Annotated in this window: 51 protein-coding genes and 1 pseudogene (1 of these 52 only partly in view); 27 read left to right on the top strand and 25 right to left on the bottom strand. The window is 46.0% G+C overall.

What is annotated here, in order from left to right:
• A partial coding sequence (locus QUB63_RS05300; protein WP_332943766.1) for a leucine-rich repeat domain-containing protein occupies positions 1-1,097 on the bottom strand: 1,097 nt, incomplete at its 3' end.
• A gap of 325 nt (positions 1,098-1,422) precedes the next feature.
• On the opposite strand from QUB63_RS05300, the gene QUB63_RS05305 reads away from it, so the two are divergent.
• Complete coding sequence (locus QUB63_RS05305) at positions 1,423-1,623, top strand: type II toxin-antitoxin system VapB family antitoxin (RefSeq protein WP_332943767.1); 201 nt, start codon at positions 1,423-1,425, stop codon at positions 1,621-1,623.
• Positions 1,624-1,633: 10 nt separating this feature from the next.
• Entirely contained in the window at positions 1,634-2,041 is a 408-nt protein-coding gene (gene vapC / locus QUB63_RS05310) for a type II toxin-antitoxin system VapC family toxin (RefSeq protein WP_332943768.1), read from the top strand.
• Positions 2,042-2,309: 268 nt separating this feature from the next.
• On the opposite strand, the gene rpsJ is transcribed toward vapC, so the two are convergent.
• The 5 genes from rpsJ to rpsL all read right to left on the bottom strand — a co-directional run bounded on the left by rpsJ (position 2,310) and on the right by rpsL (position 7,684).
• Positions 2,310-2,627, bottom strand: coding sequence for a 30S ribosomal protein S10 (gene rpsJ / locus QUB63_RS05315; RefSeq protein ID WP_194011386.1), 318 nt, complete (start codon positions 2,625-2,627; stop codon positions 2,310-2,312).
• 349 nt (positions 2,628-2,976) lie between these two features.
• Complete coding sequence (tuf, locus tag QUB63_RS05320) at positions 2,977-4,206, bottom strand: elongation factor Tu (protein ID WP_332943769.1); 1,230 nt, start codon at positions 4,204-4,206, stop codon at positions 2,977-2,979.
• 101 nt (positions 4,207-4,307) lie between these two features.
• On the bottom strand, positions 4,308-6,380 hold the full coding sequence (gene fusA, locus QUB63_RS05325; protein WP_332943770.1) for an elongation factor G: 2,073 nt from the start codon (positions 6,378-6,380) through the stop codon (positions 4,308-4,310).
• A 332-nt stretch (positions 6,381-6,712) separates the two neighbouring features.
• Positions 6,713-7,183: a 30S ribosomal protein S7 gene (rpsG, locus tag QUB63_RS05330; RefSeq protein ID WP_006632196.1), complete on the bottom strand. Its 471-nt coding sequence runs from the start codon at positions 7,181-7,183 to the stop codon at positions 6,713-6,715.
• Between the two features lie 120 nt (positions 7,184-7,303).
• Positions 7,304-7,684, bottom strand: a complete 381-nt coding sequence (rpsL, locus tag QUB63_RS05335) for a 30S ribosomal protein S12 (protein WP_006632197.1) — start codon at positions 7,682-7,684, stop codon at positions 7,304-7,306.
• Between the two features lie 447 nt (positions 7,685-8,131).
• Here rpsL and QUB63_RS05340 point away from each other — a divergent pair, with 447 nt between their 5' ends.
• Positions 8,132-8,335 carry a hypothetical protein gene (locus QUB63_RS05340; RefSeq protein WP_332943771.1) on the top strand — a complete coding sequence of 68 codons (204 nt, stop codon included), beginning with the start codon at positions 8,132-8,134 and terminating at the stop codon, positions 8,333-8,335.
• 160 nt (positions 8,336-8,495) lie between these two features.
• Positions 8,496-9,347 (top strand): Npun_R2479 family HD domain-containing metalloprotein, encoded by an 852-nt coding sequence (locus QUB63_RS05345; protein WP_332943772.1) that lies wholly within the window; start codon positions 8,496-8,498, stop codon positions 9,345-9,347.
• Positions 9,348-9,555: 208 nt separating this feature from the next.
• Here QUB63_RS05345 and QUB63_RS05350 read toward each other — a convergent pair whose 3' ends face one another.
• The 7 genes from QUB63_RS05350 to QUB63_RS05380 all read right to left on the bottom strand — a co-directional run bounded on the left by QUB63_RS05350 (position 9,556) and on the right by QUB63_RS05380 (position 15,730).
• Positions 9,556-10,071, bottom strand: a complete 516-nt coding sequence (locus tag QUB63_RS05350) for a transcriptional repressor (protein ID WP_332943773.1) — start codon at positions 10,069-10,071, stop codon at positions 9,556-9,558.
• A gap of 537 nt (positions 10,072-10,608) precedes the next feature.
• On the bottom strand, positions 10,609-11,346 hold the full coding sequence (locus QUB63_RS05355; RefSeq protein ID WP_332944217.1) for a response regulator transcription factor: 738 nt from the start codon (positions 11,344-11,346) through the stop codon (positions 10,609-10,611).
• Between the two features lie 564 nt (positions 11,347-11,910).
• The gene (locus QUB63_RS05360; protein ID WP_332943774.1) at positions 11,911-12,861 is read right to left on the bottom strand and encodes an FTR1 family iron permease; all 951 of its coding nucleotides are present in this window, start codon (positions 12,859-12,861) and stop codon (positions 11,911-11,913) included.
• Positions 12,862-13,106: 245 nt separating this feature from the next.
• Positions 13,107-13,541 (bottom strand): ferritin-like domain-containing protein, encoded by a 435-nt coding sequence (locus tag QUB63_RS05365; RefSeq protein ID WP_332943775.1) that lies wholly within the window; start codon positions 13,539-13,541, stop codon positions 13,107-13,109.
• Between the two features lie 226 nt (positions 13,542-13,767).
• Positions 13,768-14,502 (bottom strand): hypothetical protein, encoded by a 735-nt coding sequence (locus QUB63_RS05370; protein ID WP_332943776.1) that lies wholly within the window; start codon positions 14,500-14,502, stop codon positions 13,768-13,770.
• A 15-nt stretch (positions 14,503-14,517) separates the two neighbouring features.
• Complete coding sequence (locus QUB63_RS05375; protein WP_332943777.1) at positions 14,518-14,991, bottom strand: hypothetical protein; 474 nt, start codon at positions 14,989-14,991, stop codon at positions 14,518-14,520.
• Between the two features lie 106 nt (positions 14,992-15,097).
• Positions 15,098-15,730: a hypothetical protein gene (locus QUB63_RS05380; protein WP_332943778.1), complete on the bottom strand. Its 633-nt coding sequence runs from the start codon at positions 15,728-15,730 to the stop codon at positions 15,098-15,100.
• 632 nt (positions 15,731-16,362) lie between these two features.
• On the opposite strand from QUB63_RS05380, the gene QUB63_RS05385 reads away from it, so the two are divergent.
• From QUB63_RS05385 to QUB63_RS05395, 3 genes are all read left to right on the top strand, one after another.
• On the top strand, positions 16,363-17,289 hold the full coding sequence (locus tag QUB63_RS05385) for an energy-coupling factor ABC transporter permease (protein ID WP_332943779.1): 927 nt from the start codon (positions 16,363-16,365) through the stop codon (positions 17,287-17,289).
• Positions 17,282-17,941, top strand: a complete 660-nt coding sequence (locus QUB63_RS05390; RefSeq protein WP_332943780.1) for an energy-coupling factor transporter transmembrane component T family protein — start codon at positions 17,282-17,284, stop codon at positions 17,939-17,941. Before QUB63_RS05385 ends, QUB63_RS05390 begins: the two co-directional genes overlap by 8 nt.
• Positions 17,942-18,072: 131 nt before the next feature.
• On the top strand, positions 18,073-18,807 hold the full coding sequence (locus QUB63_RS05395) for an energy-coupling factor ABC transporter ATP-binding protein (protein ID WP_332943781.1): 735 nt from the start codon (positions 18,073-18,075) through the stop codon (positions 18,805-18,807).
• Between the two features lie 191 nt (positions 18,808-18,998).
• Here QUB63_RS05395 and QUB63_RS05400 read toward each other — a convergent pair.
• Positions 18,999-19,258: pseudogene (locus tag QUB63_RS05400) on the bottom strand (transposase family protein); the annotation flags it as partial.
• Positions 19,259-19,432: 174 nt separating this feature from the next.
• On the opposite strand from QUB63_RS05400, the gene arr reads away from it, so the two are divergent.
• A complete protein-coding gene (gene arr / locus QUB63_RS05405) occupies positions 19,433-19,849 on the top strand; it encodes an NAD(+)--rifampin ADP-ribosyltransferase (RefSeq protein WP_442921872.1) in 417 nt (138 codons plus the stop codon).
• Between the two features lie 108 nt (positions 19,850-19,957).
• Here the strand turns inward: arr and QUB63_RS05410 are convergent, their stop codons facing one another.
• Complete coding sequence (locus tag QUB63_RS05410) at positions 19,958-20,962, bottom strand: ion transporter (protein WP_332943783.1); 1,005 nt, start codon at positions 20,960-20,962, stop codon at positions 19,958-19,960.
• A 243-nt stretch (positions 20,963-21,205) separates the two neighbouring features.
• Here QUB63_RS05410 and QUB63_RS05415 point away from each other — a divergent pair, with 243 nt between their 5' ends.
• Both QUB63_RS05415 and QUB63_RS05420 read left to right on the top strand, forming a co-directional pair.
• Positions 21,206-22,213 (top strand): 2-hydroxyacid dehydrogenase, encoded by a 1,008-nt coding sequence (locus QUB63_RS05415; protein WP_332943784.1) that lies wholly within the window; start codon positions 21,206-21,208, stop codon positions 22,211-22,213.
• A 196-nt stretch (positions 22,214-22,409) separates the two neighbouring features.
• Positions 22,410-22,847, top strand: coding sequence for a CAAD domain-containing protein (locus QUB63_RS05420; protein WP_332943785.1), 438 nt, complete (start codon positions 22,410-22,412; stop codon positions 22,845-22,847).
• A 267-nt stretch (positions 22,848-23,114) separates the two neighbouring features.
• On the opposite strand, the gene aroA is transcribed toward QUB63_RS05420, so the two are convergent.
• Positions 23,115-24,470, bottom strand: coding sequence for a 3-phosphoshikimate 1-carboxyvinyltransferase (gene aroA, locus QUB63_RS05425; protein ID WP_332943786.1), 1,356 nt, complete (start codon positions 24,468-24,470; stop codon positions 23,115-23,117).
• Positions 24,471-25,018: 548 nt separating this feature from the next.
• Here aroA and QUB63_RS05430 point away from each other — a divergent pair.
• A complete protein-coding gene (locus QUB63_RS05430; protein ID WP_332943787.1) occupies positions 25,019-25,522 on the top strand; it encodes a hypothetical protein in 504 nt (167 codons plus the stop codon).
• A gap of 133 nt (positions 25,523-25,655) precedes the next feature.
• On the opposite strand, the gene QUB63_RS05435 is transcribed toward QUB63_RS05430, so the two are convergent.
• Positions 25,656-26,135 carry a hypothetical protein gene (locus QUB63_RS05435; RefSeq protein WP_332943788.1) on the bottom strand — a complete coding sequence of 160 codons (480 nt, stop codon included), beginning with the start codon at positions 26,133-26,135 and terminating at the stop codon, positions 25,656-25,658.
• A gap of 385 nt (positions 26,136-26,520) precedes the next feature.
• Between QUB63_RS05435 and QUB63_RS05440 the strand changes: the two genes are divergently transcribed.
• From QUB63_RS05440 to QUB63_RS05450, 3 genes are all read left to right on the top strand, one after another.
• Positions 26,521-27,198, top strand: coding sequence for a hypothetical protein (locus QUB63_RS05440; RefSeq protein ID WP_332943789.1), 678 nt, complete (start codon positions 26,521-26,523; stop codon positions 27,196-27,198).
• Between the two features lie 583 nt (positions 27,199-27,781).
• Positions 27,782-28,081: a putative quinol monooxygenase gene (locus tag QUB63_RS05445; RefSeq protein ID WP_332943790.1), complete on the top strand. Its 300-nt coding sequence runs from the start codon at positions 27,782-27,784 to the stop codon at positions 28,079-28,081.
• A gap of 115 nt (positions 28,082-28,196) precedes the next feature.
• A complete protein-coding gene (locus QUB63_RS05450) occupies positions 28,197-29,000 on the top strand; it encodes an MOSC domain-containing protein (RefSeq protein ID WP_332943791.1) in 804 nt (267 codons plus the stop codon).
• A 382-nt stretch (positions 29,001-29,382) separates the two neighbouring features.
• Here QUB63_RS05450 and QUB63_RS05455 read toward each other — a convergent pair whose 3' ends face one another.
• The 3 genes from QUB63_RS05455 to QUB63_RS05465 all read right to left on the bottom strand — a co-directional run bounded on the left by QUB63_RS05455 (position 29,383) and on the right by QUB63_RS05465 (position 32,485).
• Positions 29,383-30,252, bottom strand: a complete 870-nt coding sequence (locus QUB63_RS05455) for a calcium-binding protein (RefSeq protein WP_332943792.1) — start codon at positions 30,250-30,252, stop codon at positions 29,383-29,385.
• Between the two features lie 77 nt (positions 30,253-30,329).
• Entirely contained in the window at positions 30,330-30,728 is a 399-nt protein-coding gene (locus QUB63_RS05460) for a four helix bundle protein (RefSeq protein WP_332943793.1), read from the bottom strand.
• An 83-nt stretch (positions 30,729-30,811) separates the two neighbouring features.
• Positions 30,812-32,485, bottom strand: a complete 1,674-nt coding sequence (locus QUB63_RS05465) for a methyltransferase domain-containing protein (protein ID WP_332943794.1) — start codon at positions 32,483-32,485, stop codon at positions 30,812-30,814.
• Positions 32,486-33,018: 533 nt separating this feature from the next.
• On the opposite strand from QUB63_RS05465, the gene QUB63_RS05470 reads away from it, so the two are divergent.
• The 8 genes from QUB63_RS05470 to QUB63_RS05505 all read left to right on the top strand — a co-directional run bounded on the left by QUB63_RS05470 (position 33,019) and on the right by QUB63_RS05505 (position 47,771).
• Positions 33,019-36,891, top strand: a complete 3,873-nt coding sequence (locus tag QUB63_RS05470) for a glycosyltransferase (RefSeq protein ID WP_332943795.1) — start codon at positions 33,019-33,021, stop codon at positions 36,889-36,891.
• A 126-nt stretch (positions 36,892-37,017) separates the two neighbouring features.
• Positions 37,018-37,767, top strand: coding sequence for a peptidylprolyl isomerase (locus QUB63_RS05475; protein WP_332943796.1), 750 nt, complete (start codon positions 37,018-37,020; stop codon positions 37,765-37,767).
• Positions 37,764-40,778 (top strand): peptidase domain-containing ABC transporter, encoded by a 3,015-nt coding sequence (locus QUB63_RS05480; RefSeq protein WP_332943797.1) that lies wholly within the window; start codon positions 37,764-37,766, stop codon positions 40,776-40,778. Before QUB63_RS05475 ends, QUB63_RS05480 begins: the two co-directional genes overlap by 4 nt.
• Positions 40,779-40,837: 59 nt before the next feature.
• Entirely contained in the window at positions 40,838-42,844 is a 2,007-nt protein-coding gene (locus QUB63_RS05485) for a chromosome partitioning protein ParA (RefSeq protein WP_442921870.1), read from the top strand.
• A 335-nt stretch (positions 42,845-43,179) separates the two neighbouring features.
• Positions 43,180-44,919, top strand: coding sequence for a hypothetical protein (locus tag QUB63_RS05490; protein ID WP_332943799.1), 1,740 nt, complete (start codon positions 43,180-43,182; stop codon positions 44,917-44,919).
• Between the two features lie 3 nt (positions 44,920-44,922).
• The gene (locus QUB63_RS05495) at positions 44,923-45,723 is read left to right on the top strand and encodes a glycosyltransferase family 2 protein (RefSeq protein WP_332943800.1); all 801 of its coding nucleotides are present in this window, start codon (positions 44,923-44,925) and stop codon (positions 45,721-45,723) included.
• A gap of 217 nt (positions 45,724-45,940) precedes the next feature.
• Entirely contained in the window at positions 45,941-46,597 is a 657-nt protein-coding gene (locus tag QUB63_RS05500) for a Uma2 family endonuclease (protein WP_332943801.1), read from the top strand.
• Positions 46,598-46,706: 109 nt separating this feature from the next.
• A complete protein-coding gene (locus tag QUB63_RS05505; protein ID WP_332943802.1) occupies positions 46,707-47,771 on the top strand; it encodes an NAD-dependent epimerase/dehydratase family protein in 1,065 nt (354 codons plus the stop codon).
• A gap of 299 nt (positions 47,772-48,070) precedes the next feature.
• On the opposite strand, the gene QUB63_RS05510 is transcribed toward QUB63_RS05505, so the two are convergent.
• Both QUB63_RS05510 and QUB63_RS05515 read right to left on the bottom strand, forming a co-directional pair.
• Positions 48,071-48,526: a clan AA aspartic protease gene (locus QUB63_RS05510; protein WP_332943803.1), complete on the bottom strand. Its 456-nt coding sequence runs from the start codon at positions 48,524-48,526 to the stop codon at positions 48,071-48,073.
• A gap of 292 nt (positions 48,527-48,818) precedes the next feature.
• Positions 48,819-49,052 carry a hypothetical protein gene (locus tag QUB63_RS05515; RefSeq protein WP_332943804.1) on the bottom strand — a complete coding sequence of 78 codons (234 nt, stop codon included), beginning with the start codon at positions 49,050-49,052 and terminating at the stop codon, positions 48,819-48,821.
• 217 nt (positions 49,053-49,269) lie between these two features.
• Here QUB63_RS05515 and QUB63_RS05520 point away from each other — a divergent pair, with 217 nt between their 5' ends.
• The 4 genes from QUB63_RS05520 (at position 49,270) to QUB63_RS05535 (ending at position 55,185) form a co-directional block, all read left to right on the top strand.
• Positions 49,270-49,458 carry a ribbon-helix-helix domain-containing protein gene (locus tag QUB63_RS05520; protein ID WP_332943805.1) on the top strand — a complete coding sequence of 63 codons (189 nt, stop codon included), beginning with the start codon at positions 49,270-49,272 and terminating at the stop codon, positions 49,456-49,458.
• Positions 49,459-49,542: 84 nt separating this feature from the next.
• Positions 49,543-49,728, top strand: coding sequence for a ribbon-helix-helix domain-containing protein (locus QUB63_RS05525; RefSeq protein WP_332943806.1), 186 nt, complete (start codon positions 49,543-49,545; stop codon positions 49,726-49,728).
• An 84-nt stretch (positions 49,729-49,812) separates the two neighbouring features.
• The gene (locus tag QUB63_RS05530; protein WP_332943807.1) at positions 49,813-50,229 is read left to right on the top strand and encodes an NUDIX hydrolase; all 417 of its coding nucleotides are present in this window, start codon (positions 49,813-49,815) and stop codon (positions 50,227-50,229) included.
• Positions 50,230-50,709: 480 nt separating this feature from the next.
• Positions 50,710-55,185, top strand: a complete 4,476-nt coding sequence (locus QUB63_RS05535; RefSeq protein ID WP_332943808.1) for an NACHT domain-containing protein — start codon at positions 50,710-50,712, stop codon at positions 55,183-55,185.
• A gap of 354 nt (positions 55,186-55,539) precedes the next feature.
• Here the strand turns inward: QUB63_RS05535 and QUB63_RS05540 are convergent, their stop codons facing one another.
• On the bottom strand, positions 55,540-56,157 hold the full coding sequence (locus tag QUB63_RS05540; RefSeq protein WP_332943809.1) for a hypothetical protein: 618 nt from the start codon (positions 56,155-56,157) through the stop codon (positions 55,540-55,542).
• Between the two features lie 39 nt (positions 56,158-56,196).
• Entirely contained in the window at positions 56,197-56,802 is a 606-nt protein-coding gene (locus tag QUB63_RS05545; RefSeq protein ID WP_332943810.1) for a Uma2 family endonuclease, read from the bottom strand.
• A 164-nt stretch (positions 56,803-56,966) separates the two neighbouring features.
• On the opposite strand from QUB63_RS05545, the gene QUB63_RS05550 reads away from it, so the two are divergent.
• A complete protein-coding gene (locus tag QUB63_RS05550; protein ID WP_332943811.1) occupies positions 56,967-57,515 on the top strand; it encodes a Uma2 family endonuclease in 549 nt (182 codons plus the stop codon).
• 80 nt (positions 57,516-57,595) lie between these two features.
• Here QUB63_RS05550 and QUB63_RS05555 read toward each other — a convergent pair whose 3' ends face one another.
• Positions 57,596-57,671, bottom strand: the 3' end of a protein-coding gene (locus tag QUB63_RS05555; RefSeq protein WP_332943812.1) for a class I SAM-dependent methyltransferase. It continues 596 nt past the right edge of the window; only the last 76 of its 672 coding nucleotides appear in the window; the start codon falls outside the window, past its right edge — the gene reads right to left on this strand; its stop codon occupies positions 57,596-57,598.

Consider the following 57,671-nt stretch of genomic DNA (forward strand, 5'->3'; position numbering starts at 1 on the left):
TGATTGTTCCAGAGGTAAAGCTGTGTTAAATTCGACAGTTGACCGATCGCTTCGGGAATTTCTGCTATCTGATTGTCACTGAGGTAAAGCTGTGTCAAATTCGACAGTTTGCCGAGGGCTTCGGGAATTTCTGTTATCTGATTGTTCCAGAGGTAAAGCTGTGTTAAATTCGACAGTTGACCGATCGCTTCGGGAATTTCTGCTATCTGATTGTCCCAGAGGGAAAGCTGTGTCAAATTCGACAGTTTGCCGAGGGCTTCGGGAATTTCCGCTATCTGATTGTCACTGAGGTAAAGCTGTGTCAAATTCGACAGTTTGCCGAGGGCTTCGGGAATTTCTGCTATCTGATTGTTACTGAGGGAAAGCTGTGTCAAATTCGACAGTTTGCCGAGGGCTTCGGGAATTTCTGCTATCTGATTGTTATCGAGGACAAGCTCTGTCAAATTCGACAGTTTGCCGAGGGCTTCGGGAATTTCTGCTATCTGATTGTTAGCGAGGACAAGCTCTGTCAAATTCGACAGTTTGCCGAGGGCTTCGGGAATTTCTGCTATCTGATTGGAATTGAGGGAAAGTCGTGTCAAATTTGACAGTTGGTCGAGAGTTTCGGAAATTTCTGCTATCTGATTGTTACTGAGGGAAAGTCGTGTCAAATTCGACAGTTTGCCGAGGGCTTCGGGAATTTCTGCTATTTGATTGTTCCTGAGGTCAATAAATATCAAAGTCGACATTTTGTCGATCGCATTTGGAATTTCTGTCAAACCAATACTTGTTAAATTTAAAGTCTCTAATTGATTCATTTCCAGCAGCAATTCTGGTATCGTTCCGAATGGATTGCCACTGAGGTCTATCGCTCGCAAATTTTCCAGCGATCGCAATTCCTCCGGAAGTGTGCTTAATTCATTGGTGATTAATTTTGGAGTAATTTTACCATCAGACCTTTCCCATTTCTCCACCTTTCCCAACACCAACTTCTCAAGCTGCGTGCACTTGCCAATCTCCGGCGGCAATTCCTCCAACCCCAACCCCGACAAATCCAATTGAGTCAATTTTTCCTCGGCCGCCCGGTGAATTCGCCGCAGTGCTTCCTCTCGCGTCATACTTCTTATTTCCCCGCGTGTTTCCCCGCCATCTTGTTTCTATTCTGACAGAGATTTGGGCGTTCCGGGAAAGATTAGGCGCGATCTAGGAGGCGAGAAACCGCATCAAGGCGAGAAACCGGGTTTCTATGAGTTTTTGGTTGGGTGACGAGAAATATCGAGAGAAACCCGGTTTCTGAGGTTTACGCTTGGGGCGAGAAACCGGGTTTCTATGAGTTTTTGGTTGGGTGACGAGAAATATCGAGAGAAACCCGGTTTCTGAGGTTTACGCTTGGGGTAAGGCAAGACAGATATAATTAAAATAACGGTTAAAAGAGGAAAGCCAATGGTAACGAGCCTGAACGTGGATACGGCACTGCTGCAAGAGGCGATCGAACTGACGGGAGAAATCCCGATCGAAACCCTAGTTGAAATCGCCTTGCGCGAATACATTCAACGCCTGAAGCAGATCAAAATTTTAGAACTCTTTGGTACGATCGACTACCAAGAAAATTACGATTATAAACAGCAGCGAAATATAGCCTAGGTATCCCGTCATGAATGTAATTGTCGATACGGCTATTTGGTCATTAGCGTTGCGCCGGAATTCTCCAGAAATGAATGCTGCTGTGGTGAATCAACTGCGATCGCTCATTGCGAATGGTCGAGTTATAATGCTCGGAAGCATTCGACAGGAAATATTGTCTGGTGTTCGCACATCCGAACAATTCGATCGTCTCCGCAATACTTTACGCGCTTTTGGCGACTTGAATTTAGTTGAGGCAGACTACGAAATCGCTGCTGAATTTTGTAATACCTGTCGTCGCAATGGCATCCAAGGTTCAAATACTGATTTTCTCATCTGTGCTGCTGCCCATCGTCGCAGCTATTCCATTTTTACAACCGATCGAGATTTCCACAATTTTCAAGCTCATATTCCTGTAAATTTTCTAGAATTCGAGTAAAAATTGCGATTAGGAAAATTTTCACTCTTAATACAGCCTCACTCTTTCGATCGTCAGTTTGGTGAGAAACAATAATGCGATCGATCTCTTCGGGGTCGCGATCGTAATATCGTAATAATGCCAAGGATTCCCTAAATCGCGATCGTGCTAACCACAGAAAAGTTCGTAAAAAACCCAGCTTCTGACTATCTTTGCATAAGTCCTGAAAAAAAAGGAACAATGTATTTTTCCATTGTTCCTTCTTTCGTTATTTTCCTAATCCGTCAATCTACAGCTTGACTTCGATATCTACGCCCGCTGGCAAATCCAGTTTCATCAAAGCATCAATTGTTTTTGCAGAAGGCTGGTGAATGTCAATGATGCGGCGGTGGGTGCGGGTTTCAAAGTGTTCGCGAGAATCTTTGTCTACGTGGGGCGATCGCAGCAAGCAGTAAATCCGCCGTTTTGTCGGTAGGGGAATCGGGCCGATCGCAGTGGCTGCTGTCCGATTTGCTGTATCTACAATTTTTTCGCAAGATGCGTCGAGAATTCGGCGATCGAAAGCTTTGAGGCGGATGCGGATTTTTTGCTGTGGAATTGTTGCCATTTTTTTGTTGAATTTTCTAGGTTCAGTTAGTTGTTAGTTGTTAGTCAGTAGTCAGTAGTCATTAGTCAGTAGTCATTAGTTTTTAATTTTCAGTTGTTAGTTGTTTTTTTTGCTAACAACTAACTGCGGACTAATGACCCCGCCCAAAAACACTATCCTCCGACTTGAGTCGTGGAGAGCGTAAAATTTTAGACTTTTGTTGAAGATCCCGATTGAATTTTGCAAATCAATCTAACATCTAAAATCTAAAATCTAAAATCGACTGACTGACTGATGACTCATCACTAAATAGCAGAAAAGCCACTAAATTTGATTAGGCTTTTCTGCTATTTAAAACGTTAGCGGATTCCTACTTGAGGATTTTGGAAACAACGCCGGCGCCGACGGTGCGGCCGCCTTCACGAATTGCGAAGCGCATTCCTTGTTCGATCGCGATCGGGTGAATCAGCTCAACAGTCATTTTGATCCGGTCACCGGGCATCACCATTTCAGCTTCCGAACCGTCATCAGCAGTGAACTGCTTGATTGTACCGGTTACGTCAGTCGTGCGGACGTAGAATTGAGGGCGGTAGCCCGAGAAAAAGGGCGTGTGACGGCCGCCTTCTTCCTTCTTGAGGATGTACACTTCAGATTCAAACTGAGTGTGAGGACTAATGGATTTTGGCTTGGCAATTACCATGCCTCTTTCAATATCCGCCTTTAAAATCCCCCGGAGAAGTAGACCCACGTTGTCGCCGGCCAAACCTTCATCCAAGGACTTGGTGAACATTTCCACACCAGTCACAGTAGTGCTGCGAGTGTCCTTGAGACCAACCAATTCGACTGTTTCGCCGACTTTGACTGTGCCGCGTTCAATCCGACCTGTAGCCACAGTACCGCGACCAGTAATCGAGAATACGTCTTCAACTGCCATCAAGAAAGGCTTGTCAATTTCGCGTTCTGGAGTAGGGATGTAAGAATCTACTTCTTCCATCAGCTTGTAAATCTTGTCAACCCACTCATTATCGCCTTTGACTGTCTTGGGATTAGCAATCATCGCTTCGAGAGCTTTCAATCCCGAACCGGTCACGATGGGGATGTCATCGCCTGGAAAATCGTAAGAGCTCAAGAGTTCGCGAACTTCCAGTTCTACCAATTCCAACAATTCAGCGTCATCCACCATGTCTTCTTTGTTCAAGAAGACCACCAAGCTGGGAACGCCAACTTGCTTAGCTAGCAGGATGTGTTCGCGAGTTTGAGGCATGGGGCCGTCTGCTGCTGACACTACTAGGATGCCGCCGTCCATTTGAGCAGCACCGGTGATCATGTTTTTCACATAGTCAGCGTGTCCGGGACAGTCTACGTGAGCGTAGTGGCGAGTTGTGGTTTCGTATTCGACGTGAGCGGTATTAATCGTAATACCCCGTGCTTTTTCTTCAGGCGCGGCGTCGATTTCGTCGTACTTTTTAGCCTTTGCTTGACCCAGTGCAGATAGAGTCATCGTAATCGCCGCGGTCAAAGTTGTTTTGCCGTGGTCAACGTGACCGATCGTACCGATGTTTACGTGGGGTTTATTCCGTTCAAATTTTGCGCGTGCCATTCTCGATCTGTTCCTTGTTTTTTTTAGCGATTTTAGACTTGAGATTTGAGATTCTCGATTTTGGATTCAATCCAAAATCCAAAATCTAAAATCCCCAATCATTAGTTCCCTTTGTTTTTCGCGATAATGGCTTCAGCCACATTTCGCGGCACTTCTTCGTAATGGCTGAATTCCATTGTGAAGATGCCTCGACCTTGGGTTTTCGAGCGGATGTCGGTAGCGTAACCAAACATTTCTGCTAGTGGAACTTTCACAGAAACTTTGGCAATTCCCTGATCCGTCTCTTGACCCTCGATCTGACCCCGACGAGAGTTGAGGTCGCCGATGACGTTCCCGATGTAATCTTCGGGAACTTCAACCTCTACTTTCATCATAGGCTCTAGCAGCACTGGCGACGCCTTCATCACGGCTTCTTTGATCGCCATTGAACCGGCGATCTTAAATGCCATTTCTGAGGAGTCTACGTCGTGGAAAGACCCGTCTACCATAGTAGCTTTGAGGTCGATCACGGGATATCCTGCTACAATACCTGATTCGCAGGCTTCTTTCATCCCTTGTTCTGCAGGGCCGATGTACTCTTTCGGTACAGTGCCGCCGACAATTTTGGAGACAAATTCAAAGCCGGTGCCGACTTCGGTGGGTTCTAGTTCGATCACGACGTGACCGTACTGACCTTTCCCGCCGCTTTGGCGGATAAATTTACCTTCGGCGCGGACGGCTTTGCGAATGGTTTCGCGGTAGGCTACTTGCGGCTGACCCACGTTGGCTTCTACTTTGAATTCCCGCAGCATTCTGTCTACCAGAATTTCCAGGTGCAGTTCGCCCATGCCGGCGATGACTGTCTGGTTGGTTTCTGGGTCAACGTTGACTCGGAAGGTGGGGTCTTCTTCCGAGAGCGACTGGAGGGCTTTGGAGAGCTTCTCCATGTCTTGTTTGGTTTTGGGTTCGACAGCCACGGAGATGACTGGCTCTGGAATAAACAGGGATTCCAGAATCACTGGCGCTCCTTCTTCGGAGAGGGTGTCGCCGGTGAACGTCTCTTTCAAACCCAAGGCTGCTCCCAAGTCTCCTGCCCGCAGTTCCTCAACTTCTATCCGATCGTCGGCTTTAAGGACAATTAAGCGAGAAACTCGCTCTTTTTTGTCTTTAGTGGAGTTGAGGACGTAGGTACCCTTTTTGAGGATACCCGAGTAGACCCGAACGAAGGTCAGGCGGCCGTAGGGGTCAGCCATGATTTTGAATGCCAGGGCTGACAGCGGCGCGCTGTCGTCTGCAAATCGTTCTGCTGTGTCGCCGTTGGGCAGGAGTCCTTGAATTGGGGGAACTTCCACGGGCGACGGCAGGTAGTCTATCACTGCATCCAACAAAAGCTGAACGCCTTTGTTTTTGAAGGCAGAACCGCACAGCATGGGGACGATCGTGCCAGAGATCGTGCCAGTGCGCAAAGCTGCACGAATTTCTGCTTCTGTTAACTCTTCGCCTTCGAGGTATTTCTCGGTGAGGGCGTCGTTGGTTTCTGCTACGGACTCGATCAGCTTGGTGCGGTATTCTGCTGCTAGCTCTTTTACTTCATCGGGGATTTCTACTTCCTCGATGTCGGTTCCCGTGTCGTTGTTGTAGATATAGGCTTTCATTTGCACTAAGTCTACAATTCCCCGGAAGTTTTCTTCGCTGCCGATCGGGATTTGGATGGGTACGGCGTTCGCTCTCATCCGATCGCGAATTTGGCCGTAGACTTTGTAGAAGTTTGCGCCCATCCGATCCATTTTGTTGACGAACACGATCCGCGGTACTTTGTACCGATCGGCTTGGCGCCAAACTGTTTCGGATTGCGGCTGCACTCCGCCTACCGAGCAGAACACTGCGATCACTCCGTCGAGCACTCGCATCGAGCGTTCGACTTCGATCGTGAAGTCTACGTGTCCGGGAGTGTCGATGATGTTGATTTTGTAATCTTTCCAACTGGTGGTGATAGCGGCGGCAGTAATCGTAATTCCTCGCTCGCGCTCTTGCTCCATCCAGTCAGTGACTGCTGTTCCCTCGTGCACTTCACCCATTTTGTGAACCATGCCTGAATAGAACAGAATTCTTTCAGTTGTTGTTGTTTTGCCCGCGTCAATGTGGGCCGCGATGCCGATGTTGCGAGTTTTTTCTAGCGGAACGGTACGTGCCACAGCTACCTCCTCGATCTTGTGTTGCTGTTATAATACTACTATACTACACTGTCACCCTATTTTGCACTCCCCAGCAACTTACAACAGTCTATGGAGCTTATTGTTACATTTTAATATTTTTTGCAAGATTTGTTTACAAAAATATTAAGGATGCGACATGGAGGATTCAGAGAGTGCGTGAATTTTGATTTTTGGAGTGCGCGAGTTTGCTTCGCCAATGGCAACTGCGCCGTCTGGAAGCAATCTCAACGCTCAAAACTTACACTTTCCACTTTTTCGCCCGATGCTTTCATTCCGCACGATCGGCCTTTTCTCCATGCCCGAGTTAGCAGTTAGTACCGGTAGTGAGCAAAAGCCTTGTTAGCTTCGGCCATGCGGTGTGTTTCTTCGCGCTTGCGAATGGCACTGCCTGTTTCGTTGGCTGCATCCATCAGTTCGTTAGCCAGCTTGGCGGCCATTGAGCGGCCGGTGCGGGCGCGGGCAAATCTGATCAGCCAGCGGAGGGCGAGGGTGGTTCCGCGATCGGAACGCACTTCCATCGGCACTTGGTAGGTGGCGCCGCCTACCCGGCGGGCTTTGACTTCTACCAGGGGTGTAGCGTTTTTGACTGCTTTTTCAAACAAGTCTAAGGGTTCGGCCCCCGTGCGTTCTTGGATGGTTTTGAGGGCGTCGTAAACGATGCTGGAGGCCACGGATTTTTTGCCGTGCTGCATGATCCGTCTCACCATCATGCTTACCAACCGGCTGTTGTAGGTTGGATCTGGCGGAACTGGACGTTTTTGAATAACTGTGCGGCGAGACATAGTTCTATTTGGGATTTTTGATTTTGAATGATTGAGTTTGGGGTTTTGGGCTTCGATCTCGATCGATGACGATCGAACTTATTTTTGCTTCTTAACCCCGACGAGCCGGCGAGAGCCGTGTTATTTTTTCTCTTTAGGACGCTTGGCCCCGTATTTGGAACGGCCCTGCTTGCGGTCTTTCACCCCGGCGGTGTCTAATGTACCGCGAATGATGTGGTATCTAACTCCGGGTAAATCTTTTACCCGACCGCCCCTGATCATTACTACCGAGTGTTCTTGCAAGTTGTGACCGATCCCGGGGATGTAGGCTGTCACTTCAAAACCGCTTGTCAGCCGTACCCGAGCCACCTTCCGCAGCGCCGAGTTGGGTTTTTTCGGGGTGGTCGTGTACACTCTGGTGCAAACTCCCCGGCGCTGGGGGCAACTCTTGAGAGCTGGCGATTTGGTTTTTTTCTGCGTTTGTTCCCGTGCTGAACGGATGAGTTGCTGAATAGTGGGCATGAGTTACGGCATTTCTAGCTTTTTGCTGAATATTGTGATTTGGCGGCATCCGCACTGAAAGTCCCTTCCCCTCAGGGGGGACGGGATAAATGAAAATAATTATGGGTAAGTGAGGATACCAGACTCTATATAGTACACGACGCGGCTTTTTTTGGCAAGGAATTTGTCGCAGCGGGCGATCGAACTTCCTTGCTTGCTGCAATTTTGGACGAGGCGATAGCCCATGGGCGAATGATATGGACGTACAATAATTTAAGCTCAACTGTGAGGCTGGTCACAACAGTTAAGCTTAAATTATGACGGTCGATAATTCGATCGCATCACCATTTTCAGGAGATGCCCATCAACTCTACCGTGCGATCGCATCACAGCCTCAGAGAGATCGACATCACATAAAGTTATATAAAATTGCCTGAAAATAAGAAATATACATTGAGTTGACCGCAGATGAAAACCAAAGCTTATATTCCAGAATGTACAATTTCCGAACTTTACTTGAACATTTGGAAATCCGGTAAGATCGATCGGACTGTGTTCCACCAAATTCAATACGCAATTAATTCTCAGAGTTTAACAAGTTCAGACGATCGAAAAATTGTCAGCAGGCTGCTCTATGCAGTGCGGCGGGGATGGGTGTCAGTCATGGACTGAGTTGATTGGGAGTCTTGAGATTACTGCCTTGATGCAAGGGCTAACGCACGCGGGGTAAATGAAATTTGAGTTTTGAGGAAAAATCCCCTCCCTAAAATTAGAGGGATTGACAATAAATTCACCGCTCTGGAAAGGCAATATTAAGGTAAAAGGACAGGGTATGTTTAATTCTACAGAACTGCTGATCGAGGCTTTCATTAAACAACTGGAGAACGGGTACAGCCGCACTTACGGAGGCTACAAATCAGACTATGCCGACATTATAGCCTGGGTGGGGGCAATGGCGTTAGAAAACATCGCCAGCAGCGACGCTCTTTATCACAATATCGAACACGCCATTTGTATTACGTTAGTAGGTCAAGAAATCTTGCGGGGAAAACACATTCGGAAGGGCGGAGTCTCCTGCGAAAATTGGCTGCACTTCATCATTTCTTTGCTGTGCCAAGACATCGGATATGTCAAAGGAGTTTGCCGGCAAGACCAAGCATCAGAAGGATTGTATGCTACGGGCCAAGATGGCATGAGAATTGCACTTGCTCCCGGTGCAACAGCGGCCAGCCTAGCTCCTTACCGAGTTGACAGAGCAAAACTGTTCATAGACGAGCGCTTCGGCAACCACAAGCTAATTAATGCTGAGGTAATTAAGCAGAACATAGAACAGACTCGTTTCTCGGTACTTGACGGCAACACTGACGAAGATGCAGTTAATTATTCTAGTTTAGTTCGCGGTGCTGACTTGATAGGTCAGCTCAGCAACCCGCAATATTTACAGAAAATTGGCGCGCTGTTTTACGAGTTGGAAGAAAGCGGTGCTACTAAAGTTTTGGGCTACCGACATCCGGGCGACTTGCTGCAAAGCTACTCTAAGTTTTACTGGAGCGGCATTTATCCTCACATCAGCGAATCTCTCGGTTACTTGCAGTTGACCCAGGAAGGCAAACAGATTGTTGCTAGTTTGTACGCTAACGTATTTCGGATGGAACACCAACGCTGCGATTCTGAGGTTGCTTGAGTACAAGTGAAGTCCTGCCGTCATCGGTCATTAGTCATTGGTCATTGGTCATTGGTCATTGGTCATTGGTCATTGGTCATTGGTCATCAGTCATTGGTCATTGGTTGTTTGTTAGTAGTTGGTTCTAATAACTAACAAGAAATAACGAATAATGAATTACCAATTACCAATTACCAATTCCCCATTACCGAAGTGTATTTCATCCAACTCAACTCATTTCCTCCTCAAGTTCCGAATGATATCTCGGGCACAACCAATTGCTCGGCACCAAAGAAGGCCATCCCTCCCGCAGCGCTTCCAAACAAACAGCACGTACAGTTAATTGACAGTCAAGCAGTTCTACACCAGCTTTTTCAACTTGCTTTTTGCCTATTTTCAAAATCGATTCGTCGCTAAATTCAAATGTTTTGTGACACTGAATGCAAACTAGATGGTGGTGGTGGTGCAATTCCGGCAACTTCAGTTCGTAATGTTTGTGTCCTTCTGCTAATTCAAGTTCGCGCAAAATCCCAATTTTTGCTAATAAATGCAGGGTGCGGTAGACAGTAGACAAGCCAATTCGTTCTCCTTGATTCTGCAAAGTCTTGTATAATTCTTCCGCACTCAAATGATTTCCTTGCCGCAGATTTTGAAACACACTCAAAATAGTTTCTCGCTGGGGAGTCAGGCGGCAGCCTCTCTGGTTGAGTTCGACTTTGAGTGAGTTAGCGCTGTATAAATTCATGTCGGTAAAAAATCTAAAACTTGAAGGGGGATTTTACGGGATTATCTATTGTTTGTTCGCGCTCCTTTTTCGATTATCCTAAAATGTATTTTCCTGGAGAATAAATCTAAGTTGAGACTTCGCTTTCGTCAGGGGGAATCTGCTAGCCACCTATTCCCGGCGATTTACCTCTTGAGAAAGATGTCAGTTGAGTTTTAAGCGTTGGCAGCTTATTGATATAGATAATCAACAATTCTGGTGGTTTCGTCAAGAGTTTTTGATAAATTATTTCATTAAATTTCCTTAAGATATGTAACTAATTTGCTCAAAAAATGTTGAGATTATGATTTAGGGAGGTTTGAGCGATCGGCTAGTACAACTTTTTTGGCAGGCGCGATCGCCAGATCGACAAAATCTTTCCAAGTTTATTGATAAATAGTTTTAGTAAGCTGGAACCCACCGCTCGGCACGGACAGGGACGCTAAAAAGCCTGAGAGGATTTGCTCCCAGGCTTTTATAGCTATATTTTTAACTGCTTTTTGTATCTGGCCCACTAGCTCAAGCAGAGGATTTTGTTTCCTCGGCGACTTGCTCGTTGCTGGGCAGTTCCAGGCAATAACCCGCGCCGTATACGGTTTTGATGTACCGAGGATGGCGGGGATCGGGTTCCATCTTGGTTCTCAGGTGTCTGATGTGTACTCGAATAGTTTCGATGTCGTCGTCGGGGTCGTAACCCCACACTTCTTTGAGAATTTCGCTGGGAGAGACTGTCTGACCGTGGCGCTGGAGCAAGCAGTGCAGCAACTCGAACTCTAGGTGAGTCAGTTTGACGGTATTAACGTACCAAACAGCTTCAAACCTTTCGGGGACAAGGGTCAGCGGGCCGTAATTCAGGATTTCCGAGTGTTTGGCTGCTTGGGGGATGCGGTCTGTGCGCCTCAGCAAGGCTCGCACTCGCGCCAGCATCTCTTCGAGTTCAAAGGGTTTGGTCAGGTAGTCGTCGGCCCCGGAGTTGAAGCCTTCTACTTTGTCTTGAGTTTGACTTAAGGCTGTCAACATCAAGACGGGAATGTCGGCTGTGCGATCGTCGCGCCGCAACCGCTGACACACTGTGAATCCGTCTACTCTAGGCAGCATCAGGTCTAGCACGATCAGGTCGGGGAGCAGTTGTATTGCCAGTGCCTGACCTTTGATGCCGTCTTCTGCCTGGGTGACTTCGTAGCCAGCCATTTCTAGGTTTACGGCTACGAGTTCGGCGATCGCCGCGTCATCATCAATAACAAGTATCCGAGGCATCATTATTTATCTCACCGCTAACCAGATGGGGGAGGCTACAGCCTTCTGGGGGTTCCAGGTAACTTTAACGAGCAATTTTTTAATTTTAAGCTTCATTAAGGATTATAAGGTTCATTAAGAACTTTCCCAACTCTGTAAATATTGTTGTACTAATTATAAGCCCTCTTGAGCGCATATCAGAAAACTGTTCGCCAAAAATCTTGATGGGGGCTGATTTTTTGCCGGCAAGAACAGCCTCAACTTTCTTCTGGGTGCGCCTGCGACTTGGAGAACCCTGTTAACCGTTGACTGTTAATTTTTAAAGGTTGTTAATTTTTGTTAAATAAAATTGTTGGTTTGAGGTTGGCGCTTGCTTTTGTGGGGTGTTGACTGTACAATTTAATAATTGAAAAAATATAAACTTAAAAAAAATATATAAAATAGTCCGATTATTAAATTGTACAATACATAAGTCAAATAATCAATCCCCCAACCTTAAAATTTTGGGCAAATTTTTTGCAAGTGAGGTAAATTTTACGATCGCCCTTGAAGCAGCGAAACAACCGAGAAAAATGGCTCGTACAGTTACTGAGGGCGAGTTGGCTGAGTATTTTGGCTAGTATCGGTCGCTTGAGGCCCTAATTTTTGGAAGTAAAGACCGCCGACTGTTATTAAGAATATTGTATAACCAACAGCTTGCAAAAGATATATGCGATCTCTGTATCCAAACAGTGCTTTGAGAATCACTCCCGGAAATTGTCGATCGGGCAAAACTCCTGCGGCATTCCAGACCATCGGGCCTAAAATACAAGAGTGGAGGGGTGCGAGGCGATCGTAAAAAACACAAATTGCTGCATACTGGCGATCGATCTGGGACAAAATAGCAGCAGCTTGGTCAAAATGCTTGAGTGCAGATACTGCTAAACCCGCGACAATTAACAGCAACAAAATCCCCATAAACTTGAAAAACAGGCGGATATCAATTTTGACGCCCCACTTGAACAGCAGCGCGCCAAGGATTGCAGCCCCAGTCAAACCGCCCAAAGCTCCCAAAGCGGGACTCAAGCCTTGTTGAAATTGAGCGCTGACAAATAAAACTGTTTCAAAACCTTCGCGCAGCACGGCGATAAAAATTAAGCCAAAGACGCCCCAGGCGGCATTGGTATTTTTTGTCAAAGCTGCTGTAACGGCTCCTTCAACTTCTGCTTTGAGAAAGCGCGCTTGCTGAGTCATCCAAATTAGCATCCAGCTTAGCATGGCGATCGCCACAATTCCCAACACGCCCTCTAATAGCTGTTTGATTACCGGTGCGTAGGGCTGAGTTGATGTCGATAGTGCTGCGAGCAATCCATTAAACAATACTCCCACAAAAGCGCTAGCAGCAATTCCTGCTCCGACACCTGCATAAACCCAAGAATTGAGGTGACTTTGCTCGGCTTTTTTCAAACAAGCCAGCACAATTCCCACAACTAAAGCAGCTTCCACACCTTCACGCAGGGTAATTACAAAAGTCGGTATGGCTTCACTAAAATTCATTTTTTTATAATGGCTAATTTGTAGTTAGTGCTTAATCCTTAGCAACTTTGCTTTTACCGTGGTCGAAGATTAAATTATTGAACCGCGAAGACGCGAAGGACGCGAAGGAAGAGAAAAGAAGGATCGGCTACTCTTAAGGCAGAGCATCTCTGTTTTGCTTTTCACTCTCCGCAGAGATGCTCCCTATTAAGGCGGTTGGGGAGTAACTAAGCACAATAACTAAGGACGGCGGGCTATTACTTACCTTAACTAAAATCTCTCAGCATTTTTTTCAGTTCTACTTGATGCAATTCTTCTTGGCCGATTAAGGTGCGGGCGTATTCTTCCAGATAAACGCTGGAGTCGCTCACTACTTCAAGTAAAGATTTATACTTTTTGAGCGCTTTTTTTTCGTGGTTTAGACTTTCTTCCAAAAGGTCTTTTACCGAGTGTTTGTAGGTTTCTTCTATCGTAGCAATTTTTTGGCTGGGATGCCCTTCTAAACCTGTGAGAATTTCTCCGGCTTGTTGCGCGTGGAGCAGGGATTCAGTCGCTTGTGCTTTAAAAAATTGCACGATGGGGATGCGGTTTGGCCCAGTCACCATCAGTGAATAGTGGGTGTAGCGCACAACCCCTGCTAGTTCCCATTCCATGATGGTGGCTAGCAGTTCTTGGGTTTTTTTCTCGTCAAGTTCTTTCATTTGTTGTGTTTGATGTAGAATGCAATAAAGCGCAATGTTTAGGATATCATATTTTTTGAGTGAATGGAATTTTGGCAAAAAATGTTTTTTTTGAATGCCTAAAGCGGTAAGGTGCGCTTGGGAACACCTTACCGCTTTAGATATTGGGCTTTTGTCTTGATTTCCAGAAAAAATTTCAAAGCAAGGCGCGCGTCGCGCAGCTTACCCGATAGTTTTTTTACCTCAGTTAGGGGTTAACTTCCAAGATGCCATTAGGAGCAAACACTACGGTAAAGTTGGCTGCCGGTGCTGCACCGCTGTTACTCTCTGTCGCGGAAGACTTCTGCAAATTTAGCAGGGGAGTTTCTTGGGTGAAATCTTTGGCTGGTTGGTTGAGCGGCTCGAAATTTGCGATCGCCCCGTCAAGACTCGCACTCACGCGATACACTAGATTTTGAGTGAAGGTAGGGCTAGTTTGCCAACCTTGATTAATTCGATCGTAGACTTTGAGAGTTAACTCCTCTAGCTTGGTGCGATCGGTAATTTCCGCTGTCCGATCGGTCCCATTGACCGCCTGAGCTTCCTGCTGACCTGCTGACACGGGCACAGCTTGCACAGTCTTGTCTGTACCGCTACTCGCAATAGCCGGTTCAGTAGACTGATTAGTGAAAGGTACAACATCAGGAGACTTGTCAGGCAGCTTTTTTTGACTGTCAACAGCTAAATTGGAATTATTTGCAACCGGAATAGTAGCGCTAGTGGCAATAGCTGGTTCCGCAGATTTCTTAGCAACAGCATTAGCAAGATTTTTCCCTTCAATAGTCAAAGACTTGACGTGAAAACCGCGAAACTTTTCTTTTTGGCTAACCCGCCACATTGAAATGGGAAAAGTTACAAAGAAAAGAACCAAAACTCCCGTACTCATCCAAACTATTTTGTGCATCTCCCTGGCTGGGAGCGGCTTATTTTTTGTTTCCATCATCAAACCTCGCATTACTTAAGTTAACGGCAAATAGGGGAATAAAGGATGCCAGGACATAGCTGTCGCAGCAACTAACAAAGCAAACATCCAGAAAAATATAGTGCGGCTTTTCACGCTCTTATTTTTCCAAATCGCATGCAGAATCGGCCAACTGACAAGCCAACCTATGATCAACATAGTTTCTTTACCTGTGTAACTGCCGATATTGCCCCACAATTCATCATTAGTCTTGCTTCCCGGAATCCAACTACCGAGATTCCAAAGCCATTCGTTTGTAGCTTTGGACGTGTCCCCTAAATGGTGACTCACCATCATTGTAAAACAACCAATTGCAGCACTAATTATTGCTGCTGCTGCCGGACCAGAAACGCTAGGCGCATTTTCCGAACCTTCAGCTAAACCCCTGGGAAAGTGTTTTAATTTGCTCCAAACTTTCCCGTAAAAAGGTTCTCCACCCGCAATATTTTGGCGGGATACTTGTCGAATCATTTCGCAAATTTCCTAAGATACTTGACAGTTTACAGTTGACACTTGACACTTGACTGTTGATAGTTAATGGTTGAATAACTAATAACTACTGACTGCTGACTGCTGACTACAGAGACTGAATTTTGGCAACGCCAAGGCCGCTCACCATGCCTCCCATTGAAAAAAACATGATTGCCATCAAAGCTACGCAGGTTGCGGTTAAAACTGGGCGGTTTTGCTTGTCTAAAATTTGGTCGCCATAACTCCACAAAATCCAAGTACAAGCTACTGCTAAAGGCAAGGTAAACAGCACGCTAAATTCGTGATATTCCATCAAAACGTACTGCACTAAAGGCGAGTTTTCTTTCAGCAAAGCGCGAGCTCCGCCGAAATCTATGCCCGCCCGATACCGCATATAAGCCCAATTGCCCGTAGCGATGGCTAAAAAGCTCAAAATAGATGACCAAAAGGCTAAAGTGCGCATTTGCGGCAGGATTTTTCCGGAGCCCCGCAGCAAGGGGAAAGCCAAATGTCCCGTGTAAACCATCACTACCATTGCCAACATTGCACCCATGCCGTGAATGGTGCCCATCAACCGCTGCCAATGGCTCGGATGCAGCAGGTTAACTAAAGGTAAAAACAGAAACATACCAGCAGATAAAAAGCTCAATGCGTAGATAGAAACTTGAGCGATATCTAGCTGTTTGGGAAATTCTGAGGGAACTAAATCGGTAGTTGAGTCTGGTGTTGAGTGTTGCACCACGGGCAAACCTCCTGTAGGTTGTTCGGAAAATTACTTGAGAATAATTCCATTAGTATTTTGGGTTTCTTGAGAATGCTGTCGGTGCGGGCAGAGCCGATCGCACTTTCACGCGATCGACAACCGCAAAAACACCGCTTCAGACAGATTTACAGCAACAATATCTGGGTTTTTAGTTTCTCCAACACCCAAAACTCTTGCCCTGACTCGCTCACAGCTCATTTTGCTGCTTTTTTGCTCGGGGAACTAATGCTATTTATTCTCAAGAGTTGACAATAAAACTAATTTTTGGCTTTCATTTATAATTTTATAATTTCTTAATATTTCTGTCAGAGCTTTGAGATTGATACATTCGGCAGTTAACTTTTACAAAATTATTGATAATTCTTATCAAAAAGCAGGAAATTGCGGGCTGTAGGTACAAAATTCGATTAATTTTTAATAATTATTTAATCTCCGATCCCCACTCCTCAAAATTCTGGCTGTAAAGCTAGAAGCGTTGTACAATAGGCGATGGCCCGCCACAAATTGCCCGATCGCTCGATCGCACCAATGCCCCCATAGGGGATTGTAAACTTTTGTAAAAAACAGTTGACTAAAGGGTTGGCACTTCTCTCGTTTGGGATAGATCGATGCACATACCTGATGGTTTTCTTTCACCGCCAGTAGCGATTGCCACCGGCATAGCAAGTGCTGCAGTAATTGCGGTTGCTCTAAATCGAACCCGCGCGAATCTTGGACTGCGGCAAGCCCCAATCATGGGCTTAACTACAGCTTTCGTGTTTGCCGCCCAGATGATCAACTTTCCCGTAGCCGGCGGTACCAGCGGGCACTTGTTGGGAGGGGCGCTGGCATCTGTGGTTTTGGGGAGCCCTTGGGCGGCAACTTTGGCGATGAGCACGGTTTTTATAATTCAAAGCGTCTTGTTTGCCGACGGGGGGATCACCGCCCTGGGTGCAAATATTTTTAACATGGGGCTAGTTGGCATTTGGGTGGGCTGGTGGCTGTTGCAGCCGTTGCAGCAACTCTTGGGAGGTTCCCGAAATCGTTTACCCCTGGCTGCGGCCATCGCTGCCGCCCTGAGTGTGGTTGCGGCTTCTGTTTGTGTGGCGATCGAACTGGCAATTTCTGGTACAGTACCGCTGAATATCGCACTCCCAGCAATGGTAGGCGTACATATTTTAATCGGCATTGGCGAAGGGGTAATTACAGGCGGCGTTTTAACTTATCTCGTCAAAGTGCGGCCGGATTTACTGCCGGGAGAACAGCCGCAATTGCAGAAATGGGTAGTGCCAGTAGTCGGAGTGTTATTAATTTCCGGCGTGCTGTCGCTGTTCGCTTCAAGTTGGCCTGACGGGTTAGATTCGGTAGCCGAAAAATACGGCTTTAAAGATAAAGAAGCTGCGGCGATCGAAAATCCAACTCCTTTAGCAGATTACACAGTTAAAGGATTAGAAGAACAGCCAATTGGTACTAGCATTGCTGGACTTTTGGGATCAGCAGTCAGCTTCGGCACGGCCTTTGGTATTGCTCAGTTGGTAAAACCGAAAGATGTCTAAACTCTCCATACCTTTTCGATTGCGCCTGTCTTTGATAATTGTCATCGGCATTGGTTTTATGAAGACTGGCGCTTGGCTGTGGCTGGGGATTTATGGGGCGATCGCACTTTTTTGGTCATTTTGGCTCAGAGCTCCGCTGCGAACCCTAGCGCAACTGTTGGGAGCAGAATTGCTGTTTCTCTCCTTATTAGTGCTGCCCCAAGGTTGGGAACGAGCTAGTTTTCTGTTGCTGCGTTCCCTAATTTGCCTGCTAATTATGAACAGTTTTCTGCTAACTTTGCCGCCCCACAGTTTCGGAATCGCCCTCAAAGGATTGCCCCTACCATCCGGTTTGCAAGAGATTGTACTTTTAGCCGGACAATACTTAGAAATCTTGCTCGCCGAAGTCAACCGCATGAAAAGATCCGCCCAACTCCGAGGCTTATCCGGTACCGGAGGATGGCTGCGCTACGCCAGTGCTTCCATGATCGGAGCGCTTTATTTGCGAAGTCTCGATCGCGCGGAGAGAGTCCACGCAGCCATGATGATTCGCGGCTACAAAGGAAGTTTGCCTGCAGACTCAAAATCGACACCAAAAGAGCGACTCTGGCTGACAGTAACAATTTTAACCGCAGCCGGATTAACAATAGCCTCTTACGGGAATTGGGCATAGGGCATGGGCCCGCGCAGGGCATTGGGAATTGATTAATTCATGCCTCTATCTTTTGCCTTCTCCCCTCCCCTCTCTGCGCTCTCTGCGCCCTCTGCGGTTAAAAACTCTTAATCCAAAAATCGAGGCAAAAATTGACTAATCTCAAATCACCGCCAACAATAGAAGTGCAAGACTTAGTATTCGGATACCCGCAGCAAAAACCTGTGTTACAAGGAATTTCATTCACCTTACAACCGGGAGAAAGAGTTGCTTTACTAGGTTTAACTGGCGCTGGAAAAAGCACTTTGCTCGAAAACTTGATCGGCTTAAAAATGCCTCAATCTGGCGAGATTAGAGTGCAGGGAACGAAGCTGGAAGCGGCGACTTTATCGCAAGCGCGGAGGCAAATTGGATTTTGCTTTCAAGACGCTAACGACCAGCTATTTATGCCGACTATTTTGGAGGATGTAATGTTCGGGCCGCGCAATTATGGAGTGCGGCCGGGAGTTGCGCGCGATCGAGCTTTAGGCCTATTAGACGAATTCGGTTTAGTCGAATTTGCCAACCGTTCGGCCCACGAACTGTCTGGCGGTCAAAGAAGGTTAGCAGCTTTGGCAGCAATTTTAGCATTAGAGCCTGCAATTTTAATCTTAGACGAGCCGACCAACGGGCTAGACCCGTCGTGGCGCCGTCATTTGGCTAAGGTTTTGTCGCAATTGCCGATCGAGGTAATTTTGATCGCTTCCCATAATTTGAATTGGATCGGGAAAACGACTGAAAGGGCGCTAATTTTGGCTGACGGGCAGATTCAGGTCGATCGGCAAACTCAAGATTTGCTGAAAGATAAATCCACTCTTGAATATTACAATTTGCCGCCAGATTGGTAATTAGTCATTAGTCATTAGTCATTAGTCATTAGTCATTAGTCATTAGTCCAGTTTGTAGGGTGTGCTGTAAGCACAGGTTGAGTTTGTAGCAATAAGGTTGACTTAACGCTTTTTGACGAATTTCCGCTCGCTATTTTATAGGCAATACAGGCATTTTTTCCAAATCCGATTGTTCTTAAGTCAACTGTATTGGGTTTTAGACGAGAAAATACTCGCGCAATTGTGTCATGGGTCGGTATCCCATTCGGTAATTCAAAAATTTTTTTAACCATTCGTATTTAGAGCGACCGTAACTTTCGATATCCACCCATGTATCAGCACCGCCAATCACTTCCCGTGATTGAAATAGTGACAATATCAATTAATTGATGGCGTGCAAGTCCGCTCAACTCTTGGATATTCTAAGTCGGCTTTCATGGTCAGCAATGGTAATTTTAGGTTTGAGTTTCATAATGAAAAACTCTAATTAAATGTTTTGTAGGTACTCAAGAATTCTGCTCCTATATACCATATTCTGTTAACATGAAATTTAGATGCGTTCGCCCTAGTCTCAGGCAAACCTACTCCCCGTCGAGACCGGCGCGAGATTTGCCAGCGGAGAACAAACAGTATGATGAGCGAGCCGATGACAGCCACCGACGATATGATTCCGCAGCGGTTCTACCATGGCACACGGGCTGACCTGAAGCCGGGAGAGCTAATCGAACCGGGCTACAAGTCTAACTACGGTAAGAGGAAGAAGGCGGTCTACGTCTATCTGACTGCCACCTTGGATGCGGCTACCTGGGGGGCCGAGCTGGCTCTCGGCGAAGGACCCGGCAGAATCTACATGGTGGAACCGACTGGCCCGATTATGGATGACCCCAATCTGACGGACAAGAAATACCCAGGTAATCCAACGAAGTCATACCGCTCCCGGGAGCCGCTGCGGGTCACGGGCGAGGTCACGGATTGGCAGGGGCACTCCCCCGAAGCGCTCAAAGCCATGAAGGACAACATTGAGCGACTTAGGCAACTTGGTGTTGAGGCAATCGACGACTGAGTTACTCCCCGCATCCTCGGGCAGTCGATGAGCGTGTGGATGCGAGTCGATGATGCGATCGCCCTTCCTTTACAGACTTCTTCCTTCTTCCTTCTGCTATGGCTGTAATTAAAGCTGGAATTTGCGAACAGTCTCGTTGTAGAGATGAATAGCTAAATCGCGAATAATTTCTTCATTTTCAAAATGACTTCCTAACTTCTGTTTCGCCGTTTTGACGCACATTTTCATCAACTCGGCGGAACTTTCGACGTAAAGCGCGATCGCACTTTGCTGTTGTTCAAAACCGACCTCGATTTCGGGCAGTATTTTTAGCGATTGACAATTAGCCGATTGGTCGAGATTTTCCGTGATTTTTTCCTGTTTTCTCCTTTGCACTTCCTCGGAAAAACCAGAAGCAATTATACCCGCAGGCAGTGCAAAAATTCCTATACCTAAAAATGCTAAAATTGCTCCTAACAATTTACCTAAAGGAGTGATCGGATAAATATCGCCGTAGCCGACAGTCGTTAAGGTCACAACTCCCCACCACATTGCATCGAGGATGCTCCCAAAAGCTTTGGGATGCGCCTCGCATTCAACAAAATACATGACGCTAGAGGCAAATATTAACAGAATGAAAACTGCAAATGCAGTGGCGATTAGTTCCTCTTTTTTGGCGTACAATACGGCTCCCAGAGTTCTTACTGACTCTGAATAACGGCTCATTTTTAGCAAGCGCAACAAACGCAGCAGGCGAATTAAATTAACGAAGCTTAAATTGGGAAATAATAGCAAGGCGTAAAAGGGTAAGATTGAAACTAAATCTATCAGACTTAGCGGTGTCAGAGCGTATCTCAATCTTCCCCCAAGCGGGTGGCTGTATCTGCGATCGACTGTACACACCCACAGCCTCAAAATATATTCGATTGTAAATACTAAGGAGGAAACTATTTCGATGTATTCCAAAAGTAATTTGTGTTCAGGCGACAAGCTGGGGGAACTAGAGGCAATAAAAGCTGCAACGTTTATCAGGATCAAACCCGTAATAATAAAGTCATCGGCTAAACTGTATAAATTGCTGCCTTTTGAGGTTTCTAAAATTTCATAAATTATTGGTTTGAGTTGTTGACGCATCAGATTTTCTCCGGAAAATTTAGCAATTAACGCTCGCGCTTGACTACAGTCTAAGAAGTTTTATTCAAAAAGTCAGCAGGACTGGCGATCGCGCGAAAAATCGGGTTGCTTCAGAGATGCTATAGTTGCAAAACTCAGTATTTCTCATGGAAACCCGGTTTTTTGGGCAAAGCCGTCTCAGTAAGCAAAGAAAGTTAATCTGGAAAGAATTGCCAACTATTACTGGATTTGCAGGCAAAAATCATGAAGGTAGCCGTATTCAGCACCAAATCTTACGATCGCACTTTTCTCGAAGCAGCCAATGCCGGCGCCCAACACGAGTTGGTGTTTTTTGAACCGCGCCTGAACCTGGAAACCAGCGTTTTGAGTGCTGGATTTCCGGCCGTCTGCGCGTTCGTTAACGACTGTTTGGACGCCCCAACGCTGCGGGCGATCGCCCAAAATGGCGTGCGCTTGCTGGCGCTGCGATCGGCCGGATTCAATCACGTCGATTTAGCAGCAGCCCGCGATTTAGACTTAACTCTCCTGCGAGTTCCAGCTTATTCTCCCTACGCTGTCGCCGAACACGCAGTCGCTATGATTTTGTCCCTCAACCGCAGAATCCACCGCGCCTACAACCGCGTCCGCGAAGGCAATTTCGCCCTAGACGGCTTGTTGGGTTTTGACCTCCACGGCAAAACGGTGGGAATCGTCGGGACTGGCAAAATAGGTGCGCTGACTGCCAAAATTCTGCAGGGATTCGGCTGCCGACTGCTGGGATACGATGTTTCCCAAAACCCGGATTGCCTAGCCCTGGGGATGGAATACCGGGCGCTTGCGGAACTGTTCGCCGCCTCTGATATTGTCAGCCTCCACTGTCCGCTGATACCGGAAACTTATCATTTAATTGGTGCAGAGGCGATCGGGCAAATGAAACCGGGGATGATGCTGATCAATACCAGCCGCGGTCAGTTGATTGACACCAAAGCTGTTACCAAAGGACTGAAGTCTGGTAAAATTGGCTACCTCGGCTTAGATGTGTACGAACAAGAGACGGATCTGTTTTTTGAGGATTTGTCAAATCAGGTGATTCAAGACGACGTATTTGGGCGCTTGCTGACTTTCCCCAACGTCCTGATTACCGGACATCAAGCTTTTTTCACCGAGGAGGCGTTGAAAAATATCGCCGAAACCACGATCGGCAATATCGCGGATTTTGAACGAGGGCGCACTTGTCCCAATCAAATCAACCTTGAGGAATTGAAAAAATGAGTCAAAAGAGCGATTTGGCAGCGGGGGCAATTGTTTAAAATCAAGTCATATCCTTATTTTTGCTTGCAATTGGTGAAGCTCTGCCTTAATCTCATCAATTAGTCCCGGCAGCCAGAATGCTGTACTAATTGCCGGAGAATTATACTGGCAGCAACTCAAAGCCTGCAATTTTACTTGACACCGGAGGAAGTATCAAATGACACAAGCTAACTTTTCTGACGACACGCAAACGATCGCTGAAGTCGTCACAGTAGACCTGGTGGCTGACCAACCGGGGGTCATGACTACAGTGACAACCGCAGAAACACCGGCGAGCCAGTTCCAAGATATTAAAGACCAAGTTATTAGCATTTTGTCGGAACTTCCAGCATATGTCTCCAACTTTTTTGCTGAATACCAAAAGCCTCTCATAACTGTTGGTTTAATCCTGGCAGGCGGTATTACTATTAAGGTAATGCTGGGAGTTTTAGATGCTCTTAATGATGTCCCTTTGGTAGCTCCAATTTTTGAGTTGATTGGCATGGGATATACCGGTTGGTTTATTTACCGCTATCTGCTCAACGCTTCTACCCGCCAAGAGTTGTTAACGGAAATTGATTCTTTTAAAGAACAAGTTGTCGGTCAAGATTCCTAAACGAAGGAAGTTCGGCAACGGATTGTTTAACGCATTTAACGGATGTAATGGATGAAGGTTGAGGGAATTGGGAATTGGGAATTGGTAATTGGTAATTGGGAATTGGTAATTGGGAATTGGGAATTGGTAATTGGGAATTGGTAATTGGGCAATTCTCCCACTCTCCCACTCTCCCACTCTCCCTCTCCCCCTCTCCCCCACTCCCTCTCCCCCTCTCCCCCACTCCCTCTCCCCCACTCTCCCACTCCCCCACTCCCCCTCCCGCTCTCAATTTGGATGGCAAACTTGTTGCAATGTGGCGGTAAAGTCTGGGTAGGAAATGGCAGCGGCTTCGGCGCGGTGAATGTTAGTAGTACCTGTGGCGTTGAGGGCTGCGATCGCCAAACTCATCGCTATTCTGTGGTCGGTATAGCTATCAACATCCGCACCAGTTAAAGGAGTTCCCCCGGTAATTTCTAAACCGTCAGGTAACTCGGTAATTTGGGCTCCCATGCGGTTGAGTTCCGCAGCAGTCACGGCGAGCCGATCGCTCTCTTTGACTCGCAACTCCGCGGCATCTCGAATTATAGTAGTACCGGACGCAAAGGTTGCCGCTACTGCCAAAATCGGGATTTCGTCAATCAGCCGGGGAATTAAGTCGCCAGCAATGGTGCATCCCCGCAATTGACCGGAACAGCGAACCAAAATATCCGCAACTGGTTCCCCCGCCGCCTCTCGCTGATTTTGCAGTTCAATGTCGGCGCCCATCATCTCCAAAGCTTCCAAAATCCCAGTACGAGTTGGGTTGACGCCGACATTTTCGACTACGAGCTCGGAACCGGGGACGATCGCCCCAGCAACTAGCCAAAATGCCGCCGAACTAATATCTCCCGGTACAATCACATTCTGTCCTTGCAGTTGTGTCGGCCCAGTGACTGTCACGCTGCAAGTTTCTGGATCGACGCTCAATTTGGCTCCAAACGCCCGCAGCATCCGCTCGCTGTGATCGCGCGACAGAGAGGGTTCTGTGACTGTAGTATCTCCATCAGCCATCAAACCGGCCAGCAAAATGCAGGATTTAACTTGAGCCGAGGCGATCGGAGATTGGTAGTGAATCGCTTTTAACTGCTGTCCGAGTACCGCTAAAGGAGCTAAAGAATTGCTTTTTCTACCCCAAATTTGCGCTCCCATTTGTTGCAGCGGTTTAATGACGCGCGACATGGGGCGCGATCGCAAAGAACTGTCACCCGTTACCGCAAAAAAACGCCCCGGATGAGAGGCTAAAATTCCCAACATCAACCTCATCGTCGTGCCGGAATTGCCCGCGTCCAAGACTTCTCCAGGCTCCTCTAACTCGCCAATTCCGACGCCCCTGACACTCACCCGTTCCGCGTTGAGTTCAGAAACGGAGGCTCCCAGGAGCGAGAAACATTTAGCAGTGCTGCGGGGGTCTTCTCCCAGCAGCAGTCCCTCAATTGTAGTTTCACCTCGGGCGATCGCACCCAACATCAAAGCTCGGTGAGAAATCGACTTATCGCCCGGAACTCGAATCCTGCCTCGCAGCGACAAGCCCGAGGCTGGTTTTTGAATGCTTAAAGTTTGACTTTCGCTCCAGAGCGAAGTAGTTATAATGTCAACTGCCATGAGATAGACTAGGATGGGACGGCGTTAGCTATCCTACCCTTTTCCCAGTCCTAAGTCATACCATTTTAGATTTTCCATTTTTCGATTTTAGATGGGGGAATGACAGACGGGATAAGGGTTTGGAGCGGCGCTACAGTTCTATTCTTTTGTAAACTGGTATCAGCCAGAGGGAAGATTAGATTTTAGGTTTTAGATGGGGGAATGACAGACTGCATAAGGGTTTGGAGCTGGGGCATACAGTTCCATTCTTTGCTGAAACTGGTGTCCGCGACAGGGGAGAGCAAATGCAACTCCACGGATTTCACCTTAATTTCACAATTACTGTCCGTGTATTTGCGTAGATTTCATGTTCTGCTCTGTGCGATCGACCAGATGATGGAATTTTGACTGAACAATTTTATATTTCTGACTGCGAGTTGTAGATTTTGCATTTTTTTCAAGCAAAAGCTCCGGAATTTGGAACCCAGATCCTCTAAAATCTAAAATCTCAAGTATAAAATCTCAAATCTCAAACCTCCCGATCCACAATAACTACTACACTTTTATTTATGCTGACGCATCACCGCAAGCCTGTAAGTTTATCGCTGGTATCCACAGATTTACCTTTGTGGTCAGTTGTTGAAACCGCTGGTACGCTGTATCAAAAAGACCGCGATCGCTTTCACTTGTTGTTGCACGAACCAGCAATACTCGATCGCCAATTTTCCGACGAATCCGACGAATCTGCCGAGCCCGTTGCTATTTTGCCAACAACCACAAAACCCCGGTTGCTCTGGCTAGAAGTTTCGCCCTATCGAGTCATTATGACCATGCAAGGAAACGGCAAATACAGTTACCGCCACTGCTGGGAACGCGGAATGTACGGCCTGAGCCGTTATTGGCTTCAGGGCGAATCGCTGGCGACTCCGGAACAATTGCGGCTCCGCAACTTCACCCGCAACTTGACGCTGACAGGAAAGCCGGAACCGGAACACCTGCGGTTAGAATACGAGTTGTGGTCGGAAAAAGTACAACTCGGCCGCTATATTTTGAATCTAGAAATTCATCAATAAAATTGGGAATGGGTAATTAGTCATTAGTCATTAGTCATTAGTCATTAGTTATTCAGTAGGCAATGGCAAAAAAACAATAACATCTTGCAGGGTCTTGTAGATACTATTGTTTTTTTGGTTGGTGATGACTTACTTACCGATCGCTCTTACAATATTTAATCAGTTTGCCAGTCAAAGCGTCTTGATTGTCGGCGGCTCGAAGAGCCTGCTGTCCGGCTCTGATAATATCCGCTTGAGCTGTTTTGATTTGCTCTCGACCTTCTATACTTGTAGAAGCCAGATTTCCTGCCTCAAGAGCTTTGCCTATGTCGCCGAGTGCTTGACCCATTTCCCGGAAGGATTTAACCGATGGGCCTTGAATTTCTTTGAGGGTTGTATCTGTGATTCGCAGAGCTTCAAGTTGTTTCGATATCTGGTTCAAGTCTTTAGCTAAGTTCTTGGTCGTTGCAGCATCGTTGCTGTCTTGCTTAATATCAATGAGAGCGTTGCCTTTGGTGACAATTTCAGTCAATTTAGTACACTGGACAGCTCGGCTATCGCTGCAACTAATCGTCAGCGTACAGCAAGCAACAACTAAAAGCAGGATGGCAATTTGTTTGCGAAAAAAGTACATGAATCCTCGGTTACAAAAAAAAAGTAGATTCTGGGATTTTGTAGTAGAGTGTGTCAGTCGATTTTAGATTTTAGATTTTAGATTTTAGAATTGACTTCACAGATGAATCTGGGAACAGGAACAGGAGTCTCAAATTTTTGGCTCTTCACGACTTATACCATTTTCGGAAAATAATGCAACTGTCGGCTCGCGATCCAAACCCTTATCTAGTAAATCATGCCCAATCTAAAATCTAAAATCTAAAATCTAAAATGGTATTAAGTCGGGGTCTTGTATCCATTTTTGGGCGGAGCGGCGATCGGCCGATCGATAAATCGACTGTCGAAACACGAAACGCCATTCAGACACGCTCTGCTAAACTAAACTACGTACCTGTTTAGGAACTATGGTCAAAAACAGCAATAACCTACAGAAGGGCAGCATTTGGGGATATCTTACCCTGCTTTTGCCTATTTGCTTGACGGCGGTTGCCAGTTTCGAGTCGGGAACGATGTTTTGGGCGATCGCCACCACAGCGGGCATTGCTTGGGCTTACAAGCTTTACCAGCAGCAGCAAAAACACAAACTCGCTCATTTAGACTCGGTTTTCTACAGGTTGATCAAGGAAAATCAAGGGCGAGTTACGGCTTTGGATTTGGCGATGAATGCAAAACTCCCCGGAGAAAAGGTTCAAGAATATCTCGACGAACGAGCTCTTGAGTTTGCTGCGGATTTTCAAGTAACGGAAGAAGGCGGAATTTTGTATTATTTTCAAATTGCTCCAACTGTCACTCAAAGCGAAACACCTAACGCGGCAGTAGCTGTTCAAGAGCCTCCCACAAATCGGGAAAAAACACAAGAGAAAAAACCAAATTTATTTCCGATTGCTCAAACCAAGACTCCTCAAAAGCCCAAAATCTCTTTTACCCAAACGGAACTTTCCCGCAGGTTCAAGGTTCACGCAAGTACGATCGGCAAGTGGAAAGTTAAGCCGGAGTTTGCTCAGTGGAGCCGCGAAAAAGACCCGGAGAATCTCGCCTGGGAGTATTCTACAGAAAACAAGCGATTTTATCCCAAAGATTGATCGGAACAGTTGACAGTTGACAGTTGACAGTTGACAGTTGACAGTTGACAGCTTGCCCCCCGAGCGAAGTCGAAGGGTTGACAGTTGACAGTTGACTTGAGAGTTGTCACGAAGGAATTCGTCAAGCGTGAAGTCGTCAAGCGTGAAGTCGGAAGAGTTGACAGTTGACCCGGGGATAGTTGACAATCAAAAATCTTCAATCCCCAATCCCCAATCCAAAATCCAAAATCTAAAATCGTTTGGCAGTTGACAGTTGACCTGTGACAGTTGACCTGTGACAGTTGGAAGAGGGAGAAAGACATAAACAGCAAGCTTGAGCGCGAGCCGTATTGTAGATTTAATTAGGTGGATTTACTTGTGGGCTAAAATATACAAAGAAACCGGGTTTATACGACGTTCTGCGGTTGGTAACGAAGAATTTCGGAATAAACTGGTTTCAGAGACTTGAGCGCGTCCTGGAAAGATTATGCTGGCTGTTGACCGATCGACCTCTTTCGGTTATTTTAAGTAAAATAATGTTTAATTGAGTTTGCCTCATAAAAATCGGTAAATTCGATCGCCATATCTGTTGATTTTTTATCCTATGTCCAAACCAACCTTGCGAGTAGTCGCCCGCCTCGTAGCCTTTCCCGACAAAGTAGCAGAACTTAAATCTCTGCTGCTGAGCATTATCGAGCCAACTCGCAAAGAAGAAGGCTGCATCAAATACGAACTCCTGCAAAATCAAGCCGATCCCACAGATTTTACCTTCGTTGAAGAGTGGGAAAGTGCAGCTTTGCTCGAAATACATCTCGCTTCAACTCACATTCAAGCCGCAGTGCAGAAATTAGACGGTTTAGCAGTTGGGCCTCCAGATATCCGCCGCTATGAATTGCTAGCTTGATTGGGTTTTTATAGCAATTTGATTAATGTTTATAAAATAGCTTTTACCCCCCTAGCCCCCCTTAGTAAGGGGGGGACAAGAGTTCAGTTCAAATTGAAGCACAGCTAAAAAAAATATGACAGTAGCAACAATAAAACAGTTATTCACTTATCCAATTAAAGGGCTGACACCGCAAGCAATGTCGGAGTTTGCTTTAACAGCAGGACATGGCATTAAGGGCGATCGCGCTTTTGCGCTAATGTTTGCAGATAATGTTGAAGCTGCAAAAATGCCCGCCGAAAATGTGCCTTGGATGAGCAAAAAATATTTGGCGGTTCAAAACGATTGGCCTTTGTTAGCAGCTTTAGACTGCCATTATCAACCGGAAACGGCCGTTTTAACAGTCCAGCGTCAAGGAGTTGCAGTATTATCAGCAGAAACGAACACAGCAGCGGGGCGCGATCGCATCTGCAGATTTTTCACCGAATATCTGGCCGCAATTGAACCGACAAAAGAAGCCAGACACCCGCAGCTTGCACCTTTGCGGTTGGTGGGTAACAGTAGTGGCGAAACTCGTTATCCCGATCGAGAACCGGTACATATTTCTCTCCTGAGTCAAGCCACATTAGACCAATTAACCGAAATCGCCCACCAAAACATTGACGTGCGCCGATTTCGCCCAAACGTTGTCCTAGAAGGCGTTTCAGCGTGGTCGGAATTTGAGTTAATGGGAAAACAGTTTCAATTAGGTACAGCGCGGATCGAAGTTACAGCACGGATCGGTCGCTGTGTCAACATAGAAGTGAATCCACAAACGGGCGATCGGGATATTCCCCTACTAAGTTTACTACAACAAGAATTCGGTCACGCACAAACAGGAGTTTTAGCCAAAATCATCAACAGCGGCACAGTTAAAATCGGCGATAATTTGACTTCTTAAAAATAGAGCGTCTCATGTCCGGTGGCATCCTTCCTGTATGGGTGGGGGCGGGTTTATTATATTGTTGGTTTTAGGTATGGATGATTGGTGAAAACCGCCCGACAACGGCCGGTAGGGGCGGGTTTCACCAGCAATATTTAATCGGAGCCAATAATCTTGTAAACCCGCCCCCACACAACCAATAATCTAGATTAACCTGATGTTTGAGCGAATCCCAAAAATGTATATTCCGATTTGCCGTTGGGTGGGGCGGGTTTATTATATTGTTTGTTTTAGGCATGGATGTTTGGTAAAACCCGCCCCTACGATAATTGCGAAAAATGTATATTCCGATTGTTCGTTGGGTATATCGGAACAGGTATTCACCCGGATATAATACCACTCATCCTTCCTCCGAAATCCTCACCTTATTACCGATCAACTTCAGAAAACTCGCTCCAAAATGTTGAATCTCCAAAAAATTAGCATAAGCAGGAGTAGACTTATAAACTCTAAAAGTCCGCATAATTCCCAAAGTCGCCGCACTTTCCAGCGGGCCAATAAAGCTAGTATCCCTGTCCAAAAAATGAGACTGCTTAGCCCAGTGCGCCATCTGTTCCGCATTCAAAAAATAGCAGCCAGAATGAGGATTCAAAGCCCGTTCAAAAGAGATGGGCTGTTCCATAATTTTCCCCACCAACTGCGGCTGCTCCTCCACATTTTGAAACTTAGCAGTAGCTGTTCCCGTTAAATCACCATCAATATATGCTTTAAAAACAGCCCCTTGAGGCGATACTTCATAGCGATTAGGTTGCAGCAAATTACCATTTCCCCCGTGATGCGTAAACCATTTTAATTTACTAAAAAACCACGGATCGTGTAGAATTAAATCATCTTCCAAGTAACAGAAATAATCATATTTGTCAAGACACGATCGCAAAACAGCTTGACACTCAAACCCCAACAGCAGCGGTTCGCATTTGGTAGCGTGGTGCATAAAAGACCTCGGCTGTATCGGCAATTGAGGCAACAAATGATAGCCTTGAGTAGTGCAAACAACAATGTCAATTTCGTGCTTTTGAGATTGATTGACTGGGATAGTGGCACATTCGCCAATATGAATCATGGACTGAGATTTGCCGTACAAAGCTTGCAGCGATGTCACGCAAGCAGTTAAAGCATTGATTCGCGGTTGCGGGTCGTTCCGCTGGGAAGCGTGTTTCCCGTCGCCGCTGGGATTGTAAAAGTGAGCAATAGTGAATAGGATTCGCATTTGTGTCGAGGAGAGGGAAGAGGGGGAGAGGGGGAGAGGGGGAGAGGGGGAGAGGGGGAGAGGGGGAGAGGAAGATCTTACTTTTTTGTATTATTTGGGATTGTCCAATCTGACGAATGGTGAATCATGTTCACTAACATAGCGAGAATTTGATCGTAAGCTAGGTCGAGTTCTTGGCTCGACTGAATATCTAAATAATTGCACTTGACAGCAAACTCAATCCAGGTTTGAGTTTCAGCCGCTTCGGCTTCAGAGTCGCTTAACTTAGCCACAAAAGCTGCTTCATAACGGCGTTTTCGCCAAGCCTCAGCTAAATTAGCACATACAGAGCGTGATGAACGACGTATTTGATCGGTTAATGAAAATCTCTCTTCAACAGGAAACTTTTTGCTTAACCTAAAAATCTGCATGGCAGCATTGAGAGCCTGTTGATATACTTGTAAATCTCGATGACTTTGAATTCGTTGATTGCTCATCTTCTCCTCACATGAGTTTCATCTAAATAATTATTGTCAATCTCTCTCCCCCTCTCCCCCTCTCCCCCTCTCCCCCTCTGCATTTAGTCGGTAAACAACTCCGGCAATCGCGATCGCAACTCAGCATTTAAACGCGGCAACTCGTCCCGCATTTGCAAGTACCAATCTCGCCGCTGCCGGTAGTGCCCGCACAGCAAGCGGTTGGATCGCACCCATTCGTAAGCATTCGCGGCTATTTCCTGGCGCATAGAAGTGTCGGAAATTAGGGAATTTAGCTTAATTTCAAACTCTTTTTCATGTTTGTAAATCAATCCTGTTTCACCTTCTACAATCGAATGTTCGTACACGGTGGGGCTTGCCAAAACCGCAACTCCCCGCGCCGCACATTCAATGAATTTCAAGTCGGATTTCATTTCGTTAACCGGATTGGAAACGAGCGGCAGCAAAGCTATATCGCAACTGTACATGATTTCTTGATAGCGTTCGTAACTGCAAAATGGTTCAAATTCCTTTTGCTGTATTTCCAAGGCTTCAAAAAATCGCCGATCGTGGATGACTTTAACTCGAATCCTGTGTTTGTGTGCGACTAAAACTCGATTGAGCGCTGCCATAATCGGCTGCCAATCTTGTTCGCGGTTGAGCGCACCAAAAAATATCGTGACAGTAGGTTCTGCTGGATAGATTCGCGGCGGAGGTAGATAAGCTAATTGATTGGGAAATACGGCAACATTGGGATTGTAGTGACGCAAAATTTTGGCAAGCGGTTCTGTAGAAGTTTGAACGCAGTGACAGCCGCGATAGCTGAGGTAATTGTTATCTGCGTATTCCCGGCGGCGGACGGGATTGTCGTCGATTTCGGCTACTATTAAATAGTCTTGTTTTAGTAGTTCTTTGAGTTTGGGAATGTAGGCGGGATATTGCATGATTGTCCGCTGCCAGACGAAGACTTTTTCTTCTCCCGCAAACGGGGTAATTAATTCTGCTGCTTTCACCCCAGAGACAGTACGGACACCGGGAATTGTGGCGCTAAATTTGTCCGGTTCCAAAACTCGCACGCGATCGCACCCAGTAGGAGCCATAATAATGGTTTGGATCAGCAATCTGCGGGGCGGTACGGTCGATTTGGTCGATCGCACGATATAATGTTCAGCACCCGTTTCCGTAGCAAAATCGCTGGATTTGAGTTCTAAGGCCTTCACCATTGGATGCAGCAATTGCTGAAATTGGGCAAAATTTTCAGTTTTGTGTCCCTTCCCTTGCAATTCGTAAACCTGCAATCCGGCTTGACCAAATAATGATTTAATCCTTTCTAGGGTAAACCAGTGCTGCATCTTGCTGTCGGGATTTTCCCAATGTCCCCGCAACAGATTGACAATTCGCCGCCAGTATTGAACGTTGGGAATGCTGGCGAGAATTTGCCCCTCTGGATTCAGCAAAGCACTGTACTGCTGGAGGACATCCCAGGGGTTTTTGAGATAGGGTAGCAAGTCACCGAAAATCAAGCAATCGACGCTTCCGGGCGCGATGTCGAGACTTTCGAGCGCAATTTCTTCGATATCGGCTACCGCCACCCAGTTTAGCCGATCGACTGCAATTTTCGCTTTTTGGCGATCGCGCTCAATGCCAATATACTGACAGTGGGGATTGATCGACTTGTACTGTTCGCCCGTCGAACCCGTACCGCAGCCAATTTCGACAATGGCTTTAGCATCCGGCGGTAGCAGCTTGAAGAGGTCGTGGTTGACGCGATCGATCACTTTCTCTAAAATTCCTGATTAGTTTATCGTAAAATAAAACTGAACAACCCATGCCCACAGACAGCCAGCCGAAGGTTAGCATTGCGATGCCAGTATACAATGGCGATCGGCACATTTGTCAAGCACTAAATTCTCAGTTGCCAACACTTTCCTTTATAGCACTTCGGGTATAACAGTGCGGTACTCTTGGTAATTGGGAAAAAGGTAATCGGTAATCGGTAATGGGTAATTGGGAAAAAGGTAATTGGTAATCGGTAATGGGTAATTGGGAAAAAGGTAATCTGGAAAAATATCGCCCGCATACCTCACTTAATTGATAACACCTAAGTCCTATGGTGCGTCGCCCGATAAAAATCCCTAACTTACATATCGAAAATCTTATAGCGACGCACCTGTGCTTGCAGCCTTAGTGCAAACAAACATACTATTTATTGTCGAGAAAACTTTCCCAAAAAGGGGAGCGCAATTGAGATTATAAATCAATTCGGATTTCTCAAAATTAACACAACAATTTGCTAAATACATTAAAAACTATGAACCCTAACTTAGGAATTAACATCGCTGGCTACATCAACGGCGAATTTGGCATAGGAGAAGGTGTCCGAGCAAATATCAGAGCAGCAGAAGCCGCCGGCATTCCCTTGAATATCAACAATTTTACCCGCAGTCCCCACCGCAAAAAAGACACCACATATCTAAACTTTAGCCCCGACAATCCCCACCCCATCAACTTAATTCAAGTCAACGCCGATGAAGTGGCAACCTTTATCAAATATACAGGTTTCAGCTATTTTCAAAACAAATACAATATCGGGTTTTGGGCCTGGGAAATTCCCGCATTTCCCCCGGAATGGCAGCCCGCATTTAATCACTTTCACGAAATCTGGACTTACAGCAATTATTGTGCCGAAGCAATTGCCCAAGTCTCCCCAATTCCCGTCATCAAAATCATGCCGAGTATTTCGTTGCCCGCACCATCCCTCAGCAGAGAAGCACTGAATTTGCCTAAAGATAAATTTATTTTCCTGTTTGTATTCGACTTTTGCAGCCGCATCGAGCGCAAAAATCCTTTAGCGGCAATTCAAGCATTTAAACAAGCTTTTGGCGAAGATGACAGCGTATTGTTGCTTCTCAAATCTTCCAACTCAGGCAAAAATATCCAAGATTTAGCCTTGTTAAATTCGGTTCTAGCAAATTGTGCAAATATCAAACATCTAGACGGGTATTTATCCAAAGATGAAATCAACGGTTTGCTTTACAATTGCGATTGTTACGTATCGCTGCACCGCTGCGAAGGATTCGGCTTAACAATGGCTGAGGCAATGTTTTACGGTAAGCCTGTAATTGCCACCGGCTATTCATCAAATACAGAATTTATGAATGTCGGGAATAGCTTTTTAGTGAAGTATAAGTTAGTCCCAATCGAGAAAGATTGCGGGCCTTATAAAAAAGGCAATGTTTGGGCCCAACCGGATGTCGAACACGCTGCTGATTTAATGCGGTACGTCTTTAACAATTACTGGGAAGCTCAACAAATTGGAGCGATAGCTGCTGAGGAAATTAAGACTTTGCTCAACCCGCAAGTTAGCGGCAGTAAAATTAGAAAACGTCTCGAATATATTGCCGAGATTACCGATAACTTTCAAAACTTGCCTCAGTCAGCAACAGCCAAAGCAGAGTCTGCCGAAATTAAGGCCCAATTCTCCGGGTTAAAGCAGCCAACTCAATCAACAGCAGAATTGTCAAACTGGCAGCCTTTGGTTAGCATCTGCATTCCGACGTACAACGGAGAGGCATTTATTGAGGAAACAATCAAAAGCGCGCTCGCCCAAACTTACCCTAACATAGAACTGATTGTATCCGACGACGGCTCCACAGACCGCACAATTGCGATCGCCCAATCCTTCCAATCCCAAACATCCGCCGACTTCCGCATCATCCTGCACCGCAACTACGGCTTATCACAAAACTGGAACTTCTGCATATCCCAAGCCAAAGGTGAATACATCAAATTTCTGTTTCAAGACGACTTGCTCGCCCCAGAATGTATCGAAAAAATGGTCGCCGTCGCCCAACAAAACCCCGACATAGGCATGGTTTTCTCCCCGCGCGGCATCACCATCGCTGAAGATGAATCTCACCCGATTTTGCGAAAAGCTTCCCAATCAATCAAAGATTTGCACAAAAGCTGGTCTAATTTAAAATCTATTCAGCCCGGAAAAGAATTGCTAGCAGATACTAACTGTTTGAGCAACCCCATCAACAAAATTGGCGAACCCAGCACCGTCTTAATTGCCGCCCGAGTCTTTGCAGAAATAGGATTATTTGATTCAGGATTATCTCAGTATGTAGACTTAGATATGTGGTGGCGGATCATGGGAAATTATCACATCGGATTTGTAGACGAAAAACTGTCGTCACTGCGGATTCATCCCGAACAACAAACTTGGAAAAACTTCGCTGCTGGCGAAAATCATAAAGATGTAGTCAGATTTTACAAGAAACTACTAAATAGTCCTGATTACAGTTTCCTAAATCAACAAATCAAACAGACAATCCGCCAAAAGTTGGCCTTGAGAACCCAGCCTAGGATATCTGACTTGTCAGCACTGGTTGAAAAGTACAAAAAATCGCCGTCAAACCAGTCTATTCTGGGGCAACTGCGCCAATACCGCCAACAGCTAGCTGAGTATTGGCTGAATTTCCCCGCCGAAAAATTAGAAACTGCTTACTCGCAAGAAGCGGGGAAAGCTCATAAGTTGCTCTTAGATACCAGCCTCAAACATGAAACTTTAACGGAGTCAGAACAAAGTTTTGTGCAGCAGTTAGCCTCGAAACTTGCTGGAGGAGGGGAAATTGCCGATAAGATTCAATATGCTCTCGCAGCGGTGCTGTACTGCGATGCTTATCAGTTGCCGCTAGAGTATAAAAATGCAGCGATTCCCCAGTGGTTTTTTGACGATTTTCTGAAATTCCTATTTCAGTCTCCCAGTTATTTTAAACAAACGGGAGAGGTTGAAAGGTACTCTGAATATTTTCAGCAGCTAATCGAGTACGTCGCTGCTAATATCGCCACTTTTCCAGATTCGGAAGTTTGGCGTTATTTGGCGGCTTTTGTAGCGCAAAGTGTTAGCTTCAAAGCTTTGTATTTGAGCGAGGCAAATCTGCTCAATGTCTTGAGCCAGCGAGCTGATATTCTGGAATTTCATTTGCAAAATATCGGCTCTAAGATAGACTGGGATTTTGCTGATATAGAACCTGAACGAACTAAAATTCGAGTGGGCTTTTTGCTGGATAAAATTAGTGCTGAATTTGAGACTTTTGCTGCTATTCCAGCTTTTGAATATTTAGACCGAGACAAATTTGAAGTTATCGTGTATCATTTCCAGGTACAAGACGAGCGACTGGGGAAATATTGCGAAAGTTGCGCTGACAAGCTAGTTCAACTTTCGCAATATTTGCCTGAGCAAGTTCAAGAAATTCGATCGCACGATTTAGATATTCTGCTAATTTGTACCAATACCGCCGACACTTCCCAACCAAGCGCGCTGCTGTGCTTGCACCGACTGGCGCGCGTGCAAATGGCTGCAGCCGCATCAACTCCCGCCACCACAGGCGCCCGAAATATCGATTATTTCATTGCCGGAGATTTGACATTGCCCGCAGGTGCAGCAGCAGAATATCGTGAAAAATTAATTACTTTAGAAGGCTCGGGAGTTTGTTTCAGCTATCCTGTAGAGTCACCAACTGCCACAGTTGAACCGACTCGCAGCAGTTGGGGAGCCAGCGATGAATCTGTAGTGTTCGTGTCCTGTGCTCCGGCTGGGACAATTATCCCAGAATTGCGAGAAACTTGGGCAAAAATTATTGCCGCCGTACCGAATTCTATTTTAGTTTTGTATCCCTTTCGTTCCCGCGCCGAAAACTATCTGACGGTGCCTTTTTACCACCAAATTCGATCGACCTTCGGGGAATTTGGGATTGACAAAAAGCGGGTAGTTGTGATAAGGGCGCTACCAAATCGCGCAGATTGCATAAAATGTCTGGAATTGGCTGATATATATTTAGACTCGCATCCATACAGCAGTGTCTGCTCCTTAGCAGAACCGCTGTTAGTCGGGTTGCCTGTAGTGGCAAGAAAACGGCAAAAAGCTCGCGACTCGCGACAATCGGCAGCAGTCCTCGAAGAACTACAACTTCCGGAACTGGTAGCAAATAGCGAGAACTCTTATATAGAACTGAGTACAGCACTGGGAACCCACCCAGAACTGCGCCGGCGCTATCGGGATCGAGTCCAGCAAGCAATGGCCGCCAACCCCAAATTTCTTGAGGGCCGCGCTTACTCCCATCAGATAGGCAAACTATTTGAAAGGAACCCCGTCAGGATGCAAAGCGTCAAGAAATAGGCATCAATAGCGTTAGCTTTCTTGACGCTCTGCTATCATCGGGAGATTGAGGGGTTAGTGGTTGTCGCTCTTTTCCTGCCAAAGCTAGATTAAAAGGGGAAGCGCAAGTCAGTTGGAGATAAAAAAATGACAGGACTTTTTCAAATAGGCGATAAATTACTGCAAGCTCAGGATATGCCATCGCTCCTGAAGCGGTACCAGTTGATGCCGCAATTCTTGCGGGGTGTAATAGTAGACCAAGCGATCGCATCCTTTAGTTGCAGCGACGAAGAACGCAAATCCGCCGTCGAGAACTTTCTGGCCCAGCACCAACTGACAGCCCCCGAAGCCAGAGAAGCTTGGCTGCGCAGCCAAAATATGACGGCAGAAGAACTTCAAGAGATGGCCGTCAGGCCCTTGCTGATCGAAAAATTTAAGCAAGCGACTTGGAGACCTAAAGTAGATAATTATTTTTTAACCCGCAAAGCCAGCCTAGACCACGTAGTCTATTCGCTGGTACGCACCAAAAATCCAGCACTGGCAAACGAACTTTACTTTCGCATCCTGGAAGGGGAACAAACCTTTGCTGAAGTGGCCCGCGACTTCTCTGAAGGCCCAGAGTCCAAGTCCGGCGGCTTGTTGGGCCCTGTACCGCTCTCGCAGCCCCACCCAGCAATCAGTAAACTTTTGTCCGTCAGCCAGCCGAATCAACTGTGGACGCCGCGTCCTCTGGCAGAATGGATGGTAATTATTCGACTAGAAAAGTTCATGCCGGCCCAGCTCGACGAATCGATGCGGCTGCACCTGATTAACGAACTCTTTGAAAGCTGGCTCGCCGAACAAATATCGCAAATAGGCCCGCTACAGCCCCTTTCTTCCGTGTCTTCAATATCATGACTTCTTCCGCTGTTTCCCTCTCCCAAATTCAGGATTTCTTAGCTCAAACACCTCCCTTTGACCGGCTCTCAGGAGACGCTCTCACGGCCTTGGTGGCTAAATGCCAGCTCCTCGGCTACCGGACGGGGCAACCCCTGTTTGAACGGGAAAAAATGCCGACTCAGGTGGCAATTATCTATCAAGGTCAGGCCCGGCTGCTGGGCTTTGACCAGCGCTCGCAGCGCCACGTCAGTTTGCGCTTGGTGCAGTCGCAGGAAATTCTAGGCTGGGCTGGCTTGCTCAGGGGGGTTCCCTGCGAAACTGCGATCGCCTCTACAGATGTAATCGCGATCGTCCTACCTGCTGAAGATTTCCTGAGCGTACTGGAAAAACAGCCGACATTTGGAGAAGCTTTTCACGCTCACTCTTCCTTGAGCGAAGTATTTGAACTGTTGAGCCTGGAATTGCAGCGCCAAGCCGACGGCACGTCGAATCTCAAGGAACTCACCCTCCAAGCTTGGCAAGATGCGACAGTTGTCAACGTGCCAAAGGGTAACAAAAAAACTCAAGACCTCGCTAAAGAACTAGATGCCGATCGAGTTTGGCTAGTCAGCAGCGGCGTCTTGGGCGACTTTCCCACCGGGAGCCGCTTTTCTGTTGAAAATGCAGCCAAATCCTTAAAAGTAGAAGGTGACGCCGGCGCCCGCTTGGTCGGCTTCCGGGAACCCCCAGCATCACCACCAGAGCTAGAAGATCCCCTAACTGACCCGACAGGCACAGGAACAGGAGGCTCAGGGAAAAAGCCACCCATCACTTTTGACAATGTACCCATCGCTCCCGATCGTCCCCCAGAACGCATAATCGACCAACCAAAGGATGCGGGGAGATATCCAGTTTTCCGCGCCAAAGGGGCAATAGATGCCCCGCTAGCTTGCTTTCAAATGTTGAGCAAGTATTTCAACATCAAATTTCGTCGGGATATCATCCGCAAAGTTCTAGAAAATCAGTTAAAAACCGCTGGTGTTATCAATCTGCAAGCCTGTGGGGCGATCGCCCAAAGCATCGGCCTGACGCCCCAATTGGCGCAAGTCCCAGCAGAAGCGATCAACCGCATCAAAGCTCCCGTAATGATTAAATGGGAAGACAGCTTTGCCATTGTTTACAGCATCACCGAGCAAGAATTGGTGCTAGCGAGCCCAGAAAAGGGGCTGATGCGGAAGCGGGTACCTCAGTTTAGAGAAATCTGGGGAGAAGTAGGAGAAGTCCTGCTGCTGCAAGCGCCGCAAGTCGAACAAAAAGAGCAGTTCAGCTTCTGGTGGTTTGTGCCGGCGCTGATGGAACACAAAACAGTATTTGTTGAGGTTTTGCTCGCCTCGTTTTTTGTACAGCTATTCGGTCTGGCCAACCCATTAATCAGCCAAGTAATTATTGATAAAGTATTGGGCCAGCGCAGCATTGACACCTTGGATATTTTGGGTGCGTTTCTGTTAGGTGTAGCGCTGTTTGAAGGACTGCTCAACGGTTTGCGCACCTTCTTGTTTGTCGATACTTCCAACCGCATCGATGTCAAATTGAGTGCGGAGATAATCGACCACTTGCTCCGGCTGCCCCAGAATTACTTTGACAACCGGCGCGTGGGAGATCTGGTTTACAAATTCAGCATGATGGGCCAGATTCGGGAATTCATGACGAGTACAGCTCTGACAGTGGTTCTCGATGCGGTATTTTCGGTGGTTTACGTCGCCGTGATGCTCTCCTACAGCGTGAAACTAACAGCCGTATCTTTGGCAGTGGTACCGATACTAGCGCTGATGATTGTTCTAATCAATCCGCTCGTGCTGCGCCTGATCAAACAAAGAAACAACCGTTTTGCTGACTCTCAATCCTATCTAGTGGAAGTAGTCACCGGGATTCAAACTGTTAAAGCTCAAAATATTGAATTGAAATCACGCTGGGAGTGGTCGAGCCGCTACGCAAAATATATTACAGCTAGTTTTAAAACTATTCTGACGGGGACTACGGCAGGTACGATTAGCAGCTTTTTAAACCAAGTGGGTAACTTAGCTCAGTTGTGGGTGGGAGCTTATTTGGTACTGAGCAATGACATTACTTTGGGTCAGTTGATTGCTTTCCGAATTATTTCGGGGAACGTGACTGGTTCGCTGCTCAGGTTTGTCAGCGTGTGGCAGAGTTTCCAAGAAGTTTCGATGTCGATCGATATGCTCAAGGATATCATCGATAAACCCACGGAAACCAGCGAGGAAGACCGCAGCAATATCCCGCTGCCGGCAATTCAAGGGCAGGTTTCCTATGAAGAGGTTTCCTTCCGATTCCTAGAGAGCGGCGCCCTGCAATTGGCGAATGTGAACTTGGATTTTCCCGCTGGCAGTTTTGTGGGAATTGTGGGGGGAAGCGGTTCCGGTAAAAGCACGGCAATGAAGCTGTTGCAGCGTCTTTATCCGCCGCTGTCGGGCCGCATTTTTATTGACGGCTATGACATTTCTAAGGTGGAATTATATTCGCTCCGCAGTCAGCTCGGGGTGGTGTTGCAAGATACTTTGCTGTTTAACTGTACGGTGCAAGAAAATATTGCTCTGAGCAATCCCGATGCGAGTACGGATGAGATTGTGCGAGCTGCGAAATTAGCCGTAGCTCACGATTTTATCATGGGCTTGCCCGCTGGTTACAATACGGTGGTGGGAGAACGGGGTTCATCGCTTTCTGGGGGTCAACGGCAGCGTTTGGCGATCGCCCGCACGATTTTGCAAAACCCGAAACTGCTGATTTTGGACGAAGCTACAAGCGCTCTGGACTACCATTCCGAACGCCAAGTTTGCAATAACTTAGCCGAAGCTTTCGCCGGTCGCACGGTGTTTTTCATTACTCACCGCCTGACTACAATCCAAAACGCCGACATAATTATTATGATGGATCAAGGTTCTGTAGTCGAGCGCGGAACTCATAAAGAATTAATGGCTCTTAAAGGGCGTTACTACTGCCTCTTCCAACAACAAGAGTCATCGAATACCTGATATCTAACAACTCACAACTCACAACTGATAACTAACAATTAACAACAGAAAACTAACAAATGGCTATGAAATCGGTAATCCTTTCTGAGCAACCAGTGATTCTCGAAAAACCAGCGATTTGGTCGCGCTTGTTTTTGTGGATGATCATGCTGATGACCACTTCTGCCGTAGTTTGGGCTTATTTTGCTAGCGTAGAGCAAGCTGTCCCCGCTGTCGGCCAATTGGAACTCAAAGATGGTGCTAGAGACATCCAAGCGCCTGCTACGGGCGCTGTGGTGAGACTTCACGTTGAAAATGGCGATCGCGTGGAAAAAAACCAGCCCCTGCTGACTTTCAACCCCCTCGCACCCAGTGCCGATTTAACATCGATTAAGAAAACTAAAGAGGCCCTGGAAAAGGAAAATAAATTTTACGAAGAGGTTGTTAGTGGCAAAGTTCAAGGCCCTATTCCTTCTAACCTAGAATCCACAATCAAGGACAGACAGAGCCTGGCTGCACAAAATCAAGTGCTGCAAGCTTTGATTGACGAGCTGTACCTCAACCGGGGAGCCAGCGGAAATTTTGATGCAGCCCAGCAAGGACTGTATGTTAATTATCGATCGGAATATCTGTCTCGCGTAGCCGCCGCCCAAGGGCAAGTTCAGGAGTTGGACAAACAACTCAAGCAAGCTGAAAATGCTGAGAAAGCCGCCGGCGATCAAATGATCGTAGCACAGCAACAATTAGGTTTTGCTCAGAACCAATTAAATTACTCTCAGCAGCAGTTAGCATCTTCCCAAGAGCAAGTCAAATCAGCTCTAGCTCAGAAAGACTTGGCCGAAGAACAGTTAGCCAAATCCCAACAAGTATTGAAGTCAAATCAAGGCATTTTGGGCAGACTCGCCCCGCTGGTGGAGCAAGGAGCGATCGCCGAACTGCAAAGAGAAAAGCAGGAACAAGATGTGTTCAGAGGCCAAGGCGACGTTCTCAAACAGCAAGATCAAATCAAGCAGCGCGAAGGCGAAATCAACGCCCGCAAAGGCGAAATTAACACGCGCCGAGGTGAGATAAATACGCGCCGAGGCGAAATTAACGCGCGTCAAGGTGACATCCAAAAAATTACCGCTGAAGTACAGCGCCAGCAAGGAGAGCAAGCGCGCATTCAAGAGTCGATCGCCCGCGCCGAAGAACAGTTGAAAAACACCAAGGATTCCTGGGCAAAAGAACTTTATACAAAAATTGCTGAAAACCAGAAACAAATTGCCAGCAGCGATTCTCAGCTCAGCCGCTTGAAAGTGGAAAACCTGAAAAAGCTGTCCGAGGTAAACGCTCAGCTAGAAAAAGCGCAGCAAGTCCGCGATACTCAAATTATGAAGGCTCCGGTATCCGGGGTGATCTTCGATTTGAAACCTTCTAAGAAGGAGAATGCGAAGTTGGATCTAGCGAAAGATCCGATATGCCAATCCATTATTAATTCGGTGGTGAAGCCTGGGGAACCGCGCCCCAAACGCTGCGAAGAAGCTTATTACGAAGCGCAGCAAACTGAGAAGCTGCTCAAGGTTTTGGACGACGAAAACGGCTTGCAAGCAGTTGTTTACCTGGAAAACAGCAACGTGGCTCTCGTGTTGGATGGCATGAAGCGGAAGCGGGAGAAGTTGGAACAATATCACGGCAAACAATTAGATGGAGAAAAGATTGACTGCGAAAAAGGCAAAAGCTGTGTGTGTCCTGAGAAGGAAGTTAATAGAGAGAAATTGGGTTTGACGCACTACGAATGCGTGCCTGTGGAGCTAAATGTTGAAGCTTTCCCGGCCTTGGAGTTTGGTACTGCTGAGGGTGAAGTGAAAGAGATTAGCAGCGATGCTGAGCCTCCTACGGAACTGCGGAAATATTACGCTTTCAAAACCAAAATTAAGCTCAAGAATCAAAAGTTTGTTTTGAACAAGGGCAAGCCAAATCAACTGGAGGTTAACTTGCAGTCGGGAATGGCCGTAAGTTCTAATATCAATATCGGCAAGCGAACTGTTTTGCAGATGTTTATCAACCGATTTACTGGCAAACTGGATACGTTCAAGACTGTTAAGTAATGATTTAGGGGTATCCAGAAACCGGGTTTTTTACCCAGAGACGCGGCCCAAACGGTCAATTTCAATAAAAACCCGGTTTCTTGAGTCTCAGAGTAGGGATCGCGAGAAACCGGGTTTTTCACCAAGATACGCGCCCCAAACCGTCAATTTCAATAAAAACCCGGTTTCTTGAGTCTCAGAGTAGGGATCGCGAGAAACCGGGTTTTTCACCAAGATACGCGCCCCAAACCGTCAATTTCTTTCAATAAAAACCCGGTTTCTTGAGTCTCAGAGTAGGGAGTATTTAAGCCGGCTTGATATAAAATGGTGGTGGCACTCGGTGCGATCGCACTTTCATGAAAAAAATTATATTATTTACTCTATATCTGATTCCTGTTGTCCTGTTAATCGGATTTGTAGCCACTTTTAGCGTTAACGTTCCCGTTGATGACGAGTGGAGGTTAGCCAGCCTTTTTGAGAAAATAGCTCAGGGAAATGTAACTTTTAACGATTTTTGGGCTTTGCACAGCAACCACCGCATAGTTTTCCCGAAAATAATTATTGCGGTGCTGGCTTTTGCTTCCCGATGGAATATTAATTATCAGTTGTGTCTCAGTATAGTTTTGGCTGGGATAACTTTTATCGCCCTGTACAAGTTATCCTCAATGCAAGTTAAGAATGTTGGGGATGATTTGTGGCATTTAGCTAATATTTTAACTTGTATTTTGATTTTCTCCCTAGTTCAGCATGAAAACTGGCTTTGGGGATTTCAGTTAGCATGGTTTTTCGTAAATTTGTGTTTTGTGGCTGCGGTTTATGCGCTGGTTTCAACTCACAAATTATTGCCTAATTTTAGAATTTTTATGGCGGCTGTATTCTGCTTTATTGCTAGTTTTTCGCTGGCTCAAGGCTTGCTGTCTTGGTTGGCTGCGGTTCCGGCTGTGGCGGCTTTGCAGGGAAATGCGGCGCAAAAACGCAAAAGAGCGATCGCCTGGATGTTGCTGTTTGTGGCAACTTGTGCTATTTACTCAATTGATTATCATCCGAGCCGGAAAACAAGTATTATTTCATTGTTGAGCAAGCCGCTTGTGGCGATCGATTACTTTTTGAGTTTGCTGGGTTCGCCAATTGTTAGATTACCTGGAATTTCTGCATTTGTAGGATTGGTAATATTCGCTAGTTTTGTATTTTTTGTATGGCATTTTGGGAAGAAGATTCTATTAACTAATTTGGGATGGGGTGGGGACGGGCAAGATGCCCATCCCACAAGTCATTTGGGATGGCGATTTCAGGCTTTGCCTTGGCTGTCAATAGGTTTGTTTTCAGTTTTGTCGGCTTTGTTTATTACGGCTGGTAGGGCTGAATTTGGGGCGATTCAGGCGATCGAATCTTCGAGATATACTACTAATTCGATTTTGCTGTTAATTGCTATAGTTCAACTATGGCAATTGTTTGCCCGAGAAATACAAGTACAGTTAAAGCGGAATTACAATTGGGTATATCGGGTATTTGCAGGGCTATTAATTGGTATAATTATTGTTAACTATCAGCAGGGTATCGCCCAAACAAGCTCTGCACTTATTTACAAACAAGGCGCTCGAGATTGTTTGCAGTTAATTAACTATCTGGAACCGTCGGATTTTTTCACTAATTCGCCAGAAAGCTGTTTGAGGGTGCTGAGCAAAAAAACTTGGTTGGTGAGAGATGGTGCTGCTATTCTCGATAAAATTGGTTGGCGAAAGTTGGCGAAAAATGTAACGTTTATTTCTAATCCAGATCGAGTTTACGGCTATTTAGACAAACCTCCAACTAGCTCTAAATTATTGAAAGCTGCTGGTTGGGCGGTTTTGCCAGAAAATTTGCAACAGCCGCATATTGTACTGCTATCTGTCGGTGACAAACAATCTTTTTTTGCTAACGCTTATGTCAATTTGGACAGCCCCGATATTGCTAAGACTTTGAAATCCCAGTTGTACAACAATGCGAGGTGGGCGGTTGATGTGTCGGGTAGTGATTTGCCGATCGGCCAAACTGAAATCAAAGCTTGGGTGTATAATCCTGTTGACAACCAGTTTGTCCAGTTGCGCGGAGGATGATGAGTGAAAATTTCGGTGATTATACCAGCCCACAATGAGGAGGGCTGTTTGTACGGTACTGTGCGGGCGATCGCCCAGACGCTCGATTTAGAAGGCATTCCGCACGAAATTTTGATTGTGAATGACAATAGCACTGATAAAACTATTGACATTTGCCAGGAATTGTCAGAAACTTTCCCCACAGTTAGATACATCAACAATCAACCTCCCAACGGTTTCGGATTTGCCGTGCGCCGGGGTTTGGCAGAATTTGACGGCGATGCTGCGGCAATTGTGATGGCGGATGCTTCCGACGATCCCGTAGATTTGGTAGCAGGATACCGCAAATTGCAAGAAGGATATGACTGCGTTTTCGGTTCCCGATTTATCAAAGGCGGCTTTGTCGTTGATTATCCAATTCACAAGTTAGCAATTAACCGCTTAGCAAACTGGTTTGTCAAAAGTATTTTCGGCTTGCGCTACAGCGATGTCACCAATGCTTTTAAAATTTACCGCAGAGAAGTAATTGAAGGCATACAGCCGATTTTGAGCCATCATTTTAATTTGACTGTGGAACTGCCTTTAAAAGCAATTGTCCGGGGTTTTTCCTATACGGTGATTCCTCTGAGGTGGTACAATCGGACTGCTGGTATTTCTAAGCTAAAAATCAAAGAGATGGGCAGCCGATATTTGTTTATTGTCTTGTATGTCTGGCTCGAAAAACATCTCTCTCGCGGCGACTACCACCGAACTAAAAAGATGAATGAGTTGAAATTAGATTTGTTGCCAAAGTCAAGGACTGAAGTTTTGACTGCGAAAGAATGATGACTGATGATTTTGGTACCGCAGCTATTGATACTTTGATGCCGATACTACTGCGTACCAAAATCGGGACTGCAACTTAGGTAATGGGCGCAACCTGCGGAATGGTTACGAAAAAATGGTCAAATGGCTCAAAAGTGCGATCGCGCGGTAAAATTTAACTTAGGAGGCTATGGGGAAATTTGGTTGAAAAAATATACTAAATTGGGAGGATTAAGTCATGGTTTTTACAGCCCAAGAACTGGCAAGATTGATGCCAGATGCCAGTCAACTTGAAAGTGATGAGCCAGAACTGGAAAGTTCCCTACATTATATTCAACTAGCATTATTAGTTGCCTGTTTGGAATGGCAATGGCGCGAGCGCAACGACTTTTTTGTTGGAGCCAACCTGACGGTTTACTACAGCCAGCAACAATTGCGAAATCGAGATTTTCGCGGCCCGGATTTTTTTGTGATAACAAACACAGAAAAACGTCCGCGTCGTTCCTGGGTAATTTGGGAAGAAGATGGAAGATACCCCGATATAATTATCGAATTGCTATCTAGTTCTACCGCCAGAGTCGATCGCAACGAAAAAAAGATATTATATCAAAATCGGTTTAGAACGCCGGAATACTTTTGGTTCGATCCCGAAGATTTTGAATTGGCTGGTTTTCGTTTAATCGGTCAAGAATATCAAGCTATTCTCCCCAATGAATTTGGTAGATTGTGGAGTGAGGTACTAAAATTATATCTGGGAATTCACGATGGGAAATTGCGTTATTTTACCCCAGATGGTGAGTTAGTTGCTACACCAGAGGAAGCTGCACTGCAAGCACAGGAGCGGGCTGAGCGATTAGCGAATCAGTTGCGGGCTTTGGGCATTGAACCAGAATAGTTGTCAAAATTCATTGAAAAGATGATTCAGTTTTAATGCGAGGTATACCTCAACACCCATTGTTCAATAATTTAACAGCAGTAATTAATCCTCTAAGAAAGTTGAGTCAATGCCTGAGAGAATTTTAATTGTGGGCGGTGCGGGTTTCATCGGCAGTTGTTTGGCAATTGGCCTGAAGAAATTGCACCCGGAATGGCAAATAATTTGTTTGGATAACCTGCGCCGCCGGGGTTCGGAATTGAATTTGCCTCGGCTTAAAAGTTGCGGGATTCAGTTTGTTTACGGGGATATTCGCACAGCGGCAGATTTAGATCCAGTTGCGCTCAATGCCGACTGCATTATCGATTGTGCTGCGGAGCCTTCTGTGCTGGCGGGTTTTAGTTCGCCTCAGTACGTTTTGCAGACGAATTTGCTGGGTACTGTGAATGTTTTGGAGTTGGCGAGACAGACTGGTGCGAGTTTGCTGTTTTTGTCTACGAGTCGGGTTTATCCGATCGCGAGCGTGAAATCTGTTAAGCTGTTGGAGTTGGATGATAGATTTGCGATCGCCAAGCAGCAAACATTACCCGGTATATCCGAGTTAGGCATATCAGAAGACTTCCCATTAAAAGGACACCGTTCGCTTTACGGAGCAACTAAATTAGCGTCGGAATTGCTGATTGAGGAATACAGAGAAGCATACAACGTGCCGGCAATTATTAACCGCTGCGGGTTAATTACCGGTGCTTGGCAAATGGGTAAAGTCGATCAGGGAGTTTACGGTTTGTGGGTGGCGGCTCACTATTTTCAAAAGTCGCTGAGTTATATCGGTTTTGGGGGTAGCGGGAAGCAAGTTAGGGATTTGCTGCACGTTGAAGATTTGTTGAGGTTAGTTAATTATCAGTTAGAAGATTTTGCTGAATTTGACGGCGAAGTTTTTAATGTAGGCGGCGGTGCGAGCAACAGTCTTTCTTTGGTTGAAGCAACTGGTTTGTGCCGCAAGATTGCGGGTAAATCGATTCCGATTCATCCTGTTTTGGAGGAACGGGCGGGGGATATTCCGATTTTTATTACTGACTCTTCTAGGGTGATGGAGAAAACAGGATGGCAGCCTGTCATTGGGCCGGAGGCGGCTTTGCAGGATATTTATGATTGGATTGCTGCTAATGAGGTGGTGTTGAGTTCGATTTTGTAGGGATTTTTTTTAAGGGCGGATTGCGACATAATATCATATCCGTTTGATTCGTAATTGTATCATAAGAAGCTTTGTAGGGGCCATTTTGCCGAGATATTTGATAAGTATCGACAAATTATATAAACCCGCCCCGCCCATGCAATTGGGATGCAACCGGATTTGATATAATAGAAATAGTAGGGTGCGTCGCTACCGCAATTTTCGCCACTATTTGAGTGACTCGAAGCGACGCACCTTACCGCTTGCGTTAAGCGCGATCGCCCCTCTTTCTTCCTCGAAAATAGAAGAGCGATCGCCTTTCACCTAATATAAGTAACAGGATAATCAGGGTTAGCCGGATTCGGCATTAACCGCTGATTCCTACAATCCACAAGCAAATCTAATTTCTCCAAAATAACCTGACCAATCAATACCTCATCACCAGTTACCAATGCCTCATCAATAGTCTTGCGCCCCTCACACTCAACGATCAGAGGGCCAGTTACTCCGACAGTTTCCTGACGACTGTCCGCATATTTAACAAGTTGCTGTCCGAGAATTCGCAAACCTAATGGCTGTGCAATCTCTGCTGGAATTACCAGATTAACTGCACCTGTATCTACCAAACCTTCTGCTTCAATCTCGCGCAATAGGCGAGGTGCAAGCAAACCTCGACGCACTAACTCATCATCAACTGCATTGGTCAGCTTCACTTGAGTCCAAACTGCCCCCATATTCTTAAGTCCATCTACTTCTAATTTTTTTAATTCTTTCATATCATTTTCTCTTTTACTCTTTTCGTATATTGCAAAAATAACCTTGAATCATATTTTCCCAACTGTTCCAGTCTCTTCTAGGGAAAGACGAGGGCGATGGGGAAATAGGGGGCTACCGTGAGGTACTCGTGTACGGGTTTGTATCGTCATTCTGATAAGGTCATAATTTGGTGCAGTTACTCTACATTATAATTGCCTGTCTTTCTCAACTAACTTAAAAAGTCCAACAGCCGATCGCACTTACCGACAAAATATCAACAAAATCTCGAAAAAGTGCGATCGACCTCAGCGTCTACTCAGCAAAATAGCGGGTCAAAATCCGCATAATTTCACCGCTAATCGGCGATGGGAGAGGCGGACTCCACTCATCAATCTTGGCAAAACCCAAGATGTGCAGGATGTCGATAATCCAGTTAACGCCTTTGGGAGTGCCGCACAGCAGCAAGCGGACGGGTTTTTTGTCGGCGGGCGCGTCGGGAATTTCTTCGCGGAGCAGTTCGGGAACGGACTTGGGAGTTGGTATCATAGAGTTATCTCCTAATAGGGTTATCTCCTGAATGTGGGAGTCCAAACCCCTGCCGCGTGTTGATTGCAGTCTAGTGCGGCGGGGGTTTGGCTTTTGTCGGAATAGAGTAACACTCTTTATTACTAAGTAAAAAAGTACCATTCTTTGTAACACCATGTCAATAGGTAACGTCAAAAAGTAGAATGTTATCTAAAGTAGTTATGGAAAAAACACAAGCGTGGCAGCAAAAAATCTTACACGAGTAACAACTTACGTCAATCCTGAAATAGCCAAAGCATTAGAGGAATGGGCCGAGAAAGACGAGCGATCCGTGTCTTGGTTGGCTGGGAAGCTGATTGAAAAAGCTGTTAAAGAGTATCAAAGTCAAGAACAGCAACAAGCATCTACACCGGAGGTGAAAGAATGAATCTAACAGCGATTAACCCTCTGTGAGTTAGTTAAAGATTGAATCGAAGCTAAAATGTGAGTCAATTTAAAAGAGAAAAACCTAATGGGCGGGAAGCGTAAGCTTGAGTTGATAGCTGTGTATGTAACAAAGGAAAAAAAGGAGGCTCTTGAGGAATGGGCGACTTCTGAAGAACGTTCTGTTTCATGGATTGTTAGCAAGGCGATCGACAAAGCACTGGAAGACCGTCAACAGCAGCAAACCGAGGGAAAACAGGATATAAAGCAGTGAAGTGCGTTAGCAAAGCCCTCGCAGTCGATCGCACTTCACTGAAAATTTCATCGCTACTCATCAGAAAAGTTAGGCTTGTAAACCATGCACACCATTGGTGCTTTTGCGATTATTGACAACGGCGGCAAGGTACTGCTGTGCCACCGCACCGACAGGGATGCTTGGAACTTGCCTGGGGGTAGGGTTGAGGCGGCCGAAACTCCGTGGGCTGCTGTTGTCCGCGAGGTAGAAGAGGAGGTTGGTTTGCTGGTCAAGGTTATAGGTGCGATCCTCTGCGAGGGCTTCGCTAACGGCATTTACGCTGTACCATCGCGATCGGACTTGGTGTTTACATTCCGCTGTGAAGTCGTCGGAGGTAGCCTGCGCACCACGGAAGAAGCAGACGACATGCAGTGGTATCTGCCCTCGGAGTTGCCGGTCAACAGCTTTTCCAATCATGTCGAACGTATCCAGGACGGCTGCGCTGGCCATAGCGAGGTTTTGCTGAAGACGCAGGACTAATCTTGTGGTTAAAGATTTGGTAAAAGCTACATTCAAGGGCGATCGCGCTTTGGACAGAAAGTGCGATCGACCTTGGCTGTGATAAAATCAATAAATAGAAGCTTGCAAGTCAAGGATTCAAATTTATGAATACCCTCAATATTTCCTTTATCAAAAATCTGTAGGGGCCCGTGAGCCAACCATCTTTAATGAGTTCCAACAATTGAAATAAACCCGCCCCCACCCCACGAAAAACCCCCAAGTGACATTGGTGCATGATGTCAGGTCTATCGCCCTTCGCTGAAACAAGATTTCCCGAAACTAATGCGAGGATACGGATGTTAAATATATTGGCAATTGCTGAAATCCGCCAGGGGTTTAAACCCCTGCCGGACTGCGGGAAAGCGCGCCAAGCCGCGTCCTTACCCAATACTATAAAAAAAGCCTGTCGGGTGCGATCGCATTTCCTTTTTTCCCCACCAACCACCTCAAAATCCCAGCATGATTATACCAAATCTCGACGCAATTATCGGCGCAATTACCAGCATCGCCAACCCATTAATTAAAGATAAGCTCGATCGCAGCGAATTTGTCATCAAATTACTCAAAAATTTCAACCTCGACCCCGAACACCCGCTACCCGACTTCAGCAGCGTTTACGCCTACACATTAGTAGAATACGGCGTCGGCAAACCCAAGCCAATTTTACAACTATTCCGGGAAGAAGAAATTAAACAAGCTTTTCGCCAAGCATTCGATCGCAATTCTCCTGCTATTTTTCTCACACAAGGAGAAGATTTTCTCGATACCTATGTTTTGGGAGATGAAATAAAAGCTTTAGGTATTGACATTCGGCGCGAATTTGCTGCTTTTTCCGCAGTCTTCATCGCCGTCACCAAGCGCACCCGCAATCCCAAAGAAGCTTTTACCAACCATCAGATTGATTCAGTACACAAACAAATTATAGCAGTTCAAGAAAGGCTCGATCGACTGCCAACTTTAGAAGGAATTCGCACCGAAATGGCGCGATTGGCCGTTGAAAATAATCCGGCTTTACCAGCAGCAACAGAAACTGCGGCCAAATCCCAAGGATTTGCCTTGGCGCAGCAAATGCGCGGCTGGTTTGAAATATTGGGCTACGATTTTGAGCCGTATCAAGTTTGGGAAGATAACTATTTTGAATGGATTATTCAAATTCCGGTGAGGCGGGGCAGATTCGATCGCATTTTGATACGCGGCATGGCGGGAGAAGCGGGAATTCAAGATGTAGCTGCGCTGCGACAGTCGGTAGCAGCGCAAAAAACCGATGAAGGTTGGCTGGTGACGGCGCGGCGGATTGCCAAAGCAGCCCGAAATGAGGTTGACAAACCGGAAAACCGGCATCTCGATTGTTATACTTTTGATGAACTTATTGATGTTGATGCTGATTTTAGCAGTTATATCCAATGGTTGGAAAACGAAGTTAAGCGCCGGAAAATCGATGGCAAATACGTGCCTCTCGGTTGCACGAAAGCCGAGTTAGACTCGGTTAACAAGCGACAAATTGATGCTAGTTATTACGGCGAAGAAGATGGCTGGATTGACGGTTATATCGACTTGTGGATGGATGACCCGGCGAAGGAACATATTTCTGTTTTGGGCGAATTCGGGACGGGAAAAACTTGGTTTGCTTTTCACTACGCTTGGACGGCTTTGCAGGAATATCAACTGGCAAAGGATAGAGGAACTCAACGGCCTCGGTTGCCTTTGATTATCACTTTGCGCGACTATGCGAAGGCGCTCAACGTGGAGAATGTTTTGGCGGGTTTCTTTTTTACTCAGCACAATATTCGTCTGAATAGTGAGGTGTTCGACCAACTGAATCGAATGGGTAAGTTGCTGTTGATTTTTGACGGATTTGATGAAATGGCCGCGAAGTGCGATCGGCAACAAATGATTAACAACTTCTGGGAACTAGCAAAAGTGATTGCCCCCGGTGCCAAAGTAATCTTAACCTGTCGGACAGAACACTTTCCCGAAGCCAAGGAAGGACGCGCTTTATTGAATGCGGAATTAAAAGCATCGACTGCCAATCTCAGCGGAGAAACGCCGCAGTTTGAAGTATTGGAATTGGCAGCATTTAACGACTACCAAATCCGTCAGGTATTGTCTCACCAAGCCCATGCCGAAACTGTGGCACAGGTGATGAACAATCCGCAGTTGTTGGATTTGGCACGCAGACCGGTGATGGCGGAATTAATATTAGAATCATTGCCGGATATTCAAGCAGGTAAACCCGTAGATATGTCGCGGGTGTATCTGTATGCGGTGCGCCGGAAAATGGAACGGGATATTAAGGCAGAAAGGACGTTTACATCGCTGGCTGACAAACTATTTTTCCTGTGCGAACTGTCCTGGGAAATGCTATCAAATGACCAGATGAGTTTGAATTATCGGCTGTTTCCCGACAGGATTCGCCGCTTGTTTGGGGCTGTGGTGCAAGCAGAAAAGGATTTAGACCACTGGCATTACGATATGATGGGTCAAACGATGCTGATTCGCAATGCTGAGGGCGATTATTCTCCGGCACATCGATCGCTTTTGGAGTTTTTTGTAGCGTATAAGTTGGCGGCGGAGTTGGGGGTTTTGCCTGCTGATTTTACGGAGTTGTCCCAGGCACAATTGTATTTGGATAGTTCTGTTGAGTCTGTGGATTATACTTGGTCGGGGTATTTTCGCCGTCAGGTGGACAATGCAGGCGATCTTGTGCCGATTCCTGCTTTGAAGGGTTTTGTTGGTGAAAGTTTAGCGCGCATTCGCAACAGTTTTGGGCGGGAACCTTTGACGAAAGCGGTGATGGATTTGCTGGTGCCGATGCTTTCAAAAACCGAGTTTGTTGGTGAGGTCAAGTCTCGATTATTGGAAATTTTGGCAGCTACGAAAGGTAAAAGCGAGGCAGAAATTGGTTATATCGGTGGGAATGCCGCAACGGTATTGGTTAAGGTTGATAAATCTGTAATGGCAGGGAAAAATTTTTCCCATTCTGTGATTTTGGGTGCTGATTTTACTAATGCCAAACTGTGTCATGCAAATTTTACTAATGCAAATCTTGCTAATTCTGTTTTTGCTAAAGACTTGGGTAACGTTATATCAATTGCATTTAGTCATGACGGAAATTTTTTGGCGACGGGTGACAGTAATGGCATGATTCGCTTGTGGGAAGCTGATAGTGGGAGAGAAATTTTGACCTGTAAAGGTCATAAAAATCGGGTAACTTCGGTTGCTTTTAGTCCTTCTGGCGAGATGCTAGTTAGTGGCAGTTACGACTGTACAGTAAGGTTGTGGGATATTCGCACCTGCGAATGTTTGCAAGTATTTCAGGGACATAGCGAAACAGTTTTTTCAGTTAGCTTCAATTCTTCTGGCGATATGTTGGCGAGTGGGAGTTTTGACAAAACAGTTAGGCTGTGGGATATCTGCAAGCGTGAATGCTTCCAAATTTTGCGGGGGCATACGAGTTTAGTAAAATCAGTTACTTTCAGTCCCGACGGTGAAAAGCTTGCCAGTGGAAGCGGCGATAAAACAGTTAGGCTGTGGGATGTCCGTACTGGTGAATGCTTGCAAATCTTGCCGGGAATTAAAGGTTTAGTACGGTCAGTTGCTTTCAGTCCTGGCGGTCAAATCCTTGCCAGTGGGGGTGATGACAATACGGTGAAACTATGGAATATATCCACAGGTGAATGCTTGCGAATTTTGGAGGGTCATATTTTTACAATTAACTCAATTTCCTTTAGTCCGAGCAGTGAAATTATTGCTACTGGAAGCAATGACAAAACAGTCAGGCTGTGGGATATTATGACGGGCGAATGTTTGCAAGTTTTGCAGGGACATACCGACAAGGTGCTGTCAGTTGTCTTTAGTCCTGCTGGGAAAATACTCGCAAGTGGTAGCGATGACGGAACGCTTCGGCTGTGGGATACCTGCAAGGGTGAATGCCTCAATACTTTGCAAGGTTATACTGATTGGATTTACTCAGTTGCTTTCTGTTCTGAACAGAATACTCTGATCGCTAGCGGTAATTACGACCAAACAGTGAGGTTGTGGGATATTAGCAGTGGAGAGTGTTTGAAAGTCTTGCAGGGGCACAGCAATCAGATACGGTCAGTTGCTTTCAGTTCCTCCGAAAAGATAATGGCTACCGGGAGTTATGACAAAACGGTGAGGCTGTGGGATATCGAAAGCGGTGAATGCCTCAATATTTTGCAAGGGCATAGCGATCGCATACGTTCAGTTGCTTTCACTCCGGATGGAAAAACTCTTGCTACCAGTAGCGACGACAAAACAGTGCGGTTGTGGGACATTAAAAGCGGTGAATGTCTCAATACTTTGCAACATACCAAAGCAGTAATGTCTGTTGCGTTTATTCCAGACGGTCAAATTATAGCTACTGGGAGTTATGATAAAGCTGTAAGATTATGGGATCTCAAAAGCGGTCAATGCCTCAATACTTTGCCTGGTCATACTAATTGGGTGCGTTCCATTGCTTTCAGTCCGGACGGTGAATTGCTTGCCAGCGGAAGTTACGACCAAACAGTGAGGTTGTGGAATATCAAAAGCGGTCAATGTTTAAATATTTTGCCACAGCAAAGCCATTTGATCCGTGCAGTTGCCTTCAGTCCTAAGGGTAAGCTGCTGGCGATTATTTCTAATCAAACGGTGGGGCTGTGGGAGGTCGGTCTGGGTAAATGTCGGAAAATTTTGGAAGGTCACACCAGTCAGGTAAATTCGATCGCCTTCAGTTCGGATGGGGAAATTCTTGTTAGTTGCAGTATGGATAGCACGATTAAGATTTGGCAAGTTGAGACTGGTGAGTGCTTAAAAACGCTGAGGTCTAAAAGACCTTATGAGGACATGAATATCACGGGCGTTACGGGTTTGACGGATGCTGAGAAAGCGACGCTTAAAGCTTTAGGGGCGGTGTGCGCTCCCGATTTGTAGAGAGGCGATATCATGCTAAAAAAACCTGGTTTTTAACAGATTTAAGACTTCGGCGTATATTGTCGGAAAAAACCCGGTTTCTGCCTAATTCTGGTAGGGGCGGGTTCACTAACAATCTATGAAACCTACAAACAATCTCATAAACCCGCCCCATCCCCACCATGATTTATATCAACATTTGACAAATAAATTCACCGTACATTTTTATTGTTGGTGGGCGGGGCGGGTTTAATAGATTGATGGTTTTCATTAGAGATATCGGCGAACCCGCCCCTACAAAAATTACGGTTAATCTACCGGATATTATATTAGATTAGATTTGGGCGATCGGGCTTAATATTGCGGGCGCTCGACCTAAATTTCCACACCCTCTAAAATTCCCACCATTATCTTAATTAAATCTTCTAAATCGTCAGGCACTCTAAACAAATTGACATCTTGAAAAATTGTCTGCCGACTTCGATCTAACTTGCCAAATCGCCAAACATCCCCCATTGTCACCGCACCGTAAAGTATATTTTGTTCTTCAACGTGCGACATCGCAATTAATTCTACAGCAAGTTGAGTAAATCCTCTAGTCATATCGTCGTTTTTGGCTTCAATAACTAGCAACTCTCGATCGGATTGCACGAGATAATCTAAACTTCCCTTTAACCAGCTATTAACGTTGAGAGTATATTCAAATCTGAGTTGACATTGGCAGTATCGAACGATGTCCAGCAAAACAGGCGCTACTAAAGATTCTCTTCTAGCTGTTTCGCTGCTGAGGCTCAGAAAAGGCAAAGTTGTTCTAATTCTTTGTTTGAGAGATGCTATTTCTTCTAGTTCTCTAAGCGTATGTGGCAAAGATAACTCAGCTTTCACTAGCGAGCAATCAAATTCTGCTAAAATTTCGTCGGTTTCGTAAGGCAATTCAAAGTACGAACGAAAGCTATATTCTCGACCTTCTTGTAAAATCTTTCGCTTGACCATGATGTTTTAACTCGCAGTATATATTTGTGCGATCGCCCTTTATCCCCAAACTTCCGCCAAATCCAAGACAAACCCCGGCAAAACATCTTCACCGGACAAACTTGCAGGATTGTCCAGCACTTCCACTTCCTGATTTGGCCGATAAATCTCCACCTTTCGGTTTTTCCGATCTATCAACCAACCTAAACGCACTTGGTTTTCCATATATTCTTTCATTTTATCTCGCAGCGGCTGCATTCTGTCACTTTTAGAACGTAGTTCTACCACGAAATCAGGAGCAATAGGAGCAAAACCTTCTCTTTGTTCTGGGGTGAGTGTATCCCACCTTTCTTGACGCACCCAAGACGCATCAGGAGAGCGATCTGCCCCATTTGGCAGATGAAAACCACTAGAAGAATCAAACGTTTTACCCAGTCTAGTCTGGCGGTTCCACAACCATAGCTGTCCGTTTAGATCCGAGTTTCTGTTTCCTGTCTCACTTCCGGTTGGTGGATTCACTATTAATTCTCCTGTTACTGTGCGTTCTAATTGTAACTCCCGATTTGCGATCGCCAATTCGATGAACTGTTCGCGGGTAACGGTGAGTGTGAGTGTTGGCGGAATATTGATTGCAAGGGCGGCCGATGATTGAGTTTGTGTCATCATTTTTGTCCTCAAACTGATCCTTTTATAGCAGATTCATCTTAATTGCCCAAAGCCGGAAATGCTTGATGCTTCGTTACTTTTATGATAACACTTGGAAGTGACAGGTATAAAGGGCGATCGCATCTGATATCATAGAAAAAAGTTCCACACGCAGAACCCAAAAAATGGTAACTTCTACAGTTGTCGCCCCGGCATCGAAAACCTACTCTTTAGAAGCATGGATGGAAAGTCCACCGGATCTCCTAGAGTGGGTTGATGGCGAATTATTGGAGAAAAATGGCATGACTCTCAAGCATAGCCAGGTACAAGGAAATCTTTACTTTTATTGGAGAAACTACAAAGACTCCAGCGGACAAGGAGGACAAGTTTATATCGACGTTCCCTGCCGTACCAATAAGCAGGGACGCTATCCTGATGTTGCCTACCTTCCCCCGGAATTAGCAGCACAATTTGGCAATCTGAAAGTCCTGCCACAAAGTTTTCCTTTATGTGCTGAAATTGTTTCGCCAACAGATTTAGCGGAAGATGTAATCGCTAAAGCTACAGAATATTTAGAATCGGGAAGTGAGGAAGTTTGGCTGGTGTATCCAGAAAGCCAATGGATTATTGTAGTAACAAAACAAACGAGAATCATCTTTAGTGCTGGGGAAGTTGTTAGCACTCAAATTGTTTTACCGGGTTTTAGCATTCCAGTAGATGAATTATTAAAATGAGCTTTATTCTTCAGCCTGCGAAGGCCGACGAAAGTTTGTGTAGACCTGGTTTCAACCGCCGACTCTCATCGACATCGTTTCTAACTATTCTTCGATGCCTTAACAAACATTTGCCCGCCCAAAAACCGCCACAAAAAAGGCAATTTCAAGTAAACC

Origin of the sequence: Microcoleus sp. ARI1-B5 (assembly GCF_036705795.1) — a bacterium.
Classification (GTDB): domain Bacteria; phylum Cyanobacteriota; class Cyanobacteriia; order Cyanobacteriales; family Microcoleaceae; genus Microcoleus.

What these genes read in the sequence shown, in the direction of transcription:
- QUB63_RS05305 (WP_332943767.1), top strand. Translation starts at nt 1,423, where the DNA reads ATGGTAACGAGCCTGAACGTGGATACGGCACTGCTGCAAGAGGCGATC.
- vapC (WP_332943768.1), top strand. Translation starts at nt 1,634, where the DNA reads ATGAATGTAATTGTCGATACGGCTATTTGGTCATTAGCGTTGCGCCGG.
- rpsJ (WP_194011386.1), bottom strand. Translation starts at nt 2,627, where the DNA reads ATGGCAACAATTCCACAGCAAAAAATCCGCATCCGCCTCAAAGCTTTC.
- tuf (WP_332943769.1), bottom strand. Translation starts at nt 4,206, where the DNA reads ATGGCACGCGCAAAATTTGAACGGAATAAACCCCACGTAAACATCGGT.
- rpsG (WP_006632196.1), bottom strand. Translation starts at nt 7,183, where the DNA reads ATGTCTCGCCGCACAGTTATTCAAAAACGTCCAGTTCCGCCAGATCCA.
- rpsL (WP_006632197.1), bottom strand. Translation starts at nt 7,684, where the DNA reads ATGCCCACTATTCAGCAACTCATCCGTTCAGCACGGGAACAAACGCAG.
- QUB63_RS05340 (WP_332943771.1), top strand. Translation starts at nt 8,132, where the DNA reads ATGAAAACCAAAGCTTATATTCCAGAATGTACAATTTCCGAACTTTAC.
- QUB63_RS05345 (WP_332943772.1), top strand. Translation starts at nt 8,496, where the DNA reads ATGTTTAATTCTACAGAACTGCTGATCGAGGCTTTCATTAAACAACTG.
- QUB63_RS05350 (WP_332943773.1), bottom strand. Translation starts at nt 10,071, where the DNA reads ATGAATTTATACAGCGCTAACTCACTCAAAGTCGAACTCAACCAGAGA.
- QUB63_RS05355 (WP_332944217.1), bottom strand. Translation starts at nt 11,346, where the DNA reads ATGCCTCGGATACTTGTTATTGATGATGACGCGGCGATCGCCGAACTC.
- QUB63_RS05360 (WP_332943774.1), bottom strand. Translation starts at nt 12,861, where the DNA reads ATGAATTTTAGTGAAGCCATACCGACTTTTGTAATTACCCTGCGTGAA.
- QUB63_RS05365 (WP_332943775.1), bottom strand. Translation starts at nt 13,541, where the DNA reads ATGAAAGAACTTGACGAGAAAAAAACCCAAGAACTGCTAGCCACCATC.
- QUB63_RS05370 (WP_332943776.1), bottom strand. Translation starts at nt 14,502, where the DNA reads ATGATGGAAACAAAAAATAAGCCGCTCCCAGCCAGGGAGATGCACAAA.
- QUB63_RS05375 (WP_332943777.1), bottom strand. Translation starts at nt 14,991, where the DNA reads ATGATTCGACAAGTATCCCGCCAAAATATTGCGGGTGGAGAACCTTTT.
- QUB63_RS05385 (WP_332943779.1), top strand. Translation starts at nt 16,363, where the DNA reads ATGCACATACCTGATGGTTTTCTTTCACCGCCAGTAGCGATTGCCACC.
- QUB63_RS05390 (WP_332943780.1), top strand. Translation starts at nt 17,282, where the DNA reads ATGTCTAAACTCTCCATACCTTTTCGATTGCGCCTGTCTTTGATAATT.
- arr (WP_442921872.1), top strand. Translation starts at nt 19,433, where the DNA reads ATGACAGCCACCGACGATATGATTCCGCAGCGGTTCTACCATGGCACA.
- QUB63_RS05410 (WP_332943783.1), bottom strand. Translation starts at nt 20,962, where the DNA reads ATGCGTCAACAACTCAAACCAATAATTTATGAAATTTTAGAAACCTCA.
- QUB63_RS05415 (WP_332943784.1), top strand. Translation starts at nt 21,206, where the DNA reads ATGAAGGTAGCCGTATTCAGCACCAAATCTTACGATCGCACTTTTCTC.
- QUB63_RS05420 (WP_332943785.1), top strand. Translation starts at nt 22,410, where the DNA reads ATGACACAAGCTAACTTTTCTGACGACACGCAAACGATCGCTGAAGTC.
- aroA (WP_332943786.1), bottom strand. Translation starts at nt 24,470, where the DNA reads ATGGCAGTTGACATTATAACTACTTCGCTCTGGAGCGAAAGTCAAACT.
- QUB63_RS05430 (WP_332943787.1), top strand. Translation starts at nt 25,019, where the DNA reads ATGCTGACGCATCACCGCAAGCCTGTAAGTTTATCGCTGGTATCCACA.
- QUB63_RS05435 (WP_332943788.1), bottom strand. Translation starts at nt 26,135, where the DNA reads ATGTACTTTTTTCGCAAACAAATTGCCATCCTGCTTTTAGTTGTTGCT.
- QUB63_RS05440 (WP_332943789.1), top strand. Translation starts at nt 26,521, where the DNA reads ATGGTCAAAAACAGCAATAACCTACAGAAGGGCAGCATTTGGGGATAT.
- QUB63_RS05445 (WP_332943790.1), top strand. Translation starts at nt 27,782, where the DNA reads ATGTCCAAACCAACCTTGCGAGTAGTCGCCCGCCTCGTAGCCTTTCCC.
- QUB63_RS05450 (WP_332943791.1), top strand. Translation starts at nt 28,197, where the DNA reads ATGACAGTAGCAACAATAAAACAGTTATTCACTTATCCAATTAAAGGG.
- QUB63_RS05455 (WP_332943792.1), bottom strand. Translation starts at nt 30,252, where the DNA reads ATGCGAATCCTATTCACTATTGCTCACTTTTACAATCCCAGCGGCGAC.
- QUB63_RS05460 (WP_332943793.1), bottom strand. Translation starts at nt 30,728, where the DNA reads ATGAGCAATCAACGAATTCAAAGTCATCGAGATTTACAAGTATATCAA.
- QUB63_RS05470 (WP_332943795.1), top strand. Translation starts at nt 33,019, where the DNA reads ATGAACCCTAACTTAGGAATTAACATCGCTGGCTACATCAACGGCGAA.
- QUB63_RS05475 (WP_332943796.1), top strand. Translation starts at nt 37,018, where the DNA reads ATGACAGGACTTTTTCAAATAGGCGATAAATTACTGCAAGCTCAGGAT.
- QUB63_RS05480 (WP_332943797.1), top strand. Translation starts at nt 37,764, where the DNA reads ATGACTTCTTCCGCTGTTTCCCTCTCCCAAATTCAGGATTTCTTAGCT.
- QUB63_RS05485 (WP_442921870.1), top strand. Translation starts at nt 40,838, where the DNA reads ATGGCTATGAAATCGGTAATCCTTTCTGAGCAACCAGTGATTCTCGAA.
- QUB63_RS05490 (WP_332943799.1), top strand. Translation starts at nt 43,180, where the DNA reads ATGAAAAAAATTATATTATTTACTCTATATCTGATTCCTGTTGTCCTG.
- QUB63_RS05500 (WP_332943801.1), top strand. Translation starts at nt 45,941, where the DNA reads ATGGTTTTTACAGCCCAAGAACTGGCAAGATTGATGCCAGATGCCAGT.
- QUB63_RS05505 (WP_332943802.1), top strand. Translation starts at nt 46,707, where the DNA reads ATGCCTGAGAGAATTTTAATTGTGGGCGGTGCGGGTTTCATCGGCAGT.
- QUB63_RS05510 (WP_332943803.1), bottom strand. Translation starts at nt 48,526, where the DNA reads ATGAAAGAATTAAAAAAATTAGAAGTAGATGGACTTAAGAATATGGGG.
- QUB63_RS05515 (WP_332943804.1), bottom strand. Translation starts at nt 49,052, where the DNA reads ATGATACCAACTCCCAAGTCCGTTCCCGAACTGCTCCGCGAAGAAATT.
- QUB63_RS05525 (WP_332943806.1), top strand. Translation starts at nt 49,543, where the DNA reads ATGGGCGGGAAGCGTAAGCTTGAGTTGATAGCTGTGTATGTAACAAAG.
- QUB63_RS05530 (WP_332943807.1), top strand. Translation starts at nt 49,813, where the DNA reads ATGCACACCATTGGTGCTTTTGCGATTATTGACAACGGCGGCAAGGTA.
- QUB63_RS05535 (WP_332943808.1), top strand. Translation starts at nt 50,710, where the DNA reads ATGATTATACCAAATCTCGACGCAATTATCGGCGCAATTACCAGCATC.
- QUB63_RS05540 (WP_332943809.1), bottom strand. Translation starts at nt 56,157, where the DNA reads ATGGTCAAGCGAAAGATTTTACAAGAAGGTCGAGAATATAGCTTTCGT.
- QUB63_RS05545 (WP_332943810.1), bottom strand. Translation starts at nt 56,802, where the DNA reads ATGATGACACAAACTCAATCATCGGCCGCCCTTGCAATCAATATTCCG.
- QUB63_RS05550 (WP_332943811.1), top strand. Translation starts at nt 56,967, where the DNA reads ATGGTAACTTCTACAGTTGTCGCCCCGGCATCGAAAACCTACTCTTTA.